Origin of the sequence: Glutamicibacter sp. BW77, from assembly GCF_002332285.1 — a bacterium.
Taxonomy (GTDB): Bacteria; Actinomycetota; Actinomycetes; order Actinomycetales; family Micrococcaceae; genus Glutamicibacter; species Glutamicibacter bergerei.
In genome coordinates this window covers 1-56,451 of record NZ_NRGT01000062.1, presented here as the reverse complement: position 1 = coordinate 56,451, position 56,451 = coordinate 1, and the positions used below count along the sequence as shown (strand labels likewise).

Sequence of the window (56,451 nt, the reverse complement as noted above, 5' to 3'; positions counted from 1 at the left end):
TGACGAAGCCACCATCACCGGCGAATCCATCCCGGTTGAAAAGTCGGCCGCAGACCAGGTGTTCGCGGGAACTATTTCTCACGGTGGCTTCCTTCAAGTCAAGGCCACCGGCACCGGCGCTGACACCACGTTGGCACGCATCATTCACCGCGTGGAAGAAGCCCAAGATGCCAAGGCTAAAACCCAAACCTTCATTGATCGTTTTTCCAAGTGGTACACCCCGGCCGTAATGCTGCTCGCCCTGCTGGCATGGCTCATCTCTGCAGACGTGGTACTTGGACTGACGTTGCTGGTCATTGGCTGCCCAGGTGCATTAGTGATCTCTATCCCGGTGGCCATTGTGGCAGGTATAGGACGCTCGGCACGGAACGGAATCCTGATCAAGGGTGGCGAATATCTGGAGAATGCCGCAAGGATCACCGCGGTAGCCGTAGATAAGACTGGCACCCTCACCGAGGGGCGCCCTGTGCTCACCGACATCGTGGTGCTCGATCCGAAGATGGATCGTTCAGCAGTGCTTCGCTGGGCCGCCGGCGCCGAGGCAGGATCCGAGCACCCGCTAGCTGCACCGATTTTGGACACCGCCCGTGACGAAGGGGTTTCTCCCACCACTCTAGCCGAAGATGTCACCCCGGTGATTGGCAAAGGAATCGTTGCCCACGTTGAAGGACAACAGGTTCTGGTGGGCAATACCGCGCTCATGGCTCAATATGGAATTACTGAATTGGGTGCTTCGGCAGAAGTTGCTGACGAGCTCTCCGCAGCAGGAAAAACCGCCATGATTATCGCGCTGGAAGACCGTGTCATCGCAGTGATTGCAGTAGCCGACACGATTCGTGCCGAGGCTCCGGCAATGATCCGCGAATTGCACGCCATCGGGGTGAAGAAGGTCGTGATGCTCACCGGAGACTCCCGCAAGGTGGCAGAAGCTATCGCTGCGGCGACGGGAATTGATGAAATCCAAGCCTCCTTATTCCCGGAAGACAAACTCGCCGCCGTCGCACAAATGCAGAGCGAAGGTCACGTTGTGGCCATGGTCGGTGACGGGGTCAATGATGCGCCGGCCTTGGCCACCGCGGACATCGGTGTGGCCATGGGTGCTGCCGGTTCGGCGGTCGCAGTGCAAACTGCGGATATCGCGCTCATGGGAGACCGGCTGCTGAAACTTCCGGAAGCAATCTGGCTGGCCCAACGCACAGTACGGATCATGCGACAGAACATCACCATTGCCTTGGGCACGGTGCTGATATTGCTCGCCGGAGTCTTTGCCGGCGGGGTGAGCATGTCGCTGGGAATGCTCGTCCACGAAGGTTCGGTGCTCATTGTCATCCTCAACGCCATGCGGCTGATGCGGGTTCGTCCCACGCAAGTTGCCGTACCTGACCAGGTCGCCACGGGAGAGGATCAAAAGAATAAGGCAGCACTTCGCTAAGCAGCAGAACAACTGCCACAGCCAGATAACTTTGGCGGTGGCAGTTGTGCGTCTTTTCATGGAGGATAAGGGCATAGCTGAGGGTAAGGAAGATCTGATGCACACCAGTATTGCTACGGAGAAATCTGCGGGAGCAAACGAGCTTTGTGTAAGCCGAGTACCGCTATTTCAATCATTGAGCTACGAGCAACAGCTAGAGGTTGCCGGGGTGGCACATGCGATTCATTTGGACCGCGCCGAGGTATTCTACTCTGCTGCCAGCAACAATTCTCAGTTGCTGGTGGTGCATACCGGGCGGGTAAAGATTTCCCTCACGAATTCCAACGGTCACGAACAAATTATCCGGGTTCTGGGTCCGGGAGATTTTTTTGGTGAGTCTGCGTTCCTGACAGGAATCAGTCCAGAGAATGATGCGACTGCGCTGGAGGACGCTCAGTTGTGCGTTTTTCGCCATGCAGACTTAGCCCAGTTGATACAACGTCATGCAAGCATCGGATTGTGCATGCTTCAAGATGTCAGCCGCCGCTTAGGCGAAACAGAATCTCGTTTGGCTGCGGTGATTTCCGCAGATGTCAGCTCTCGCCTGGCAGATTATTTGCTGTCACTTCCGGCGGTGGCATCCGCTGAGCGAGCATTGGAAGTGGTACTCCCCCTGGCGAAGAAAGACATTGCCTCGCTGTTGGACACCACTCCTGAGTCGATTAGCCGTCAGTTGCGTTCGCTCAGTGAGGCTCGGGTCATCGTTCAAGGACGAGGAAACCGAATCACATTGCTCGATATCGATGCGTTAAGCGAACTGACCAACGCGCTATAGAGCTTCTGCGTACCAACCATAAACGGTCGGTACGCAGAAGACTGACTTAGATCTCACCAATCACAGTCTGGAGAGATCTTAAACTAGCAATTCATGTGGATAGTTCGCCTCACGGTGCTGAAATTCCAAGATGGCCGGATTCTTGATGATGCCGTCCTGAATTTCAATGGCGCTGGCAATGGTCCTATTCTCATTCCAGGCGCCAGGCCCGGCGAGCACCACGTCGAGGAATGGCAGCAATCCATCGCTGATTTCCCAACTGGCCGAGTTCCACAGGTAGGAGGGCGAATGGTCCACCGCGTAATAGTTGATGTTCTTTCCCACGCTGAACATTGGATCGGCAAAAGTGGTCGGCTTAGCCCATTCGAAGCCCATCCCTTCATCGCAGGAAACATCAACGATCAGGCTTCCTGGGGCAAAGGCATCTAGTTCTTCAGTACTCAGATACATCAGCGGTGCATTGGGATCCTGCAGCGTGCAGTTGATGACCATGTCGTGTTCGGCCAAGAACGGTGCCAAGGGCACCTTGCCGGTATCGGTGGTCACTTCGCCAAGGTGAGGGCCGTCATCGTGTTCGAACTGCACCATGTCCACCGCGTGAATGGGTGAGGCCACCGCTGCCACAGCGCGTGAGGTGAGCACCTTGATTTCATTGACACCGTGCGCGCGCAAGGCGGTCACGGCACCGCGAGCGGTCGCGCCGAATCCAATGACCACCGCGGATAACCGGCGTCCGTAGTCTCCGGTCACACCACATAGTTGCATGGAATGAAGTACCGAAGCATAACCGGCTAGCTCGTTGTTCTTGTGGAATACATGAAGCCCAAAGCTTCCGTCGACACCCCAGTGATTCATCGCTTCGAAGGCGATCAGCGTCAGCTTCTTGTCTATCGCCAGCTGGGTGAGTTTTTGATCCTGGACACAGTGTGGCCAGCCCCAAAGGATTTGTCCTTCACGCATTTCTTCAAGGTCTGCATGTTGCGGCTTAGGTAGCAGCACGATATCCGCGGTTTTCATGATTTCGCTTCGTGAGGCAATTTTGCCTACCAACGGTGCGAGTTGTTCGTCATCGATGCCGCATGGGAGCCCGTAGCCGGTTTCAACCATCATTCGTTTGCGAAAGCGCTCTTCGATGCGCTCAAAGTGCATCGGGTGGATCGGTAAACGCCGTTCATCGGTCTTCTGTGAAGTTGCAATGACACCCAGTGAAAGGTCATTTGTCGAATTCATGCGTTGTTTTCTCTTTCTTTGTGGAGCAGGCCACAATAGACCACCCCATACAGCTCACGGTACAGTGCCGTACCAAACGCCAGACTTATCACGACGCATTCGAGCCGATGGGGAGGCGAGAAAAACGCGGACTCAGTGGGCGGGCTGCGGGGAGAACTGGGCGAGTTGTTCTACCACCCATGGGCTGAACGCCCAGGGGGTTTGCGACACCGAGGTTTCGAGGTTCTGCACCTTCACCCACTGGTAATCCATGACTTCGTCAGGATTAGGTGCCAGTTCGTTGTCCAGCGTCGCGACGAAGACCGGGCATCGTTCGTTTTCCACGATGCCCGAAGCATCTACGGCACGGTAGGCAAAGTCCGGCAGTACCACGCTCGGTTCGCTGATGCGCGCGCCTAGTTCATGTGCTGCGTGGCGGCGTACCGCTTCCTCGATTGGCTCCTCTGGCATGGGGTGTCCACAGAAGGAATTGGTCCAGACCCCTGGCCAGGTAAGCTTCGACAGTGCCCGGCGGGTGATGAGCAATTGGCCTTGGGAGTTGAACAGATAACAGGAAAACGCCTGATGCAAGGCGGTGTTTTCGGTGTGCACCAATTCCTTGGGACATGCGCCAATTGGTTCGCCGTCCTCGGAAAGCAAGATGACGTCCATGAAGTGATTACTTCCTTAGCTTCGTGGTTCGCCTAGGCGAACATGGTGGTGTAAATAATCAGCATAGTAAGCAAGAAGCCACAGAGGTAATTTACCCACAGGAACCTCTTCCATGCCCGGTTGACTTCTTGGGAATTTGCATCCGTGACCCGCAGGTAAGGCAACGCATTGAGCAGGTATGGGATGACCAGTAATGCGGCGGCGGCCGAGGGCCAGCGGAGTCCCAGAACCAGCAATGCCCCGCCCACTAGGTAGGCAATTAAAACCAAGTGCAGGGTCAATCGCGCGCCAAGCACGGTGGCAATTGATCCGAGCTGTCCTTCACGGTCAGGAATGATGTCCTGGATGGCACCCAGTGCATGGCTGGCCATTCCCCAGAGCAAGAATGCGGCGAATACGCACCATTGGGTGCTTCCCACGGCGCTTCCTGCCAGCACCCAGCCGTAAACCGCGGGCGAGAGAAAATGTATCGAGCTGGTTAAGGAGTCGAGGCCAGGGCGTTCCTTAAAACGCAGCTTCGGTGCACTATAGGCCAGGACCGCAAACAGGCTGATCAGCAAGATGATATTTGAAAGCGCCGTACCACCGAGCAGCAGTGCCACGACAAACGGCAGCGCACTGATCAGGCTTGCGGCGAGGATCATGCGGTGCTTGCTCTTGGATAACAGCGCTCCCTCAATGCCTCCCTTGCGTGGATTGCGCAGATCAGATTCATAGTCAAAGACATCGTTGACCCCATACATGAGCAGGTTGTATGGGAAAAGGAAGAACACGGTACCAACCACCAGCAGCCAGTCAATGTGCTGTCCGGCAATCAGGTAAGCGGCTGCGAATGGGTAGGCGGTGTTCACCCAGGACACCGGGCGGGAGGTCGCTAAAATAGCCCGGATCATTCCGCCGCCTCCTTTTCAACAGTTGGCTTGCCGCCAAAGAGCCACCAGAGCGCAGGCATCAAAATCACCGCTGCTAGCGGGTAGAGGAAATCCTCTACAGGTGCTCGTCCCAGATACAGGCCAAGCAAGGTTTGCTCCCCATAATCAAAGAGCCCGGCGGCAATCATCACATTGTCAAAGACGGCGGTGAGCACCAGCATGATGCCCAGTGCCATCCCGAGTACGGCGAGCGCTTGGCGGTACTGGATCCGTTTGACCACAAGAACTACCAGCAATAGCAGTGCCGCGGCAGCGACAAACCATAATCCCATTTCAAGAAACATTGTGACCTCCGGTGGTCCTGGCGTTGTTCCTGCGCAGTGTGCGGCGTACTACCGGCAGCCCGGTGACCACGACCATGGTGGAATAGCACAGGAAGATCAGGAAGAAGACTTCTTCCAGCGGTAGTTGTTCGGCCACCATGATTCCTGTCATCAGCTGTGAATCCCGGTGCAGGAAGATCCCTTGGCTAATGGCCAGAACATCCCACAACAGGAAGAACGCCGTGCCCAGAATCAGGCTCAGTAGTGCGGCCAGCGGCTTGGCAAAAATGAAGAGCTTGAAGCGCGCATCAATGAGGGCCATGCAGGCAAGCAGTCCCAGCAGGATCAGCAGATAAATCACAGTTTCACTCCATACTTCTGGGTCCACCAGGTCTCATCGATGGCTCCTGGAGTGCTGATGCCGTTGACTGCCTTTGCGGCCAGTTCCCCGCTGATCAAGCACATGGGTACGCCGATACCCGGGCGTACCGAGCTCCCGGCGAAGTAGAGACCGGAGACTTTGCTGCTGCGGTTCTGCGGGCGTAAAAATGCACTTTGCCCCAGGGTGTGTGCCAGTCCTAAAGCGGAGCCTTGGAAGGCACCGTATTGGCTGGCGAAGTCTGCTGGTCCGATGCTCTGGCGCACTACAATGCGTTCTCGCAGATCTGGGATCTTGGCCCACTGCGCCAGTTGGTCGATGGCCGCGTCAGCTACCCGTTCCACCCTCGCATCTCCTTGACCGTCGGCTCCCCCGCTACCCCAGTGCGGCAAGGCGGGCGCCGGTACCAAGATGAATAGATTCTCGTGCCCTTCCGGAGCAGCGGAAGGATCGGTGGCGCTGGGTTTGCATACGTAGATGCTGGTACTTGCGGCGAGATCGCGGCCCTCGTGGATTCGGGCGAAGTTATCGTCCCAGTCCTTGGTGAAGAACAGGTTGTGGTGTTCGAGTTCTGGAAGGTGGCCTGTGACGCCTAAGCAGAGCAGTACCGCGCTTGGGCCAGGATCCTTGGATTTCCAGCTCTTCGCTGGATAGGTATGCAGTGAAGGATCCAGCAGTTCACCTTCAAGGTGGTGCAGGTCTGCGGCCCCAATCACCGCGTCGGCTTCAATGCGTTGCTGCCTGCCGTCAGAGTCAACCCAGCGCACTGCTTCCACCGTGGTTTCCGGGCGCCGCCCGGTTTCAATTTTTGTGGCTGTGGCTCCCAGCTTGATTTCTACTCCACGGCTCTGCGCGAGGTCGCCCATCGCGTCGGCGAGCGCCGCAAATCCTCCCATGGGGTATTGCACCCCTTGGGTGAGATCCAAGTGGCTCATCAGTTGGTAGAGGGCCGGGGTGCGCCGCGGACTGGAGCCAAGGAACACTGCCGGGTAGCCCAGGATTTGGCGTAGTTGCGGGTTACGGAAGCGCTTGGCGACATAACCTTGCAGGTTATTAGCCAGCAATGTAGCCAAGGTCAGCGCGTGGCGCGCTATCGCCGGGCGTACCAAGCCCTTGAGCGTGTTGAAATCGTCGTAGAGGAAATGATCCCGGGCCAGCCTGTAGCCGGTCGCAGCCCGATCCAAGTATTTCGCTAAGGCAGGGGCAGAGCCCGGTTCCAGCTGCTCGAAGAGGTCCTTTACTTGCGTGCCGGTTCCTACCTCTACCGGGCTGTCACTACCTTCAAAGAAGGTTCGGTAGCCAACCGGTAGCTGACGAAGATCCAGGTGCTGGTCCACACTGGAGCCCATGAGCTTGAACCAGTGTTCAAAGACCTCGGGCATAAGGTACCAGGAGGGTCCGGTATCAAAGTTGAAGCCTTCGCGGTGCAGCCGTCCGGAGCGACCGCCTAAGCTGGCGTGCTGTTCAAGCAAGGTCACCTGGTGTCCGCTGGCCGCCAGCAAACCGGCACTGGCCAGTCCGGAGAACCCTCCGCCAATCACCACGATGCGCGAAGAAGCTGTGCTCATTTAGTACTCCAAGAAATAGTCGCGAGCACGGCCTTAAAGGTAATCAAAGCCTTGCGTGGTGTTGAGACCGAGATCCGCCCGGTCAGCAGCTTCCGCGCCGGGGTGTTATCTATTTGTCGATTGAGTTCGGCAAATAAGTCGTGGGCTATACGTACCGCTCGCGCGGCGCTGGGAGCGAGCAGGTTAATGCCTTCTCGCGCTGTTGCCAGGTCTGCATAGATCTGTGCGACTAGCTCATCCTTCTGGGCCTCGCTAAATGTGTGGGCCGCAGCACCAGGGAAATAATTACGTCCCAGTTGTTGGCTATCGGCGGCAAGGTCACGCAGGAAGTTCACCTTCTGGAAGGCTGAGCCTAAGCTTCTGGCGGCCTGTGCCGCCTTGGGTGAATCACTGTGATGTTTGCCTGGCATCGCGCGGAAGACTTGCAAACACATCAGTCCCACGACTTCGGCTGAACCGTAAATATAGTCTTCTAAGGAGGAGGCGTCGTGATCGTTGCGAACCAGGTCTGCACGCATCGAGGCGAAGAATGGTTCGGTTAGTTCCACACCAATACCGGTGGCCCTGCAGGTGGCTGCGAAGGCATGGACCACCAGGTTAGTGCTGTACCCGCGTTCCATTCCCTGTACGGTTTCCGCTTCCAAGGCATCTAAGACGGCTGCCACCTGAGGACCGCTCAAACCGGCCTCACTGGCTACCCCATCTACTACCTCGTCAGCAAGGCGAACCAACGCGTAAATATTGGAGATGTGCTGGGCAGAAACGCGGTCCAGCATTTTGCAGGCCAATGAAAAGGAAGTTGAATACGCGCCGATGACCACCTGGGCACTGCGGGTGGCCGTGGCTGAATAGCGTTGAAGATCTGTCAGTTCCATGGCTTAGTTACTCCGTGAGAGGATCAGCGCGGTACATTCGTGCAGCATGGCCTGCGCCGCGGCGGGTAAACGCAAGAAGGTGGCCGAGCGAGTGGCCGAGGTACACAGCTGGTGTGCTAGTTTGCGTGCGAACTGTTCGGCCCCTGATTCTTCGAGGGCACGGCGTAGGTCGCTGAGCTCGCTCTTTCCTGCCCGGTAGTGCGCTAACTGCGAGCTGAAGCCCTGCTGGCCATTGGCCAACGAGATCAAGATGGTGCTTTTGGCTTCGCGAAGATCCGAATCTACGGATTTTCCGGTAGCTTTTGGATCCCCAAAGGTTCCCAATACGTCATCAATGACCTGATAGGCGATACCTAGTTGGCAACCGACGTTTCCCAGAACCTCTGCTTGCTCTTTTCCTGCGCCGGCTAATAGTGCGCCTGCCTGCAAAGGAAGTTGGAAGGAATAGGCTGCGGTTTTCAGTTCTTCCATGCGTAGCACTTCGCCGGTGGTGGCCGGCTGCTGCGAGAGCGAGTAAAGCAGGTCTTCGAGTTCACCGGCACCGGCTTGGGCGATAGCACGGTGAAATGCTGCCTCCACCTCGGCCTCACAGTCCAGGCCCTGTGCGGAGCGGCCTGCGATTTTGATTGCTTCGGCCAATAGGAGGTCGCCAGCAATGATGGCGGCGCTGTTACCTGCGTGATCAGCGTCGACGCTGTCACGTCCCGCAGCCAGGGCAAGGTCACGGTAATGCGCTGAGAGAGTCGGCGCTCCACGGCGTACGTAGTCACGGTCCACGACATCGTCATGCATCAGCAGTGCGGTGTGCAGTAACTCGAAGGCGCATGCCAAATCAAACAAAGCCTTAGAAGCTACCCCGCCAAAGGCTTGATAGCCAAGTACTACTAAGGCCGGGCGGGTGAGTTTTCCGCCGTCGATACTTACCGAAATTTGTTCCCACAAATTAGCGGTGTATGCCGAATAGCTTGCGGCGCGGGTTTGAGCTTCGGTGACCAGCTGGTCTAGGTGCGTGCGAATCTCGGCCAAGGTCTGCGTATCTGCAAAGCTAGGCAAGGTGGCGTGGGCGGTGTGCGCGCTCATGATTTGTTACTCCGTGGCTGATTTTCTGCGGCAGATTCTAATACTTTGCAAAGTTGGGTCAGGAAGCCGAGCACGGTTTGCTGCTCGGCCTCGCCTAGTTCTCGAAACGCACGGTAGATACTGCGCAGGCGCAGTGCCGTCTGTTGCGGGATTCCCGGGAAATTTTCGCCATGCCGAATCAATGTTTTGCGTCGGTCGTGGCTGTGGGCTTCGCGGCGAATGTATCCGTGGGTGGCGAGCCGGTCCAGCACCGCGGTAATGGAGGCGGAGGTGAGCGACAAGCGTTCAGCTAGTTGTCCCGGGCTGAGTTGTTCGTTGATCCCTAGTGCGCGCAGTGCACGCAGGTCTGTTTCATTCAGACCGAGCTCTTTACGGTAGCCCTCTTCTGCGTCTATGTATGCTTCTTGGAACTGCTCCATCAGGCGCAGTACCTTCGAAGACCGGGCATCCGGTGGGGTTTCCATAAAGAACTTCTCTCGCTAGGTTGATTATTAGCTTCCCTAGATACATCATGGGTTAAGTATCTTGATTTGTCGACCCGACAATCGAGAAAACCGAACAAACAAACTTTCGGAGCAACTGATGAAGCAAGCTCGACAAGAAACTACCTCGGCGTCCTGGCCGGTGGTGATATTGGAAATCCTCGCCTTAGGAGCCGCAATTACTGCCGCTTTTATCGGCAGCGGAGCCATGGGCGGCACCCCGATTCAGGAGGCCGCCGGTGGATACCTCAGCGCAGATTCAACCTTGCTAGCCCCTTCAGGACCAGCCTTTTCCATCTGGAGTGTCATTTATCTAGGACTGGCAGTCTTTGCGATCTATCAGGCTTTACCCCAGGGCCGGCGTTCACAGACCTTGCGTGCTGTGCGGGTTCCCGTGGCAGCCTCGGCATTGCTCAATGCCGCGTGGATCGCCGTGGTCCAGCTAGACCAACTTCTGGTAAGCACCATTGTGATTTTCATCTTGCTTGGGGTTTTGATCTGGATTTTACTGCGACTGGTGAACTTCGGCACCGCTTCACGAGCCGAACACTGGATCATGTGGTTAACCTTTGGCCTGTATCTGGGGTGGGTGAGCGTGGCGAGTATTGCCAACACCTCAGCACTTCTGTCCTCTTGGAATGTAGGAATTGATACAGCTTGGGCACCCTACGCTGCGGTAGTGCTCTTGCTCGTGGCAGCGATCATTGGTTTGGGCGTTACTGGATACACCCACGGAAAGATTTACACCGCATTGGCCATGACCTGGGGTATCGCTTGGATTGGGCATAGCCGACTGACCGGCACCAATCAATCAACACTCGTCGGATACGCCGCGCTAGTCATCGCAGCAGCGTTACTCATTGGCGCCCTAGCCATCGCCTTTTCACAACGCCACCGCACAGAATCGAGCCGACCATGAGCGTCATTGCCGTCACCGGGGCCACCGGCTACATTGGCGGGCGACTAGTCCCGTTACTGCTGGAACGTGGGCACCAAGTGAGGGTTTTCTCGCGCAATGAAGAACGCCTTCGCGATGTGCCGTGGCGCGCGCAGGTCGAGGTGGTCATTGGAACATTGGAGGACCCCGAAGCAGTGGCTGAGCTCTGCGCCGGAGCCGACGTGGTCTACTACCTGGTGCATTCCATGTCCAACACCAAGAACTTTAAGCAAGCCGAGGAAGACGGCGCACGCAACATGCTGCGTGCTGTGACCAAGGCCCAGGTAGGACAGCTGGTGTATCTGTCCGGGCTCCATCCAGAGGGAGAACTCAGCGATCACTTATCTTCGCGGGTGAGCGTGGGTCAGATCCTAGGTTCCGGCTCGGTTCCGTTGCTTACTTTGCAAGCCGGACTAGTCATTGGTTCGGGTTCTGCAAGCTTTGAAATGATCCGTCACCTCAGCGATGTGTTGCCAGTAATGCCGGCCCCGCGCTGGGTGCTCAATAAGGTCCAGCCCATAGCCGTGCGCGATGCTCTGCATTACTTAGCTCGCTGCGCCGAACTTCCGCACGGGGTGCAAGGGACCTACGATATCGGCGGCCCCAGCGCCTATAGCTACGCGCAGCTGATGCGCAGTTACGCCTCCGAGGCCGGATTGCGTCAACCTTGGGTTATTGCCTTGCCGTTGCTCACCCCACGTTTGGCTTCGCATTGGGTCAATCTGGTCACTCCCCTGCCCCACACGCTCGCCGGAGCCTTAGTTGATTCATTGCAGCATGACTGCGTGATGCGCAACTGGGATATTGATGAGCTGATTGAACGCCCTGCTGGAGGCCTAACAGACTACCCGCGTGCGGTGGCGCTAGCCCTTGAGAAGATCCGTTCCGACTCGGTGGAGACTAACTGGGCCACCTCCCATCCGGTCACTGCTCCGGCTGACCCGTTGCCTTCAGACCCAGACTGGGCAGGACACCGGGTTTACCTAGATCAGCGGACCGCGCGTACCACCGCCAGCGCCGAAAGATTGTTTGCTGTGGTGGGGCGCATTGGTGGAGAAGCGGGCTACTTCACGTTCCCACTGCTCTGGAAAGCGCGGGGACTCATGGACAAACTCGCTGGCGGTGTGGGAATACGCCGTGGCCGTAGGCAACGCGAAAGCCTAGCCTTGGGAGATGTGGTGGATTGGTGGCGGGTTGAAGCTCTAGAACCTGGCCAGTTATTGCGTTTACGTGCAGAAATGCGAGTGCCCGGAAACGCGTGGCTTGAATTCCAACTAAGCCCGGAAGAAAACGGGCAGACGCGGCTCACCCAGCGAGCCATCTTCTTCCCCCGGGGACTATCCGGGCGCCTGTATTGGTGGTCGGTGTACCCATTTCATGGGCTCATCTTCTCCTCGATGCTGCGTAGCATCGTGTCGCAGGCCGAAGCCAGCAAGAACTAAACGATTATTTACCCGGCTCGGTAGCCTGCGGTTCATTCCCGTCAAGGCTATCTTGCAGGGCGTCGGAGGTGCCGGCGAGGAAACGAATCACTACATCACGTTCGGCGGAGCTCAAATTGCGCGCTACGTCGAAGCGCTTGGCGTGGTGACGTCCAACTTGTTCGCGGGCGGCGAGGTGGGTTTCTGCACTGACTTCCACCTGTTGGGAGCGCCGGTCGGTGGGATGTGGTTTGCGTATCACGTGTCCACCGGCTTCGAGCCGGTCAATCATCTTAGTCACCGAGGCGGTGGTGACGCCCAAGTGGCGTGCAAGCAGACTCGGGGTGACGGCTTCACCTGCGTGCTTAGCGGAAATCAATTGGCGGATGGCGCGCATATCGGTTTCGTTGAGCTTCATGTAGCTTTGGCTGCGAAGCATGATGCGCCGTTCCACCGCGCGCAACCGTCCAAATTCAGCCATGATGCGGTCGATTTGCTCTAGATCCTGCGCGGGAATATCGGCGCGGGGTATGAGGGCTTGCTCTGGATCCGATTGCGCCAGACTAAACATCGTGGGCAGCTTTTCGCGCTCCACATTCCACCCCTTGAATTTCACTTACATCGTTTCCCGCGTGGGAACACTCTTCCAAAGCTTACTCCCGCGTTGCGTGGGAGCTATGACACATAGGCTGCCCAAGTTTTTCGCCGGATACACAAAACCTCCCGAACTTTAGAAGTCCGGGAGGTTTTATATCTTTGGTGCGAGTAGAGAGACTTGAACTCTCACGTCCGAAGACACTGGAACCTAAATCCAGCGCGTCTACCAATTCCGCCATACTCGCTCGCGCTACACCGACTTGAAGCCCGGTAACTCGACCTCAATAAGCATAGCGGACTTTTTCACAGATATAAAATCGGCGAATCTTGGAGCTACTTTGGGTCAATCCCCAAGTCACGGCGAAGCTTTGCAACGTGACCTGTAGCACGCACATTGTACTGAGCTAGCGTGACCTTACCCTGCTCGTCGAGCACTACGGTGGAACGAATCAGGCCCTCGTAAGTGCGGCCATAGTTCTTCTTTTCGCCCCATGCGCCATAGGCTTCGGCGACCTTATGGTCTTCATCTGCCAGCAGTGGGAAGTTCAATTCTTCCTTGGCAACAAATTTGGCCAGCTTGGTCACGCCGTCCGGAGAAATTCCGAGAACTTCGTAGCCCAGGCCCTGCAGCGAGGATAGAGAATCACGGAAGTCGCAGGCCTGCTTGGTGCAGCCCGGTGTCGAGGCAGCTGGGTAGAAGTACACGATAGTCTTCTTGCCCTGGTAACTGGACAGCGAGACTTCGTTACCTTCGGCATCGCTCAAAGTGAAGTCTGGGGCCTGATCCCCTACTGCTAAGCGAGTAGGCGTGGTTGCTTCGTTGCTCATCGGTAGAACTCCTTTTGCTGGGTATACAAAAAATCCGATCTGAAGAATTCAGACCGGATCTAATGGTGCGCCCCTCGGGACTTGAACCCGAAACCTACTGATTAAGAGTCAGTTGCTCTGCCAATTGAGCTAGAGGCGCTTACTTCGCTCTGACTAGTCCGTTTCCGGAACATGTCTTTGCGACGTAGATAATCATAGGCAGAACTACCCCTAAAAGGAAAATCGCCCCCCCTCCCCCACCGATGGCATATAAATACTAGTCAACGGTGAAATGAGGACATTTTTGATGCGATTTCACGAAAAATCAATCAAAAATACCTGCGTGGCTTGAGCCACATTTAGCGCCGAAGGCAATCCCGAAAGGGGTTAGACCCTGCTTTCAACCTCAAATTCAACCAGAGGTGCACCGCGTTCAGCACGGCGGAAGTCGCTTCGCAGTTGCCCATAGCCTGCCGCACCATTCAGCGCCTCACCGGTGGTGCGATACACGCGATATCGACGCACAGCAGAACATTCATTGGCCAAATGTTCAGCTACCGCTTCCGGCTTAGATTTATCGCCAGGTCCATTGAATACCTCTCGAGCAAATTCGTACGGTACCCACCGGGCACCTAAATCATCTTCACCGGCCAATGAGGCCTCGTGCATTTCTTCCCAGCGCTCGGTGATGCGCTGTTCAGAGACTTCATAAGGAACATGCGCCTCAATAATCTGCACGCTATAGCGTGCAGCGTCTAGGTCGCTGATCAACTCTAGAGCCGGCTTGAGCGAAGCGAGTACCTTGTCGACAACCAGGTTGTATCCCAAGTCAATGCAGTCGCTGCGTAGCTGCTCGGCAAGTATCGAAGATTCCTCATGAACCAGGGTGGCTAGGTCCAGGGGGAAGAATTCTTCACCTTGAGCTTCCAGATCTTTCACAATCTGGGGTTTGATCCATGATTCGTAGCTGCCGTCGGATTGCGCCTCGCGAAGCAGCGCCTCTTTGAATTCATCAGAATCAATGACCACATAGTGCTCTAGGTTCCCTTCAAGCACCTGGCCAAGGAGCGTGCTTTTGCCAGCTCCAGGAGGGCCCGCTAGAACCAAGGCACGCCGGTCTGCGCGAACTTCTGGCACGGCAGCTAAGAATTCGTTTTTTAATTGTTCGTGCAGTTGCTTTCGCACATCGGTGGCCACCCACACACCCGGCTCCACCTCGGTGAACCAGTCGGGGTTTCGCACGGTCACGTGCGCAGAATCTCTGGCCAAGGCTTCACCCGGCGCCGATAGGTCACTGACCGACTGGCGGTGTTGTTCAATTACTTCGTTATCTGCCAAGGCAGAAGCCCCCTCGAATCCTTAAAAATTCTGGCTCATGTCCGATCATACGGTCTTGGATCAGCAAGAAATGTTCCACAAACTAATCTATGGGGTTCGGCTGGAAATTTAGGGTAAGCCTGTACCGAGCAACCCACGTTTCGAGCTAAGTCCCAAAAAGTGTGTACAGAAACTTGCCAAAACAGATAACCATTAGGACTTACATCACCAGCAAATACTTTGAAAGCGGGTACCGTGGCAAAAGCTCTCGGAAATGCAAAAAGGCCGAACCGAAGTCCGACCTTTTCTACTGTGCGCCCCTCGGGACTTGAACCCGAAACCTACTGATTAAGAGTCAGTTGCTCTGCCAATTGAGCTAGAGGCGCCCGCTGCGATGTTCTAGAAGCTTTTTGTGCTTCGCGCTTTCGCAACGAGATAAAACTTTACCAGCTTTCAGCCGGAGTGCAAATCGAGAGGCATCTGCCTTCCGGTGACCTTCGTTACAGGAGATGACTTGGGGTTATTCCGTAGAGCTTCACAACTTTGTACAGTGAACCCATGAGCAACCAACGCACGGTTTCCTTCCCAACCCAAGAACTCCTCGACGCTGTCGGCCCGCTACCGGAGAACCTCACGCCGGTCATTTGGGACTTGGTTAATGAACCAGTTACAGACTTAGCACAGATTGATATTACGATCTTTCCGTACATGGCCTCCCCGCACAGCCTGCGCAACATCGGTCAGGCACCGAACGTCACCCATGTACAAACCCAGACCACGGGCTTTGACGGACTAGTTGATCTGGTCGGCGACCGTGCCAACATCACCACCGCTGCAGGAGTCCATGCGGCAGCTACCGCCGAGATGGCCGTGGGGTTGGCCATCGCCTCGTTGCGCGGGTTCCCACAAGCAGTACGCGATCAGGCCGAGGGCAAATGGAATCCCATGCAGTGGCGCGGACTGGCGGACCGCACCGTAGGTCTAGTGGGCGTGGGCGGCATAGGCGAGGAAATCCACAAACGTCTAGCACCCTTTGAGATCAACCTAATGCGCTTTGGCTCCCGTGCCCGTACCGATGAACACGGCGAAGTGTTGGACATTGATCAGCTAGCCCAGCGTGCCTCGGAGATTGAGGTACTAATACTGATCGTGCCGCTCAACGATTCCACCCACCATCTGGTGGATGCATCACTGCTCGCCAAACTTCCTGATGGTGCGCTAATCGTCAATGTGGCTCGCGGGCCGGTAGTTGATACCGACGCATTAGTAGCCGAGGTAGCCTCTGGCCGGCTCTCGGTTGCCTCAGATGTTTTTGATCCTGAGCCATTGCCGGCTGATCACCCGTTGTGGAAGTGCCCCAACGCATTGATCTTGCCGCACAACGGCGGAAATACCGCGGCATTCTTCCCTCGTATGGTCAAGCTGCTCAAAGGACAGCTCAAAGCATGGTCCGCGGGCGAACTCGGCGAAAACGCTGTGCACCAGATCACCCGCTAAGGCTTTTTAGCTAACGATTTGATGCTACTTTGCGGCATCCCGTCAGATACTCGGGGTGCCGCAAGTCGTGTGCGCTATCTTTGATAAATACCCAACCGTTCACCACCGAGAAATCTGCTGATTTCTTTTGGTTCGGTACCGCGACCATTTACCAGGAAGTCGAGTCTTCACTGTGCCTTCGAAGCAACACCATCTCGTGACGCGACGCATGATGCTCACCGGATCACTCGCTGCGACAACGTTGGCACTAGCTTCCTGCACCTCCAAGGACGGCCAAGCGCAGGCTTCGGTGAGCGCCTCACCCAGTAAGCCGGCTACCCCACGCACGCTACGTCTAGCCTCTTCCGCTCCCCCGGTATACCTGGATCCAGCCTTAGCCAATGACAGCGAGTCTTTCCGGATCACCCGTCAGGTGTATGAAACCCTGATTTCCATTGATCCAAATACTGGTAGCCCCATTGCTGGGCTCGCCGAAGCCTGGACCGAGAGCGAAGACGGACTGCGTTACACCTTCACCCTGCGCCGCGGTGTCACCTTCCATGACGGCAGCGCCTTCAACGCCAAAGCGGTCGTGGCCAACTTCAACCGCTGGGTCAAGCTGCCCAAACCCTTGGCGGAACATGCATCCGAAGGTTTCGGCCACGTATTCCATCACGAAGAAAATCTCCCGAAGCTGCCCACCGAGGCCGAGCTGAAACTGAAGTTGGAAAAGGGCGAAGAGCTGAGCGAGGAACAGCGCACCGCGGAGACTCTGCGCTTGGCAGAACTTGAAAAACTTAAGACTGTTTTTGCCGGTGACTTATTCATTGGCAAATCTTCCGGAGGCAGCGCCAGCTACTTTGCTGGCGTCGAAGCCACCGACAATTACACCGTTACGCTGAAGCTGCGCCGACGCCGCGTAGGGCTCATCGAAGCGTTTACCCTCCCTGGCATGGCCATCGCCGCTCCGAACTCCCTGACCGGTGGACCAAAGACCAATCCAGGCGAATCCCTGCTCACCGCGCCGATCGGTACCGGCCCGTACAAGTTTGTCTCCAATGCTGATGGCATTGTGAAGTTGGAACTCTTCGCCGGCTACTGGGACAAGGCAAAGCTGGGAAATAATCCCAACCACCCGCAGCTGGTGGAGGTCTCCTCCATCTCCTCACCGTACAACCGTGAAAGCGCGCTGATGGCCGAGGAAATTGACGGCTTTGACACGGTCTCGGTAGACATCATGCGCACCTTGGTACGTAATGCCAAGGTGGTAGTGCAACGTGACCCGTTCTCCGTGCTGTATCTCGGAATGGACCGACGAAACACCTGGTTGGCCAAGGCAGACTTCCGTAAGGCTATCGCACATGCAATTGACCGCGGCTCGCTGGCAGACAAGCTTTTTCTGCAAGGCTCCAAGGCCGCGCAGAGCATCTTGCCACCAACCTTTGGCGTTCCAGATCCTGAAGACACCATTACGCACAGCGTCGACAAGGCCAAGGCACTCTTGGCCGGCCTTGGCTACAAGGGTGAGCTCATTGAGTTTGCCTACCCGCTGCGGGTCTCACGCAGCTATCTACCGCTGCCCGAGCGCACCTTCGCCCAACTTGCCGAAGACTTAGCCACCGTGGGTATTCGAATCAAGCCGCGCCCGATTCCGTGGACCGATGGTTATGTGCAAAAGATTCGTTCAAAGGACTTCACCGGGCTGCATCTCTTAGGTTTCTCCGGCGGTTACCGGCTAGAAGATGACTTTATTTCCGGAATTCTGGACACTAAAGAACATGAGTTCGGATACACCTCTAAGTTGCTTGACTCACAGGCTTTGGTGGCTCGTTCCTTGCCCGCTGGGGACGAACGTACCGCGGCTTTGACCGGAATTTTGAGGACACTGAACACGGATCTACCGCTGGTCCCACTGGTATTTCCCATCTCTGCGTTGGCCTTCAATTCCAACGTCACTTACTACCCGTCCTCACCTATGCTCAATGAGAGCTACCTGGATGTGCAGATGACTAATTCACCCGCACTATCCAGTTAACGATTTTTAACCGGTGCGCTACTGGGTCTAGGCTGTAGTAGAGCAAAGTACCACTGTCGATGGAGATCCTCGTGCCTTCTGAAACGTCAACCGAATCATTTGACGTAGTACTAATCGGTGCCGGCATCATGAGTGCCACCCTTGGCACCATGATCAACCAGCTGGAACCGACCTGGTCCATTGGTCTTTTCGAGAACTTGGACAAGGCCGGCGAGGAATCCTCCTCACCATGGAACAACGCAGGTACCGGTCACTCGGCACTGTGCGAACTAAACTACGCCCCGGCCAAGGCCGACGGCACCGTTGACCCCGCTAAGGCGGTTGGAATCAACGAGCAGTTCCAGGTATCACGCCAGTTCTACTCGTGGGCAGTTGAGAACAAGCGCGTCTCCGACGCGAAGTTCATCAACGCATTGCCACATATGTCATTCGTTATTGGTGAAGACCACTCCAAGTACCTTCAGGCACGTTACGATGCGCTGAAGCCTAACGCCCTCTTTGGCGATATGGAGATCACCACCGATCTAGACACCATCAACGATTGGGCACCGCTGGTTGCCAAGGGACGCGACGGCGCGCAGAAGGTCGCTGCCTCCCGCGTTACCTCCGGTACCGACGTTGACTTCGGTCGCCTCACCAAGGATCTGACCAACTCGTTGGCTTCCAATGGTGCTTCGGTGAACTACGGCCACAAGGTCAAGGGTTTGAAGCGCGACGGTGCTGGCTGGGCTATCACGGTGAAGAACAACGCCACCGGCGCGGTCAAGACCGTCAAGGCTAAGTTCGTCTTTGTCGGTGCAGGCGGCGGCGCACTGTCACTGTTGCAGCACTCTGGCATCGATGAGATCAAGGGCTTCGGCGGCTTCCCAGTCTCCGGACAGTTCCTGCGCTGCACCGATGAGACCATCATCAACCAGCACCACGCCAAGGTGTACGGACAGGCTTCGGTCGGTGCCCCACCAATGTCGGTGCCACACTTGGACACCCGCTTCGTCAACGGCGAGCGTTCGCTGATGTTCGGCCCATACGCTGGCTTCTCGATGAACTTCCTGAAGTCCACCACCCAGCTTGACCTGCCACTGTCGTTGCGTCCGCACAACATCATCCCGATGCTTGCAGTTGGCAAGGACAACATGTCACTGACCACCTACCTGATCAAGGAGGTGCTCAAGTCACGTGCTAAGAAGGATGAGGCTCTGGCCGAGTACTTCCCAGAGGCAGATGGCTCGAAGTGGGAACTGATCACCGCCGGTCAGCGCGTACAGGTCATCAAGAAGGATGCCAAGAAGGGCGGTGTCCTTCAGTTCGGTACCGAGGTCATCACCTCTTCGGATGGTTCGATCTCCGGTCTGCTCGGCGCCTCCCCTGGCGCCTCGACCGCGACCCCAATCATGGTTGGTCTGCTCTCGCGCTGCTTCCCGAAGCAGTTCGCCGGCTGGGAGTCGAAGCTTGCGGAAATGATTCCTTCTTACGGTCAGAAGCTGAACGAAAACCCTGCACTGTACGCAGAGGTCAAGGCAGCAACCGATAAGACTCTGGAACTGATCTAGTCTCTTAGCTACGGACAAGACCCGTTCACCGTTTTTGGTGAACGGGTCTTGTCCGTTAATAGCTGTGTGGATCAGACACCCTTTTATAGGCCCGTAGTACTCACCCCATAGGCAGCTTGCTTCTTGGTGTAGCCCTCGTAGATGAGCTGGTCTACGAGACCAGATTTGGAAAATGAGGTGTAATCCAAATAGTCGGCTGCCTTCAACGCTGCCTGCTCATTCCAGTCGACGCTCACTCGCGCAACAGCCCATGTGGCATCGCTGTTTGAGTATCCTTCATATTCCAACTGTTTGATGAGCCCAGTCTTAGAAAATGCGGTGTAGTCCAAATAGTCACTGGCCTTGCTTAGGGCATTTTGTTGGCTCAGTGTTCCAGCCTCTTTTTCAGCCTTCGCTTCGGCTTCTGCTTGAGCGCTAGCCTCGGCCTTATCCTTTTCCTCTGCTTCCGCCTTGGCACTAGCTTCGGCGGCATCCTTCTGTTCTTGCTCTGCGGCAGCCTTTTTTGCGCTGGCTTCCGCTTCGGCGCTTGCCGATGAAATAGTAGTCGGTTCTACTGTCGATTCCAGGGTGGCGTTGGCCTCCACCGCACTTGGACTTGGACTTGCAGCAACCGGCGCGGGTTGCTCATCACCTGCTCCGCCCAGTGCCCCGATGACACCAATAACGAGGACACCAGCAACCACGCCAAGACCAATTTTCTTTCCACGACTCAGTGGTCGCTTCTTTGGCTTGTGCCTGGACGCCATATCCGGTGCAATTCGCTGAGAGGTTTCTGGTGCATCCCAGGCGGGCATCACCGACATATACAGGTAGGGATTAGCTTGATATTCAATTGGAGGTTCGGATGCCGCACCAGTCGTGGATTCGACCCACATAGGCCAACCAACTGGTGGCGCGCCCCACGCACGTTCCGGAATCCAATCAGCGGCCGGTACAAAATCCTCCGGCAGGTAAGCACGCCATGCAGGCGGTGGGTTGAAAAGAATTGACATGATGCCCCCTAGAACATTCAACGAGTGTCCTTGGCCGGTGGAATATTATTCGTGACCAAGTAGCCCTGAGCATAGGATCAAGCACCGACAAAATGACCCCAGTCCTCTCTTTGGTGTCACTTCATGTGCTCAGGAACAACCGCGACTACGAGAACTTTTTGAACAGTCATCGTCAACCCTTTGGATGATATTGGGTGGTTTACATCTCTTAGAGACCGTTGCGCGCTTACAACCAACTAAAGTTGTTTTAAACCCCTCACTTCACGACACCGCTAGGACTACACCCGCATGCAGCGCTTGGCCACCTTGTCATTAAAGAACCGGGCGCTTATTGCGCTCATCACGGTTTTTGCCGCCATTTTTGGCGTGATCTCTATGGGATCTTTGAAGCAAGAACTGATCCCTTCCATGGAGTTCCCGCAGATCTCGGTGATGGCCACCCAGATGGGTGCGAGCCCCGACGTGGTGGACGAGCAGGTCGCAGCTCCGCTGGAGACCGCGCTGCAGGCGGTCGAGGGACTTGAATCCTCTACCGCTACCTCGCAGGCGGGTTTCACCCGTATCGCATTAACCTTCGAGTACGGTACCGACATGGACCGCGCACGCTCCCAGGTTGAGCGCGCTATCTCCAACGTCAAGTCCCAGCTTCCCGAGGATGTTGAACCTACCGCGTTGGCCGGCTCCATTGCCGACCTGCCAGTATTGATGCTTGCGGTCTCCTCGGATCAGTCGCTGGAAGCGCTGAACGATGATGTTGAACGCATTGCGCTGCCTAAGCTGCAGAAAATTGAAGGGGTACGCGAGGCTTCGGTTTCCGGCGGCGCTTCCCAGCACATTGCGGTGATTCCCAATGATGGAAAGATGAATCAGTCCGGACTCACCGTGGCTGATTTGAAAGACGGCATCGAAAATGCCGGTTCGCCCATGCCTATCGGCAATATGAACGTTGATGGTCTGGAACTGCCGGTCATTGCCGGTTCTACCCCTGATAGCTTAGACACCATCAAGAACATCCCACTGGTCACCGACAACGGTCCGGTACTACTCAAGGATGTTGCCAAGGTTTCTGTCGAAGCCGATAAAGCCACCAGCGTCACCCGCACCAATGGTGAAGAGACCCTGTCTATCCAGGTCACAAAAACCCCAGCCGGTGACACCGTAGGGATCTCCCATGCGGTCAACGCGATGATTGCTGATCTGGAATCTGAGCTTGGAAACAAGGCAAAGATGACCACCATCTTTGATCAGGCACCATTTATCGAAGACTCCATCAGCCACCTTGCGCTGGAAGGCGCACTAGGTCTTGGCTTCGCAGTGATCATCATCCTAGTTTTCCTCTTCTCGGTTCGCTCCACCCTGGTCACTGCGATCTCCATCCCGCTGTCCCTGCTGGCCACCTTCATTGGGATGAACGTATTCGGCTACACCTTGAACATGCTCACCCTAGGTGCACTGACCATCTCCATTGGCCGCGTGGTGGATGACTCGATTGTGGTAATCGAGAACATCAAACGACACCTTTCCCACGGAGAATCTAAGGCCCAATCCATCTTGCTTGCGGTGAAGGAAGTGGCAGGCGCAATTACCGCCGCGACACTGACCACCGTGGCGGTGTTCTTACCCATCGCGATGGTCGGCGGCATGGCCGGTGAGCTATTCAGTCCCTTCGCCATGACCATGACTATTGCGCTGCTTGCCTCGCTGTTGGTCTCGTTGACCATTGTTCCGGTGCTCGCTTACTGGTTCTTACCGCACCGCCCGGGCACAGGGGTAACCCGCACCGTACATGTGGCCGAGGATAAGTCTTGGCTGCAGCGACTTTATGTGCCGGTACTCAACGGCACCCAGAAGCACCCGGTGATCACCTTGCTGGCATCGGTAGTGATCCTTGCCGGCACCGTGGCGATGACTCCACTGCTGAACACCAACTTGCTGGGCTCCACTGGCGAGAACTCGATCTCGGTCACCGCAAAAATGCCTTCGGGTACCGCGCTGGGCACCACATTGAAGGAAGCGGACAAGGTTGAAGCGAAGCTTCAGGACATCGATGGAATCGAAGACGTTCAGATGACCGTTGGCAGCGCCAGCGGCATGGCTGCCATGTTTGCCTCCGGCGCCGATACCGCAAGCTTCACCGTGATCACAAACCCTGATGTTGATCAGGAAGAATTGACCAACACGGTACGCACTCAGGTTGAGTCGCTGGATCTTTCCAAGGACTTGACGCTCAGCTTCGGTTCCAACTCCTCGGCCATGATGTCCAGCGATGTCACCGTCGAGGTGAAGGCACCGGATGAAGAGATCCTGCGCGAGGCCACCGACAAGATGCGTGAGGCGCTAACCGGCACCGAGCACGTCACCGGGATTAGCGACAATCTCTCGGCTAAACGTGAACAAGTCTCCATTGATATCAATGCAGAAAAGGCCGCAGAAGCAGGGTTGACTGAAACTCAGCTCGCCGGAATGGTCGCTTCCCAGGTCTCGACCGTCCCGGCCGGCACCCTGCGCCTGGATTACACGGATATGACCGTGCAGATTGGTGAAGGCATGGATCTGAACGGTCTGACCAAGCTGCGCGAGCTACAGATCCCTACCGCTACCGGAATTCTTCAGCTGCAAGATCTTGCCAAGGTGGATCGCACCGAAGTCGTCCAGCAGGTCACCACCTCCAATGGTGAACGCATTGCTACCGTCACGTTGACCCCAGCAGAGAATATGCTCGGTGCGGTTTCCAAGGATGTCACAGAACGTCTGGATTCGGTGCAGCTTCCTGAGGGCGCCAGTGTCGAGCTTGGTGGCGCGGCCACCGAGCAGGCTGACTCCTTCAACCAGCTCTACCTCGCACTGCTAGCTGCCATCGCGATTGTTTACGTGATCATGGTGGCAACCTTTAAGTCATTGATTCAGCCACTAGTTCTGCTGGTATCCATTCCATTCGCCGCCACTGGCGCCATTGGCCTGCTGCTGATTTCGGGCATCCCTCTGGGTCTGCCATCACTGATTGGTATGTTGATGTTGGTGGGCATTGTGGTGACTAACGCAATTGTGCTCATTGACCTGATCAACCAATACCGCAGAGATACGCCCGAGCGCGCTGCAATGGCCCTGGACCAGGCGATTATGCAAGGTGCCCGGCAACGTCTGCGCCCAATCTTGATGACCGCCTTGGCGACCATCTTCGCGCTGGTTCCTATGGGACTGGGCCTCACCGGCCAATCCGGGTTCATCTCCCAGCCATTGGCTGTGGTGGTCATTGGTGGCCTGGTGTCCTCGACCCTGCTGACCCTGATTCTGGTTCCAGTGCTCTACCGGTTGGTGGAGTCGCGCAAGGAAAAGCGCATGTTGAACCGTGCGGCACGTAAGCACTCAACCGAGCAGCACACCGCCGCTCAGGACCTTTCGCTTGCCATGGATGGAGCTAGTGCCAAGATCTCCTCCGCTCCGGAGGTAAAACCCGCTCCGGCGCCGGTAAAGAAGTCTTCCAAGCGCACTGCTGAAAAAGTCACTGAAAAACCTGCTAAGGATGCAAAGTCGGCTTCAAAGCAACCGGCCAAACCTGTGAATCCTTCCGAGCAGGTAGTTAATCCCCTCACCGGGCAGATTCCGGTCACCCGTAAGGAACGCCGCGAGTTCGAGGAAATGATGAACAAGGCTAACGAAAAGCCCAAGGAGTAGTCACTTCGGCTGGTGAACCGAACGGGTCTGCAACCACTTTTTAGTGGTTGCAGACCCGTTTGCTTTTGGCGCACGCGTCAACCCAGAGCGCTCCTCGATCCGTTGTTTTTAATCCTGCACCTCGACTTGCGATATTGGGGAAATTCTTTAATTCTCAATTTAGGTTGCGCACAATTAAATTGCGTGCAATGATTATTCCATGGCAATAGTCGATGAGATGGTCTGTTTCGCTCTCTACTCCGCGAGCCGGGCAACCACCCGGGCGTACACGGAGCTGCTGGCACCGTGGAAACTGACATATACCCAGTACCTCGTACTGGTCATTTTGTGGACGGAAGGCGAAAAGCCGGTCCGCGAACTAGGCGAAGTACTACAACTTGATTCGGGAACTTTGTCACCGCTGCTGCGACGCTTGGAAGACAAAGAATTTATTGTCCGGCAACGCGACGGTCAAGATAGTCGCGTCGTCAACGTGAGCTTGACTTCAGGCGGTCGCGCACTACAAAACGACCTGGCACATATTCCCGCACAGATTGCTTGCGGTACCGGACTCCCGGATCTCAAGGCCGCGCAGGCCCTGCTCGATTCGCTGCACCGGGTCACAGAATCAATGCAAAAGATTTCTTCCCCCGACACATAGGCCGAGGAAAGACCGCACAACCCTCAACCACACCGAAAGGCAACATCATGGAATCTTTGTACACTGCAGAGTCGCTCTCCACCGGCCACGGACGTGAAGGACGCGTGAAGACCGCTGATGGCAAGCTCGATTTGAACCTCACTCCCCCAACTGAATTGGGTGGCTCGGGAACCGGGACAAACCCGGAACAGCTCTTCGCCGCTGGCTATGCCGCATGTTTCCACTCGGCGCTACATTCGGTGGCCCGCAGTCGCAAGATCAAGATCGAGAACTCCAGTGTCGGCGGACGCGTTCACTTGCACCGTGACGGGGACAGCGGATTTAAACTCTCCGTCGAGCTTGAAGTTGTCATTCCCGAAATGGATCATGCACAGGCTCAAGATCTGGCAGATGCGGCCCATCAGGTTTGCCCGTATTCCAATGCAACTCGCGGAAATATCGATGTCACCGTCAGCGTCAGCGATGACTAAGAGACCCGCGCTAGATTCCACTTCTGAGGCCAAGCCCCTTGGATTCGCTCGTCATAGCGCGCGCGTTGTCCTGGGCTCGTTCTTGACCTTTGCAGGAATCAGCCATCTCACCATTGCGCGTGAAGAGTTCCAAGCTCAAGTTCCCCACTTCGTCCCGCTGGACCCGGATCTGACCGTCATACTCTCCGGAGTTGCGGAAATCGGGTTAGGACTCTCGCTACTGACACTGCTCAAAAAGCGGGTCCATGTCGGCTGGGTTGTTGCACTCTTTTTCCTCGCAGTCTTCCCTGGAAACCTTGTCCAATGGCAAGAAGGCCGCGATGGGTTTGGGCTAGACACCGATGGCAAACGCTTTGCCAGGCTCTTCTTCCAACCAGTATTAATTGCGTTGGCGCTTTGGTCAACGGCTGCGTGGCGGGATCGCGCACAACTGCGACGCCAAAAGTAATCACCAATCAGAGTCTAGGCAGCACAAGCAGAGAGACAAGTTCGCACCGCAACCAGGGTGGCATCATGCCACCAGGTTGCGGTGCGAACCTAGTTAAGTGCGTTTCAGCGTGCAATATTCGGTAGCTCCGAGACTAGGCGTTCGGCGCCCCGAGGATCACAGCTTTACCTTGACGGCGCCAACGCAGATAAGCCCAGACCGTCAGTACCGCCACAATGATCCAAGCAACCACAATCACCGCGCCGTGGAAGAACGAAGGCACGGCAATGAAGGATCCGATAGCCACCAAGGACAGCTGACCCGGAATCACCGAGAGCGCGCTGGCAACGAGATATTCGCGTTGTGTTATTCCGAAGGCTCCACTGCCGTAGTTCACCGGCCAATAGGGAATTCCTGGCATCAGACGCAACATAAACACAGCCAGCAGCCCCCGGGACTCCAATTTCTGCTCCACCGTGGCAGCATGCCTGCCTAGAAACCGGCGTACCGTCTGCCGGCCCAGTGCCCGAGCAATCCAGTAGGCTCCCCAGCTACCGAGCATTACCCCGATGAGGGAGTAGATGGTGCCTTCGAAGATTCCAAAGAGCAACCCGCCAGCGGTGGCCATAATGGTCACCGGAATCGGGGTCAAGGCCACCAATGCATAGGCTCCGATGAACAACAGCCGAGTAGTCCAGGTGGTGGCATCCGCCATATTTCTAATCTCTTCAATGGATGGCAGGTGGACGTTGAACGCCAACCAGATCATCAACAGAAAAACTGCAATCAGCGCGCCGTTGCGTGCATAATTGACCCACAAAGAGGTAGCAACCTGTGGCTCGTCTTCATTGGGCAGCTGTGCCTGCTGGTTATCCATCTTCGTAGCCTATCGGCAACCTCTGGCCGTAGTGCATTCCTGTGATCAAGCACCATTTGGCCCGCGCGACGTAAAATGCTCGCCGCACAGAGCGGTCCGGTATTTGGGGCTGTCTCCATTGCCGGAGACAGCCCCAAATACTTAATCAACTACGAAACGCTATGGCTACACCAGACGAAGCTGCGTCAAGCAGGTGGCATTTGTGTCCCCTGCGGTAGACACGGTGCTCTTCGCGGTTTTACCTTCATAGGTAAATTCCAGATCCACGGTGATTCCGCGTGGAACCCAGAGCCCAATGAAGCCGTTGCCGAAGGTTTCCACAGACTTGTTCACCAGCACCTCACCGGTTTCCGCGTTGCTGGCCTTCACTTTCACTTCCTCGCCGTACAGCTCCCCCAGACAGGTAGTAAGGCTGTGGAAATGGCAGCTATGTGTCTGATTCACATAAGGTGCTGCCGAGAGGTAGTACTGATCCTTGGGCATCGGCAGCCATGCGGTTCGGCCCGACTGATGGGTCAGCACCAGCTGGGAGGGCTGCACCTGGGCGGTGAACTCGCTAGGTCGCTGCTCCGTGGGTAAGCGATCAAGTTTGTCTATCGCCTGCTTTGCATCGAGTCCTTCAAGACCCAGCTCGGCGAGGAAATCACCGGTTTGCGCGGCATCAACCACCGTCTGCCCACCGTTGACAGCCGGATCGGGTGCGCTGCTGCAGGCTGTTAGTGCGGCAAGCGCCACGACCGCTACAGCCGCTGGTCCAACCATTCGTCGGCCAATGCAGCGATTCATTACAAGAGTTCTGAACATGTTTTGCCTCAATCCTTCCTGATTCATGGTTCGATTACAGCGCTGCCAGCAGCTGTTTCATCTCTTGGATTTCTTCATTCTGGGATTTGACGATGTCCTTCGATAAATCGATGGCCGCTGGATAGCTTCCTTCGTTGATCTCGGTCTCGGCCATATCCACGGCACCTTCGTGGTGGGTGATCATCTGTTCAAGGAATAATTTTGCGGCTTCCTTTCCGGAAGCTTCCTTTAGCGCTTTGATTTCATCTTTCGGGACCATGCCGTCACCATGCTCCATGCTTGGGTGGTCCATTAAATCGGACATACCCCAATCGGCAAGCCAGCGGTCCATGCGTTCAATCTCCGGCGATTGCGCAACCTTGATCCGTGTGGCCAATGCCGCGATATCTTCGGGGATGCTCTCCTTTTCCAGGAGAATATCGGACATTTCGATCGCCTGTTCGTGGTGCATTTTCATGCCCGAGGCGAAGGCCATGTCTGCGTCGTTTGCGGAGACTGACTGCGACATAGAGTGGCCCGAGTGCGATGCGGAGGCCGCGGGACTCTGTGCCGGCGCCTCTTGCGGATCGCCGGCACAGCCGGACAGTATGAGCATGGCACTCAGTGTGAGGGCGCTGAAAAATAAGGTCTGTGTCTTCATTACTGGATCTCCTGATTGGATCGGAACGTGCGTGGCAAATCAGCGGCGGGCTTCCAAAGTCCGCCGGCCGCTCACGTTCTGCAGATCCCCAAAGCAATCAGGTCAGGTTTATTCGGCGAAGTACCCCGAATCAGCGCCAACGTTGGTATGAGAAGGAATTGCCTTAGCGTCCGCGTTTGCACAGTACGTGGAGGTCGCAAGAAAAGCAGCATGGCCAGTAACGCTAGAATGCATCCCGCGGCTGACATTTCGTGGCCCATCGGGCAGGAAGCGCACCCATGCTCGGAGCTATGTTCTGGGTCTGCGACCGGAGCATGATGCATTGGATCATGCTCAAGCATTTGCATCTGGGCAGTTGGCATCGAGGAGGAAACCGAAACTGGGTTGTTCAGGACATGCATTGCGAACAGACCAAGAAGCATTGCGCCAATAAGGAACACCGTACGAACTATCGCCATGTGTGGTCGAGTTGGGCCACTGGGTTCAGTTAGGAAATTACCGGTGCTCACGACTTCTACCCTACCCACTGATCACCAAAGGGTTTAACCCATGAATGCAACTAAGACGAAGGACTCCACTCACCACTAGAGCTGGCCCGCAAAACGGGAATCGAAAATGTCCGTATCTGACATGGGCAGTAAATGCGGAGGACAGAACCGTTCCAAAGCAGAAAACTACCCTTTCCTCGTTAACCAGATCGAGACCAAGTTGCGACGTCCAGGTTGAAGTGGCGCTGCGAGCAATTTTGCTTGACTTTAATTCAGTAAAAGACAACCATTACAGAACGTACCTTGGGGGTGCTATTAGCAGTTTTTCTTGGGGGAAAAAAATGAAAGACAACGATCTTGGGGAAAACACAAACGCACAATCTACTAAGAAGACGAATTGGGCACGACTTTGGACATTCGTCATAGGTGCTGGGGCTGTCGCATCGCTGCTTGCAACGCTTCTCGCTTTGGGCGGCACATCTAACGCCTTTCGGGCATCGCAATGCAATTCCAACGCCAACTGGGTGCGGGAAGCACTCCTCAGATGCAGCTATGCAACGATTGAGGACGCGACAGATATCATCCGTAACTATTATGATGCGGCGTCCAGCGCCGATCCTGAAAATGGGAAAGTCCATCTCTCGCGTGAGTTACGAGATACATGGAACGCGGATGACTATGCAAAGCACTGGGCACATATCGGCTGGGCCGAGATTGTAGGCACTCCAGAATCACTTGCAAGCCCATCCGCGAATACGTTCAAAGTGCAAAGAAAGATGTACGGTAGCCCTCACGATTCCAGCACCGACCGCGAGGGATACGTTTGGGACATTTACGAAGAGATCACGCTGGTCATTGAAGGCGAAACATGGAAAATTGCGCACACCACTCGCGTTGGTCGCCAAGACATCCAACCATGGACGCAATACGGAGTTGCTGTTCTCACTGAGGACCAACCCTCGTTCACCAAGGCAGATACCACGAGCCAAATAACAAACGACAACTGGAAAAGCGGTGGCAGTCTTCCCGTCTATTGCGATTTGGAGATTGTCAGTGGCGATGGCTCAATGGTAAGTAAATGGGTTCGAACACCTGTCGGATGGTTACCTTCGTCAAAGGTTTTCCTCACAGCTAATGATGTACGGGCTTGTCAGCCACTAAAACGCTCATAGCATCTCCCACTCCGGGCACCTGCCGCAAAAAGATCGATGTTCAGATTCATCTATGCCTTGGTGCCTACTCGACCAGAGCCACCAGCAGTTCTTGATCCTTGGCGAGTCACAGAACGGTGTGCGAGCCATCAAGTTGGCCGCACAGTTGAACCTATCTGTGATCCCCATGGATGTCCGCCTGCGACAGCTGGCGGGGATCGGCACGACGGCGCCCATACTGCCGGTGAACTTGGAAGCCAAGGTGCTGATCCTGATCATCTTCGGCGTGGAGCAGTACATCTATCGGGCCGCGTCCGAAGGAGCGTCCGGATTCAGGCTCAAGAGCTCGGAGCCCGAGGAGCTGCTCGGCGCGGTTCTTGCGGTGGCCGAGGGGGCCGCACCCCTCTCCCCGCGCGTTGCCCGGCTGGTGCTCACCGAGGCGGTGGCCAAAGGCCATATGACTGCGATTATGCTCAAGCTCGGTGCACGCAACCGAGTGGACGCCGCGCTGACCGCCTACCGCGCGGAAATTGTGAGCCCCTAATCATCACGAGTGTTCGACACCACAGCTATTCTCCGGGAATATTTGACACGTCAACTTGTTATTACATGCATACGCATATAAATTAGAGGTAAGCGCAGAACGTACCTCGACGCCAAGGAGTGGACATGCAATTCGGAGTCTTTTCAGTCAGCGACATCACCCGCGATCCAACCACCGGTAAGATCCCTACCGAAAAAGAGCGTATCGACGCCTCGGTAGCTATCGCTAAAAAGGTCGAAGAAATCGGCATGGATGTCTTCGCTATCGGCGAGCACCACAACCGCCCATTCTTCTCATCCTCCCCCACCACTACACTGGCCTACATTGCCGCGCAGACCGAACGCATTATCCTTTCCACCGCGACCACGTTGATCACCACCAACGACCCAGTGAAGATCGCTGAAGACTTCGCGATGCTGCAGAACCTTTCCGGAGGCCGTGTTGATCTGGTTCTGGGACGCGGCAACACCGGACCGGTCTACCCATGGTTCGGTAAGAACATGCAGGACTCGGTGAACCTGACGGTAGAGAACTACAACCTACTGCGCCGCCTCTGGGATGAAGACGTAGTCAACTGGGAAGGAAAGTTCCGCACCCCGCTGCAGAACTTCACCTCTACCCCACGTCCACTAGATGATGTGGCACCATTCGTCTGGCACGGCTCCATCCGCACCCCACAGGTTGCAGAGATCGCCGCGTACTACGGTGACGGATTCTTTGCCAACAACATCTTCTGGCCAAAGGAACACTACAAGCAGCTCATCGACCTCTACCGTGAACGTTACGAGCACTACGGCCACGGAAAAGCACACCAGGCCGTGGTTGGCTTAGGTGGCCAGTTCTACATGGCCAAGGATTCCCAGCAGGCAGTCAAGGAATTCCGCCCCTACTTCGACAATGCCCCGGTCTACGGCAATGGCCCCTCAATGGAAGACTTCACCGCACAGACTCCGCTGACTGTGGGCTCCCCACAGCAGGTACTGGAAAAGACCTTGAGCTTCCAGGAGTACTTCGGCGACTACCAGCGCCAGCTCTTCCTCATAGATCACGCAGGTCTTCCACTGAAGACCGTGCTGAACCAACTGGATATGTTCGGCGAGTACGTATTGCCGGAGCTGAAGAAGGAAATGGCCTCCCGTGCAGCTCCTGATATCGCGCAGGCGCCAACTCACGCCGGACGCGTGGCTGCCCGCAACGCTAAACTGGTAGTTGAGCAAGCCAACGCCGCTAAGGAGCCAGAAGTCAGTGACCGGGACCAGTAACACCCAAGCAACGCTGAAGGTCACCACAGATGCGTGGGAGGCGCTCTTTCGAGCACAGGTCGCGGTGATGAGGAAGATTACCACCATGCCTGAATTCGCGAAGCTCTCCCTGCGCGAGTACGACGTGCTATTCAACCTGCGCCATGCTCCGGAAAATGAGACCCGGCTAGTTGACCTGAATAAGCACCTGCTGATCTCCCAGCCGAGTTTGAGCAGGATGATCACCCGGCTCGAAGAGCGCGGGCTGGTCAGCCGCTGCACCGATCCCAGCGATCAGCGTGCCAGCCGGCTGAAGCTGACCGAAGCGGGCTTGTCCATGCAGCAGGAAATCGGCCGTGCCCACGTCAAGCAGTTGCACCTGTTGTTAGGTGAGGCGATGAGCGAGGAAGAATTCATTGAACTGCAACGTTTGAGCACCAAGCTACACAACGCGGTGGAATAGACGCCACGCTTCAAGGGGCTATCAGTTCATTCAGAATTGGTAGCCCTTTGGTGTTGGATGGCAATCAGGATCCGGAAACGTCGGTGGCAATCAGGATCCGGTAACGTCGGTGGCAATCAGACCACGACGCGAAGGAGTCCTCGTGAACAATGCAACCCACCTACTGATCCACCGCTACCTCCCGGGCACAGGACCGCAACCACCAAGCGAAGAATCCGACGCAGAAATGCTCCAGTGGGAATCACTGGATACGGCGCTGAAAGCCGATGATATCCTCATCTCGTCTTTCGCCGTCCAAGACCGCGGGATAGTTTGCTCGCTCGATTCAACCAATAAGCTAGACACCGATGCCGAAATCATCTTTGCGGTGCATGCTATCAAGGCGGCCGGGGAGCAACAGGCACAGGAAATCGCCCGGCGCATGCCCCACCTGTCCTACGGCAGTGTGGAAATTCGTCCGTTGATGGAGTAGCAAGAGTTATTTGTAGAAACCTTCACGCAGGTTGATTCCGTGCTCCAGCCAGATCTTCATGGCAGCTAGCATTCCGGTCCACCCCTCGCAGTTACCGAGGGCGCCAGCTAGCCCCTGCGGCGTGGAAAGCCATCCCGCCTCGGTGATCTTCACCTTGGTGCGTGTTGCCTCAGCTATGGGCTGGAATTCGAAGGTGACGGTATTCATTCCGTCATCCGCTGCCGCCCACTCCCCTGCCCATTTTATGACGATCTTCTTATCCTGGATGTTTTGGATTACCTGCACCGGGAAACGACCGGGAAAATCGTGAAAGTCCCAGGTCACTTCGGTCCCTACCTCTAAACGCCCTTTGGCTCCTCCGGTGGTGAAGTAGCAGGAGAGTTGGTCTGAGTCTGCGACGGCTTCGTACACTTCATGACAGGTTTTGGAAATGTGTCCACTAACTGTGAAGGACAGCGGTTCGGATGGCTGGGGAGTTTCCATAATGCAATATCTACCGCGTGCCTCCAGTAGCCGTCAACGACGTTGAGCCGGGTCTTTCCCTTCAGTTCCCAGATTCCGTGCCGCGTACCGTTCACCGGATTCATCCGGAGCACAGCGGCTATCCGCAGGAGCCCTACTCATGGCACTGCAACAAGGCCTTGGATTCTTTCTTGCCGCCATCAATCAGATTATTCACCTAATAAACTTTTGCTTCTTGGATGGCGATGAACAAGATCCGCCGCCTAGCTTGCTAGATTCCAAATAGCGAAGTTGTCAGCCTTACCGCAGCGGCGTCACCCATCGATGCCAGCATGAAGGTAACACCAGTGAATATTGTGGACACGATCTCCGTCATCGGTGAAATTCTTGCGTGGATCGGGCTCGGACTTGGCCTGCTCTGCCTGCTCCTAGCGCAACGACAAAAGAAATTGAAGGCCGGTACCGAATACCTTGATGCCTTCGTTTTCACCGAGGGGAATCAGACATCCATCCGTTGGATGGCACCGGACGGGATGCATGAACGGCAGCTGACTTACACCGAACGCCGCTCCATGGAATGCGGCTGGCAAACGGTCCTCGTGGACAGCAAAACCCACAGCCGGCTGGTGCGCCACGATCCACAGGAATCTTTGGAGATCTTTTCCGTGCTCGCTAAGTTCCTGCTGGGTGCCGGCGTGCTAGGTTTTGCGCTGTCTTGGTTATCGATCTTCGACTGATCACCGCGCGCACTTCAGCAGCCGAATGGCGCCGCGTAGCGATAGTGGCCGGTAGGAAGCGACCGTTCGTCAAAGACCCGAACCATGAAGTGATCGCCCCAGACAGGATCCGAGGGAATGATGCCGCGGCTAACGGCCGGCTCGTAGCCAAAACGCTGATAATAACCCGTCGACCCGAGCAGTACGATGCCCGACACATGCTCACTCTCGGCGCGGTCGGAAATAGCCTGCATCAGCGCAGTACCGGCTCCCTTGCCCTGATACTCGGGTGCCACCGTCAACGGACCTAGGCCCAGCAGCTTGTGCTTGCCATCTACTGTTCCCCAGGTGGCAATCACGTGGGCGATGACGGTGTTACCGTTCGTGGCTACTAGTGAAAACGCCGGCGAATAGCCGTCGCATTCGAAGAGTTGCTGAACCAATCCGACTTCGCTTGGCTCAACCAGGTGATCGTCTTTGCTGAAGGCCGCATGCGTCACAGCATAAATTCCTGCTCTGTCGTCGAAGACTTCTTGCCTGATCTGCATGTTGGTAACTTACCAAAATTGAAGCTCAGATGAAGACTCGTTTCTTTGTTGGACTTTGCGCCCCGACTCAAGTACGAGCATCAGAAAACCGAGTCCTACCAGTGAATTTATAAACTTTTCCGCGAACATCTCCCACTAATCGTCTGAAGAACGTTTCAAAACGAGTCAAGATTTCCCTTGTCCCACGAGCCCAAAGAGTGGTCGAATGGAGCATCATCACTTGGACAACGGAGTAACTTCAGATGCCCAAATACTTTGGCCCAAAGATTTTCACTGCCATGGCGCTCGGAGCCGCACTTTCCTTAGGGACCCTTCCGGGCGCGGCCATAGCTGCCGGACAATCAGCGACCGTGCATTCAGCAACCTCGATGGCCACCGCTTCGTCGATAGCACCGACGAGCGCAAACCCGATATCCGTCGTGGCCGCACGGAAACTGGACCGCAACCCGAGCCACCTAGATGTATTCGTCAACAAAAGCTACCCGCTGAAGCCGGCGAGATACACACCCAAGACCAGCACGGTTAGCGGCACCGGTATTCGCCTTCGCCCGGAAGCCGCTGGGGCCTACAACAAAATGGTGAAGGCAGCCAAGAAGTCCGGTGTCCGGGTCAAACTAATCAGTGGCTACCGGTCATACAACCGTCAGGCACAACTGTTTAACCAATACTCCAGGATGTACGGCAAGAAGTATGCCGAACGCATCTCGGCCAAGCCTGGAACCAGCGAGCATCAGACCGGACTCGCCGCCGACGTAGGAAACTACAACGGTGCCTGTGCGCTGCAGTCCTGTTTTGAAGGCACTCCCGTGGGAAAGTGGATGAAGAAAAACGCCCATAAGTATGGGTTCATCCTGCGCTACCCAAAGGGCCAGGAATCGGTCACCGGTTATGCCTACGAACCATGGCATTTCCGCTACGTCGGTACTTCCCTAGCCAAGTCCTACAAGAATTCGGGCGCTAAAACCTTCGAGCACTTCCATGGGGTGGCCTCGACCAAGAAGAACAGCCCTAAAACCGTGAAGGGCACCGCTAAGACCACGGCGAATCTGAATATGCGCTCCGGGGCCGGCGCCGGCAACCGGGTCATTCTCACCATCCCGCGGGGCAAGAGCGTCAAGTTGACCGGATCCAAGAAGTCCGGCTGGTATCAGGTCACCTATAAGTCGAAGACCGGATGGGTCTCCGGAACGTATTTGAGCAATGTTTCGATGCCTAAGTCCGAAACGAAAAAGAAAGAAACCAAGAAGCCTTCCCCTAAGCCGAACAGCTCGTCAAAGAAAACGACTGCCAACCTAAATATGCGCGCTGGGGCCGGCACCAGCAACCGCGTCATTCTGACCATTCCAAAGGGCAAGACGGTCAAGGCCACCGGGAAAACCAAGTCCGGTTGGCTGCAGGTGACGTACAAGTCCAAGACCGGATGGGTCTCCGGCACCTACCTGAGCAATACCTCGACGCCAAAGAAGTCGAAGCCTAAGACCGAAAGCTCCCCGAAGAAAAAGGTCAAGACTAAAACGACCACCGCGAACTTGAATATGCGTACCGGAAACAGCACCAAAAAACAGGTCGTTTTGACCATTCCAAAGGGGAAGAAGGTCGAAATCACCGGCTCGAAGAAGTCCGGCTGGTATCCGGTGAAGTACAAGTCGAAGAAGGGTTGGGTTTCGGGTACTTACCTGAAGTAGGAAGAGCAGTTGCTCTCCACCTCATTTTTATGACGCAGTGGCCTCGGCATACGCCGAGGCCACTGACCATCAAGACGTTATTTTAGGTATGGCGCGCTAAATGGCGACGACACGGATATTCGTTGACACGCAAACGCCACGTAGATACAACAGCCATTTTGCCGTAATCAAAAGTCGAGAATAAAAGCCACCTACTGCGGCTTCGACAAAACTAGCGCTTGGTGCACCGTGCGCTTTAAATCATCAATGGCGCAATCGTTTACCACATACCCAGTCAACTCCCAGTAATTGTCAGAGTGGCGGGTCACAGGCCGCACAGCTCTCTCATAGAATTGCGAATAATGGCGGTCTCAGTAGGAGATTCTGCCTGCATAAACTCTGGGGGTTGTTCAATGAGCGTTCAAAAAGTAAGTCACAAGACTAAGTGGGCTGGCTTAACACTCGCCACGGCCATGCTGCTCGCAGGCTGCAGTGCGAATTCAGCCACGGAACCAACAGAACCGTCCGCAAATTCAACCTCACCAAGCGCGGAGGCCGCAGCCGAGACAAATTCAGGTTCCCCTGCTGCGACAGCTACTTCTGCCACACCAACGGCTTCTCCAACCCCAGCCGAGGTGACATGGGCGAAACACAAGTTCGCCAACGAGAACTTCCAGATCGAGCTTCCGTCCAATTGGAAGATCGAGACGATCAAGCCGGACCAGTATCAGTTAGTGAAAGACATGACGGCAAGCTTCAACATCGTCTCTGAAAATGGACGCGACCTCGCAGAGGTACGCACCGGATACCCAGAAGTCTTTGACCTCACCGTACGTCCGACCACTGAAGAAAACACACTGATTGATTCGACGCCGGACCCTGCCCACAAGATGATGAACTACGCATTTATCTCATATAACGGTTCACCGAATGAAGCATGGATGATGCTCACAGCAATTGAACCTGAAATTACACCAATATGGGAAGCTCCTCTTGATGGTCCTGTCTACACCGGTGGAACAGGCATTTTTCAGGGAAAGCTCGATAATAAAGCAGTGCTTCCAGGTGTAGACCCAGCGCTAAAAGGCACCAAGCGATTCAAGGCTTACACCAAGACCGCCGAGTACAAGGATCTTAAAAAGACCATGCTGTCTTTCAAGCAGCTGAAAGCCGCACCAGCTGAACAAGAAGCTACTGGCGGTAACTGCGTAGGCGCTCAGTACACTTATGATCTCGGCGATTCAGGCTTGTCCTGCGATGAAGCCAAGGCATTCTTCTCCCAGATCCTCAAGCAGCCGATAAGTACGGGTGCTGCGGAAATTATGGGTGTCGGTGCTTGCATGATGCCGTTCGATACAGACCCTGGCTACTGCAACATTGATGCCTCCGGCGGCAAATTCACCGTCACCAAAAAATAGCTCAGTTCATCCCTTGCTGCGTGTCAGGCATGCCGGGCTTAGGTAAGCCGCCTGGTACGCAATAACATCCAACGAAACCACGTGATTTCGCTGTTGCTAACGGATGGTGTCTATGTTTAGCACTTCTGGAAACTACTACTGTCGACGCGATCTAACTAAAACTAGTCCACAGTAGCCCAGTCATCTCACTACTACATTTATCAGTGATTCGACACCCACGGGCATACTTTGGTAAGCACGACGCCATTATTGTGACCAGCATCGGCTTGCCCTAAGACGGGTCGAACCTGGGTCTTCTTCTTATTGACTACCTTGCTGTGCCGATAAAAACTGCCGCGGAGCGACGCCCTGACGGAGGCGCTCCGCGGCAGCCGTTTTACAACTATCGAGATAGCTGAAGTTGCTCGTCCAAGATAGACTTCACAACCGTCTTGTATCGTTCAATGTTCGATACGGATCTTGCGGAGTCAGGTCCAAAGATCTCGTTATAGTATCTAGAAATATTACCGTTATTGGCTCCCGAATAGTGCGGGAGAAGGATTACCTTGCCAGGATACTTTCGTTCTGCCGCAAGCTGTTGAATCAATTGGTGAGCTTGCTTTCCCAAAACTAGAAATGTCGGGTTGGTAGCACCTAGGCCACGGACTTCTTCCAACAACGCGTCAAAGTCAGAAGACTTTGGAATTGCCTTTGTTGCATCAGGGTCAAAGATATCCTTAGCCAGATCCGTCATGTAAGCGCCCCACACCGGGGTGCCACGTAGCGCTTCGCCCAGCAGATGGTCGTTTGACTTTACGCTTGTATGGAAGTTTGGTGGGCCGTCAATTTCTCGTTTACTCCCACGGTTCAAGGCAACTACTACAACGTCAGTATGAAGGACGTCCAGTAGCGACTCGTCGTCGGCAGGAAAATGCAGGTTATCTCCTGAGATGGGCAATGATCCAGAAGGATCACCCCACACCGCCCAAGTCCCGTGTTCGCTGTCTCGGCTTTTCTTGTACAGATGAGAGGAAATCGTCATCCTTCAGTCTCTCTTTCAGTTCTCAGAACATTGTCTAAGCGCCTAGTCAACGTTGAAGCATCACCATATCGAGAAAGAAGAAAGGAATGTCGACAAATCACATAAATTACCCTTTTCCGAACAACTCCGGACAAGGATTTACTTACCGCTATTTTTCTTTGGACACCAAGCTGGTCACCGTGGCCACCAGCGCGCTGGCCACCTGGCTGAGCTCGTTTTCCTTGATTCCCCGGCCGAACGATAAGCGCACCGCGGTGTGGGCAAGTTCTGCTTCATATCCCATTGCGACCAGCACGGCCGACGGGTCAGTACTTCCAGCTGAACAAGCAGAACCAGAAGAGCACAGCACACCACGTCGTTCAAGCTCAATGAGCACCGTCTCCCCTGCTGTACGCGGGAAAACGAAGGAAACGATTCCGCCCACACGCTGTTGTTCGTGGCCGGTCAACTTCACTAGCCCCTCACCCTTGGCGTTCAGCTGCTTGGTAATTCGTTCAATCAGGTAGCGGCCGTAGCCATCACCGGTGCCGGCATTGCGTTGCTCGGCGCAAACTTGCAAGGCTCGTGCGATTCCCACCGCAGCTGCGGGGTTCTCGGTACCGGAACGCACCCCGCCCTGCTGGCCGCCACCGTGCAGCAATGGCACCAGCGGGTATTGGTTGGAAAAGTAAAGAACTCCGCTGCCCTTGAGCGCACCGATCTTATGCCCGGAGAGGCTCAGCGCATCTACCTGTGTTGCGAGTTCGGCCAGGTCCAGCCAGCCGGCAGCCTGCACGGCGTCGGTGTGCATCAGCGCACCGGCCGCACGAGCCAGCCCGGAGATCTGCGCGAGCGGCTGGATGGTCCCCACCTCGTTGTTCACGGCCATGACCGAAACCACCGCAACGTGCTCATCGATGAGTTTCGCCGCTTGCTCAAGATCTACCAAGCCGGCGTAGTCCACCGGAATAACCCGGTGTTCAAATCCGTGGAATTGCACCAAATAGGCGCAGGCCTCCAGTACCGCAGGATGCTCAATGGAGCTTGTCACCACAACTTTGCCGCGGGGGCTGCCCAGCGCTGCGCCGATAATTGCGGTGTTATCCGCTTCGGTACCACCGGAGGTGAAATAGATTTCATTTGTCTGCACATCTAAGCACCCGGCAACTTGTGCACGAGCCCAATCGTTGGCGCGTTTGGCCTGATGTCCCTGCTCATGAAGCGAGGCGGGGTTGCCGAAGTTGCTGGTCAGCAGCGGGGTCACCAGGTCCAGCACCTCTTGGCGAGGCGGCGCGGTGGAGGCCGCATCCATATAGATCATGCAACAACCATATCGAGGCCAAGGTCAATGGCTTGCACCGAGTGGGTGATGGCGCCCGAAGAAATAATGTCCACACCGCTCTGGGCAATCGCGGCCACGGTATCGGCTCGCACATTGCCGCTGGCTTCGATAGTTGCTTGCCCGTTGATCAGCTTGATTGCTGCCGGCAAGTCAGCCACCGCGAAGTTGTCCAACATGATGATGTCTACCCCGGCGGCGAGCACCGCGGGGATCTGCTCGATGGAATCAACTTCTACCTCCATCGCGGTGGTGTGGCCCAACCGGGCACGCACTGCCTGCAACGCACTGGTCAACTCTTCACCGTCATCCAACAAGGCCAGGTGATTGTCCTTAGCCATAAACGCTTCGGAAAGATTATCGCGGTGGTTTACTCCCCCGCCGCAACGCACCGCGTAGCGTTCCAAGACTCTGAGCCCCGGAGTAGTTTTTCGGGTATCGGCAATCCTTGCCTTGGTATGGGAAACCAAGGTGACCAGCTCGCGCGTGGCGGTGGCAATGGCGCTCATCCGCTGCAACAGGTTCAATGCCACACGTTCGGCGGTAAGCACCGAGGCCGCGGGACCCGTGACGGTCAGCAACCTGTCGCCAACTTCAAATTCTTGGCCTTCCTTCACCAGCTGGACCACATGGATTTCCGGGTTGATCATCGTCATGGCCCGGGCGAACACGGTTCCGCCTGCAAGCACGCCGGCTTCCCGCGCACGTACCGCGACGGTGGCTTTGGCACCGGCGGGCACGATGGTGTCCGCGGTGATATCTCCGCGCGGATTATCCTCTGCGAAGGCGAACTCCAGGATGCGGTCGATTGCGGCGGTGGGCACCGGGTGGGTTACTTGGTTCACGCGTTGATTTCCTTGCTCTGTGTCCGGTTAACGCTTTGCTGGGTATGCGCCAGCCGGAAGCCGTATCGAATGGCGGCCTGTTGGCCGTCTTGTGCATCAAGTCGGTGATGCGCCCCAAGGCTACTCGTTCGCCGAATCGCACCTTGAGTGATGATCCTTGCGGTGATCCAGAGGTTTGTCAGCTCGGCCAGTTCGCGCCGGCCTTGGGCTACCGGGGCACTGCTTTCAAGCACACTACGCAAGGATTGTAGTCCTTGCCCTGTACGGTGCACGCCGAGGTGTTCGCTGGCCAGTGTCTGGAGTTGGTGTAGCTCCAACGGGGCGTCGTTTTTTGCCGGCGGAAGCTCGCTCAGTTGCAGCTGTGAGGTGTCGCAAACGCGGCCGGCTTGATCAGTAATCATGGCTCGCACCGCTTGACGTGCGAAGACCATAGCTTCGAGCAGCGAGTTGCTGGCCAGACGGTTGGCACCATGCACCATGGTGTTTGCGCATTCGCCGGCCGCATAGAGTCCTGGCACACTACTGCGCCCCTTAGTGTCGGTATGGATTCCGCCCATCCAATAGTGCTGAGCTGCCACCACCTCAATGGGTTGCGCCGCCAGATCCAGTCCGGCCGCCTTCAGCCGTGCGCTAATGGAAGGGAAACGGCGTGTCAAAAATCCTGCACCTTGTTTTTGTTCCACCGCCCTGGCATCGAGGAACACCCGGTGTCCTGCAAGGTTTTGTCCGTGAATCGCACGGGCCACCACATCCCTGGGCGCAAGTTCTGCCAACTCATGGATGGCCGGCATGAACCGGTCACCGGATTCGGTGACCAGAATTGCTCCCTCACCACGCACCGCCTCGCTGATCATCCCGGCCTGCGGGTACTTGAGTGGATCCACCAGCGTGGGATGGAACTGGATGAACTCAGCGTCGGCAATGACCGCTCCGGCCCGAGCAGCCAGCCCGATGCCATCCGCTGTGGCGCCGGCCGGGTTGGTGCTTGCAGTAAAAAGCGATCCCAGTCCCCCGGTAGCCAGCAGCACCGCGTCGGTCTCGAGCACCAGTTCCTGATCATCGTGCAGGTAGCTCACGCCGCGCAGTTGGTCATCAGCAAATTCGAGCCCGTTCGCCAGCGCGTACTCAATAATCTCCAGCTGCCCGGCCTTGTGAGCCAAGCGCACCGCCTGACGTAGCGCATCAATCAGTCCTGCACCTGTGGCGTCCCCGTCCACGTGCAGAATTCGGTGGGCACTATGCGCGGCTTCAAGACCCAGCTGGTAGCTTCCATCCGCGTTGGCATCAAAATTCACCGCGTAGTCTTCGAGCGTCGCGACCAGCTCACCGGCCGCAGCGCACATCAGCTGCACCGCATTCACACCGCAGTGCCCGGCCCCAGCTTTCAGCGTGTCCGCCACATGCGCTTGGACGCTATCTCCGGCGGCTACGCCCTGAACAGTGACCGCCGAGAGTCCGCCCTGGGCGAGCTTGCTGTTTCCATCGCCCAGTGCGTCTTTGGTCAGCACCGTCACCTGCGAACCGAGACGCACGGCTTCCAACGCGGCGCTCAGTCCCGCCACCCCGGATCCGATAATGACTAAATGACGCCCGGTGGTTTTGGTCATGGCTTGGCCGCGAGCATACGCTCCAGCGCGATTTTTGCATCACCCTGCTGATTTTCTGGGACCTGGATCCGGTTGACCACGCGCCCGGCCACGAGCTCTTCCAAAACCCAGGCAAGGTAGCCCGGGTGAATGCGGTACATCGTGGAGCAGGGGCAGATCACCGGATCCAGGCAAAAGATCGTGTGCTGCGGGTATTCGGACGCCAGACGGTTGACCATGTTGATCTCGGTACCAATGGCAAAAACTGTTGGTTCCGTGGCATCTGCGATAGCCCGGCGGATGTAGTCAGTGGATCCAGCTTCGTCAGCGGCGTCCACCACTTCCATAGGGCACTCGGGGTGCACAATGACACGCACACCAGGGTAATCCTCGCGGGCCTTGGTTATCTGGGCCGGGTTGAAGCGTTTGTGCACGGAGCAGAATCCGTGCCACAAAATCACCTGTGCTTCGCGCATAGTTTCTTCGCTGTTTCCACCCAGTGCTTTGCGTGGGGTCCACATTGGCATCTTTTCCAATGGCACGCCCATGGCCTTCGCGGTATTGCGTCCTAGGTGCTGGTCAGGGAAGAACAGCACGCGGCGGCCACGTTCAAAAGCCCATGCAAGCACCGTCGCGGCATTGGAACTGGTGCAGACGAGTCCGCCATTTTTTCCTACGAATGCCTTGAGTTCTGCAGAGCAATTCATATACGTCACGGGAATGACAGGCATCCGCCCATCATCTGGCTCATCCTTATACAGCTCGGTCAGCTCATCCCAGCACTGCTGGACACTGGGCCCATCCGCCATATCGGCCATGGAGCAGCCCGCGGCCAGGTTGGGCAGGATGACTGCTTGCTCAGGCTTGGAAAGAATGTCTGCGGTTTCTGCCATGAAGTGCACACCACAGAATATGATCGCTTCGGCCTTATCGCGGGTCTGTGCCGCATTGGCCAGCTGGAAGGAGTCCCCTACAAAATCCGCATACTGCACAACCTCGTCACGCTGGTAGAAGTGGCCGAGGATCACCGCGCGCTCGCCTAAGGTTTCGCGGGCGGCGCGAATTCGGGTGTCTAATTCTTCATCGCTGGCGCGCTTGTATTCTTCGGGTAGCCCACCCTGCACCGGGTATCCGGTGGGAATATTGTCTTCCTGTGAGGCACCAGGACCGTAGCCGGCTGGGGTATCCCATGGGTTGGTTGCCAGATCCGTGGAGCACGTGGAATCTGGCGCCAAAAGAGTGAGCCGGGTAATGGTCGAGGAGAGAGTCTGTTCGCTCATTTGCTGGTGTCTACTTCCATGGGATCGGGGCCGTGTCCGAGATACCGGTACAGCCGTGGCGGCCTGTGCTTGCCGCCTGCTAAATATTCGTCGGTGGCCTCGATCGAGGCGGTGTTTTTTAATTGCCGGCGAAAGTTCGCCGGGTCAAGTTCTTTGCCGAGAATGGCTTCGTAGACCAGCCGCAACTGGGCGAGGGTGAATCTTTCGCCCAGTAGTCGGTGAGCGATCTGCCCATACTCGGTTTTATTCGCTAAACGCCACAACGCGTAGTCCACGATTTTTCGGTGGTCAAAGGCCATCTCTGCAATCTGTGGATCATCGACACCAAACCATGCGACGTTTTCATCCGGTACACGGGTACCTACCTCGTCGATGTTCACCAAAGCGAAGTACGCAATGGTCACCAGCCGGTGGGTTGGCGAACGGCTGATGTCACCAAAGGTGTAGAGCTGTTCTAGGTACTTCGGGTGCAGTCCGGTGGTCTCTGCCAAGGTGCGTCCTGCGGCCTGGCCCAAGGATTCGCGTGAGCCGACCGGCCCACCGGGTAATGCCCAGAGCCCGGCATGCGGTTGGCGTATCCGCCGTACCAGTGGCAGGCAGAGTTTGCCCGGTCCGCCTTCTGGATCGCGCCGGATTCCGAGGATTACCGTGGAAACCGCCAAGGCGGGCGGCAGATTGCGCCGCTCGTCGACGTTGGCCCATCCGGGTACCGATGACATGTTCTACGTTCTTTCGCCAGTGTTCTGGGGGTGCGAGGTTGCCGCATTTCAGTTCGTTAGAGTCATTCTGACATTAACTGGAATCATACGCGAGCCACATCACGTTTCAGGCCGCGCAGTGCCACGTAATATGTGTCAAAGGGTAGGTGCTCGAAACACAACTCGGCTCATAAAACACCGGCTGATCTGAGTGGCGCCACCCATCGGCGAAGCCTTTCCGCTATCCAAATCCACCGAAGAAATATTTCTTCAACCGGTGCCGCCAGTCCTCATCACACGTCTACGAAGAGTTCGATATCCAGAGCAAATATGTGTATTCGTCTACAGACCCGTGTACTTTTACCTCGCTTTCTCCGCAATCCTCGGCCAAGGACAGTTAGGCGAGGCAGATCACCACGAAGTCACCTAGGATCATGAGCATGAGTTTGGATCTAAATCTTCGTGTGATTACCGCAAGCAATGAATCCGAAGCACGCGCAGTGCTTCTCATACACGGCTTCGCCTCATCAGCCCAGATGAACTGGAACCGTTCACGCTGGGTTCAGCATTTCCATGACCAAGGTCGTGATGTCATCCTGCTTGACCTGCCTGGACATGGAGAAGATCCCTACCGCAACGATGGAAGCTGGACTCCAACCCGAATCCGCGAAGCTATCGCTGCGGGACTCGAAGACCTAAATCTCGGTCCAGTGGATGTGTTGGGTTATTCGCTCGGCGCACGCCTCGGCTGGGAATTCGCTGCTCACTTCCCACAGCTGGTCAACCGACTAGTGATGGGAGGACCGGCGAGTATCGATCCGCTGGCTGCTTTTGAGGTGGATCAGGCACGCGCTTATATGGAGCGAGGCGAAGAAATACACGACGAGTACACCGCTAAGGTCATCAATATCGCTAAGTCAGAAAGCGCCAACGACTTTAATGCGCTTTTCCGGCTTATTGAGGCGATCAAGACTGATCCATACATTCCGGCTTCGAAGGTTCCGGCCTGCCCGACGTTGTTGATGGCTGGGGATCATGATGATCTGGCCACCACCATGCCTCAGCTTCGTCGACTTCTCAAAAATGCTGGCACCGAATCAGCCATTCATTGGCTCCCCGGACGTAATCACGCAAATGCTGTCACCAGCCGCGAGTTCAAGGAAAAGGCGCTGGAATTTTTCGCCAGCGCCTAATAAAACAAAACCGGTGCCGTGCTCGCATCCCCACGATACGCGTGCCAGGCAGATCCTATCCCCATAGGATCCTTTGCCCGGCCCGTGCACGACACCAATTTCGCCTGTTCCTACTCAAACACGAGTAACAGACAATTTGATTGCGTTAGAGCCTAGTTAACGCATAACGCGTTACTTATCACACTGGTACTCGCGCTTATTTCAAAAAACATTAGCTTCCGCGCCTACTGGCACCAGTCTATTTGCTGAAATCAACTGACGTCCTCCCGTGGATTAGAAGATCATCAGTCGGCCTTAGGCCTGCGATGTTTACCCAATATTCTCCCACTATTCAGTCTGATTCAGTGGACTTTAGGAATCCTCATCATTCGTTGAAAAGAATCACCTAGAATCGTTGCCTATCTCTATTTGAGTAGTTATCGTCGAGTTGTCGGGTGAACTGAATCTGCGTTCTACCTCTAGTTTATTACTTCGGCAAATAGCCAGAACATGAAACGTTTCATTCTCTCCTCGTCACATTCACCGCCGCTCCAGAAGCCAGAACGGCCAGATAACCTACAGAAGGTGCATGATGAAATATAAATTCCCGCTTCTTATTTCGCTAGGTTCCCTCGCACTGGTTCTCACCTCGTGCACTGCGGTCAGCGACCCTTCCAGCAGCCCGAGCAGCAACCCCACATCCGAATCCACGCTCAGCTCTGCGACGAGCTCCTCCGCAGCGGGCACTTCTGCCCCGACAGCACAATCAACCGCCGCATCTGAAACGGATCAGGTCACCGCCGACCAGATCATCCCGACCCTCTCCCGTCCCGACACGTCCGAAGATCAGCCTCCGGCTGAAGTTACTGATCCTTCGATCAAACAAGTCAGCCTCCGCGCCCTGGCTCGACTGTCCTACGCAGAAGAATTTGCCGCCGTGAATGACAAGGGCGACCTGTGCTTAATTGCCTGGGCCAACAGCGGAGACAGGGATGGAACCGCCACACTCAGCGAGGCTGGCCTGCAATGTGATGAGCCTGCCGAGGTGAAAACCGATGGGCTCTCCCTGCGAATCGAACAAACCAAAGACAACCCCGGTGTCGTACTGAACATGCTGCCACCGGATCTCACCGAAGACGCGGTCCGCACCGCACTGCTCAAAATTCCGGGCAACCATGAAGATCTGCGCCCGCCGGTGGAGTTCGGGTCCACCGATTTTGGGCTGGTGTCCGTCGCCATGCTCCCTGAAACCGCCGATGGGCTCGGCAGTATCAGCATTCCGCGCCCCGACGGGAAAGATTTCACTCTCGATTTGGACTAAGCACGCTCTTGTTCAGCGCACCGGCGAACCGTTGCGCCGGTGCGCTGGGGTAATCTAGCGCGGAGCGTAAACCAGCAAGGTGAGGTCCGGAGCTTCGGCCGGAGTGAGGTTGTGCTGCTCGTAGCGGGTAAGCCCCTTCTCCGGGTGCTGGAACATCCGCTCACGCGTGCCAAATCCGGCCACGTCGTGTTCCTTCCAAATCGCCGCAAATTCCGGCGAGGCTTCGGAGACCCGCGCCACGATGCCGCTCTCGCCAGCCGGTGAGAGCCAGCCACGTGTTTCCGCGCGAAAACTGCCCACAAAGCTGCGGCTCTGCGCTTCCCAGTCGGGGAGCATCTCGCGTAACTGGTCATCGGTGAAGATCAGCCAGAGCAGGTTCCGGTCAGTATCGTCCAGGGTGGCAATGCGTGGATAGAGCTCGGCGTAGGCCGCGTTCCATCCGATGATCTTCCAATCAGCGCCGAGCAAGAATGCCGGAAAGCCAAGGGCATCGAGCAGCCTTCGCAGCGCTGGCGTGAATTCGCTGGTGACTTCCGAGGATTTCTCACCATGTCCGCCCAGCGACAAGAGGTACGTACTTTCTACCGGGGACAGGCGGTAGAGCCGGGCCAGCGAGTCCAGCACCTGGCGCGAGGGATTGATATCGCGTGCCTGCTCCAGCCACGTGTACCAGGTGACCGAAACTCCTGCCAGGGTCGCAACTTCCTCGCGGCGCAGCCCGCGTACGCGGCTTCGGCCAACCTCAGGTAGTCCATGCGAGGCCCGCTCGGCACGTGCCCGGCGGTCTTTGAGGAAACCGGCAAGCTCTTCCCTGCGTCGCTGACCTGCATTCATTCTTGATCCTTTTTATCATGGTAGTAGTACTACTAGTATCAAGGCCGTCTGGGTTTGGGGACAAATCTATGATGAGATTTTAAAATGACCACATATCGTTCACACACCATCACTCACGGCCGCAACATGGCCGGCGCCCGTGCCCTGCTTCGAGCAGCAGGCGTCAACGGCGCGGATCTAGGCCGCAAACCAATCATCGCCGTGGCCAACAGCTTCACCGAATTCGTTCCAGGCCACACCCACCTGCAGCCGGTAGGCCGCATCGTCTCCGAGGCCATCATCGAGGCCGGCGGCATTCCCCGCGAATTTAACACCATTGCCGTGGACGACGGCATCGCCATGGGTCATGGCGGAATGCTCTACTCGCTGCCTTCGCGGGATCTGATTGCCGACTCGGTTGAGTACATGGTCAACGCACACTGCGCCGACGCACTGATCTGCATTTCCAACTGCGACAAGATCACCCCGGGCATGCTCATGGCGGCCCTGCGTTTAAATATCCCTACCGTGTTTGTTTCCGGCGGCCCGATGGAATCCGGCCGCGCCACGCTGGTCGACGGCACCGTTCGTACCTTGGACCTGGTCGATGCCATCTCCGAGGCAGTGAACGAGAACGTCTCTGATGCAGACCTGCTGCGCATTGAAGAATCAGCCTGCCCTACCTGTGGTTCATGCTCGGGGATGTTCACCGCTAACTCAATGAACTGCCTCACCGAAGCCATGGGTTTGGCCCTGCCGGGCAACGGCTCTACGCTGGCCACTCACACCGCACGCACGGCGCTGTATCAAAACGCCGGTAAGACCATCGTGGATATCGCCAACCGCTTCTACGCGGACAGCGACCAGACGGTACTGCCCCGTAATATCGCCACTATCGAAGCCTTCGGCAACGCGATGACCTTGGATATCGCCATGGGCGGCTCCACCAACACGATTCTTCACCTGCTGGCCGCCGCTCACGAGGCCGGCGTCGAGTTCGGTTTAGAAGAAATCAATGAAATTTCTGGCCGGGTTCCATGCCTTGCGAAGGTCGCCCCGAACTCCGCCGGAGCAGGGAAGATCTACTACATGGAAGATGTCCACCGTGCCGGCGGCATCCCGGCCATCCTGGGCGAACTGCGCCGTGGTGGATTATTGGATGACACCGTCCACACGGTCCACGCCGCAACTATGGGTGAATGGCTAGACGAATGGGACATCCGTGGCGGTAAGGCCAGCGAGGAAGCTCGCGAATTATGGCATGCAGCCCCGGGTGGCGTACGTTCTTCCACCGCCGGCTCTCAGTCAGCGCGTTGGGAAGAGCTGGACACCGACGCCGCCGAGGGTTGCATCCACTCAGTTGAGCACGCTTTCTCCAAAGATGGCGGACTAGCAGTACTGCGCGGCAACATCGCCGTAGATGGTGCGGTCGTTAAGACCGCTGGCGTAGACCCTTCCATCTGGACCTTTAGCGGTCCGGCAGTGGTCTGCGAGTCCCAGGACGAGGCGGTGGAGAAGATCCTGAACAAGCAGGTTAAGGCAGGCGACGTAGTCGTCATCCGTTACGAGGGGCCGAAGGGCGGTCCGGGTATGCAGGAAATGCTCTACCCGACCTCCTTCCTCAAGGGGCGCGGTCTGGGCAAGTCTTGCGCACTGATCACCGATGGTCGTTTCTCCGGCGGCACCTCGGGATTGTCCATTGGACACGTCTCCCCTGAGGCAGCATCCGGCGGAATGATCGCCTTGGTAGAAGACGGCGATATTATCTCCATCGACATCCCAACCCGCGACCTGACACTGAACGTAGCTGATGATGTGCTCGCCGAGCGCCGCGAGCGTTTGCTGGCCACCACCGGTTACCGTCCAGCAAACCGCGAACGCGTGGTCTCCCCCGCGCTGCGTGCCTACGCTGCCATGGCATTGTCCGCAGATAAGGGCGCCGTGCGTGATGTCGACCGTGTGGAGCGTGCACTGCGCGAAGCCGATGAACGTGCCGCCGCAACCCTACGAACTGCCGAAACCACCAAGGCCTAATCAGCCCGGTTTCTCAGCACACGAAGACGCCCGTTATCCCTTAAATACTTAGGCGATAACGGGCGTTCGCGCGTTGTCGCACAGAATACGCAGAGCCTTACTTCCCCGAAGCAACCGGTTTCAGGCTTGCTACAATTTGTTGGGCACCAAGTTCACCGGCTTTGGTTGGCAGTAGTGCAAATACGTGTAATTGGTCTGGGGCTTCGTGCCAGGTTACCGATACTCCAGCTGCTTCGGCTTTACGCCGCAGCTGATGCGCATCCGGGTTAAGCACATCCCTGGTGCCTACCAGTATCGTCAAGGGGCCCAGCCCAGCCATGTCTCCAAATAACGGACTCACTACCGGATCGGTCACATCATCTGAACCGCGCCAGGCTTCGGAAAGTACCCTGCCGCCCGGAACCCCAAGCCACGGATCGCTTGGTTGCACAATATCGATTCCTGGATTAGTCCACGTCAGATCCAGCGCTGGCGCGAGTAACGTGATCCCCTGCAACCGAATACCGGCATCCCGCAATTTCAAAGCCACGGACAAAGCAATTTGACCGCCAGAAGAATCCCCGGCAATTCGGACCTGGCTCGCTGCTTCTACTTCAGCACGGACCAGATTTACGGTTGTCTCGCAAACCTCACGAGCATTTCCAAGAGGCAGTAGTGGGTAAATCGGTACCACCACTCGCTGACCGGTTTCCCGAGCAATACGTGCAATGATCTGCCAATGCTGACTGGCGATCTCGTTGACCCAACCGCCACCATGAAGATACACCACCACGCAGCCCGTGGCACGCCGTGACAAAGTCTTGTTTCCCGAATACACATCATAAACTGGCCACCCCGACGGGTCTGATAGTCGGCGTTCTACGCGCACCCCTCGAAGCCTTGCCGGAGGGCCAAATGGAATGGGGCGTAGATAGCGTTTCTTGAGGTGTTTCCGGGCCCCGGCTTCGGTCACAAACGGCTTATTGGCGCCCCTTGCCTTAAGTATCAGCGGGATTACGGACTCAGCAACGGTGAGGCCCATAGGCATCCTTTCAGGCATTCGTTGGCTAGCTACTTTTACCCTACCGAACTGTTCAGAAGATGTTGAGTGTCGAAGATCCATATCCGGTTGCTAGTCGTAACCGCTCCCCTGACAACACATGGAGCTTCTCGGGTGCTGCTCTCAGACAGAACCCAATCACCAAGTTTCTGATTTCCACATACTAAATCGCCTGCCAAGTTTGATTTCATGGAAGCGTCACGAGACTGACCTGCGGTGTGAAAGTCCATAACGATTAGGTAAAGCTGACTATTTAGCGTGTTTATACCTAGAATTTACCAAATGATTTGGTTCGATAGGGTGGTGAAAAGAGCCACCTTATGAGTCAACGCCGCGTATTCCGCCGCTTCATCCTTCCCTCCGCCTGGCTACTGATCGGTGCTTTGATTGCCGTCAGCCTAGTCAAACTCGCCTTTACCGGCAGTGCCTCGGCGCAAGACGACCAGCTATACCCCACCGGTGAGGTACCCGCCGAAACCGTCATGGTGGAAACTTCCACCGTTGAGAACACGCTGAAAATTGCCGGTAACATCAAGCTCCTAGAATCACAGACGCTCAATGCCCCGGTAGACGGCGTGGTCAATTGGGCCTTCGTGAAACCCGGAGACAATGTGAGCAAGGGAGATCGCATCTTCCAGATGCGCATCGAAACCATGCCCGAGACCACCGAGCAGGTCGAATCCGAGACGAACCCAGATCCTGCTACCGAAGAAGATTCTTCGGGCCCAGCGAAGCCTGTAGTGAGTTATCGCGATATCTACGCACCAGCCACTGGCAAGGTCTCCAAGTTTGATATCGAACTGAACGATGAAGTCACCAAAGGCGCAGACCTAGCCAAGGTGCAGCCGCAGAACTTCACCGCGGTTGGCACCATCAATCCACTGGACCGCTACCGACTCACGGATTCAACCTTGGAAGCGACAGTCACCATCGATGGCGGGCCCGAACCATTTACTTGCAAAAACTTGCGCGTAGGTGATACTTCCGGTCCTTCGACTGATTCTTCCAAGGACCAAAGTCCTAATGCCGACATGGAGTCCATGAGCGGAGAGCCCCAGAACGAAAACAGCTCGGGAAGCGAAACCTCCTGCGATGTTCCGGCGGATATCGTCGTTTTTGACGGGCTGACGATGAACATGGATATCGAGGCTGGATCCGCCGAGAACGTGTTGACCGTACCGGTCAGCGCGGTGCGCGGATTGGTAGGTCAGGGCGCGGTCTGGCGGCTCGATGAGAATGGCGAGGAAATTCGCACCGAAGTTGAGCTCGGAGTCACCGATGGCAAAGTCATCGAAGTCCGTTCCGGGCTGAAAGCCGATAGCGAAGTGCTGCGCTATGTTCCTGGTTCGGATCCGGTCCCGGAACAGGAATTTGATGAGGAAATGGGAATGGAGATCTACCCCTGATGAGTGCAGCTCAGCTGCTACAGCTCACAGATGTCACCCGCAGCGTGTTACTGCCCGATGATAGCCAGCTGCACATCCTCAATGGAATCAACCTGACTGTCACCGAAGGGGACCACATTGCCATTGTGGGACGCTCTGGCACCGGCAAATCAACCCTGCTCAACATCCTCGGATTATTGGACCGCCCCACCTCTGGAACCGTTGCTTGGCGCGGTAAAGATGCCTCGGGCTTAAGCGCCCGGCGTGCGGCCGCCGCCCGCGGACGTGATCTGGGATTCGTCTTCCAACAATTTAACCTGTTGCCTGGGCGAACCGCACTGGAAAACGTGATGGCACCGCTGATGTACGCCAGCGGACGCGACTTCTGGCAACGACGCAAGCTGGCCAGCGAGGCACTTGATCGCGTGGGGCTTGGCACCCGGCTCGATTCGATGCCGCAAACTCTCTCGGGCGGCGAACAGCAACGGGTGGCTATCGCTCGCGCATTGGTACGCAGGCCACGTGTGGTGCTGGCCGATGAACCGACCGGTGCACTGGATGTGTCCACCGGCCGTGCGGTCATGGAATTGCTGGACGCTGCCACCGTTGATTCCGGAGCGGCTCTGATCACCATTACACATGATGCCAATGTGGCCGCGCTGGCCCGCCAACAGTTCCGTCTGGAATCCGGACTACTTCATCCGCTAAGCCTGGAGGTTGTCTAGTGAATAACCTTGCACGCATGGCTACCGGATTTGTTGCTGCGTTGCTCGAAGCCTGGCAAGAGTTGCGCATTCACAAGCTCCGGGTGTTGCTCTCGCTCATCGGGGTCACCATCGCGGTAGCCTCGCTGACCACCGCGGTGGCCGGCGCCTCTATGGCCAAGCAGATGATGACCGAACAGCTTGAACGTCAGGGACGTCCAGCGCTGATCTCCACCTACGCTGCAGATCCTAACGGCCTAGGAATTCCGCGCAGCTCGGCAGAAGTCTCGCAGGCTTTCGCCAAGACGAGCGAACGCTTCAATATTGAATACACCTCAATGATTGGTCGAACCCACGGTCCGCAGGCCTCCTATCAAGGTCTGAACGCGGAGGCCATGATCCAGGTGGTTGACCCGAGCTACGGGCCAATGCACCGCATCTCCGCCCAGCACGGACGCTGGCTGGAATCCGAAGACGCGAAGAATCTTTCCCCGGCGGTAGTGGTAGACAAGGCGTTGTTCACCGAGCTGGGGCTGGACAAGGGCTCGTTACCGGCAACCATCGAATTAAAGAGCGGCGGCGGTGCCGTCTCGGTGACGGTGATCGGGGCAACCTCCACCAGAGATATGGGCATGGGCGGACAGTTATGGATGCTGCCGCAAACATATGAGCATTGGTTTGCGTCAAGCACCCCTCTGGATGACGTCAGTTATGTCATGTGGGTGCCCATCGAGGGCTCCGAGGAATTAGCCTTCGAATTTGCGCGGCAGATGCGCGCGGAGCTGCCAGGCTACATGGTGGATTCCAACCGACAGGATTACCTGGCGTGGGGCGCCGACGAAACTCTATCTCAGCTGAGTCTGGTGGTCGGTGGGATCTCAGGCATCATCTTGCTCCTGGGATCATTGAGCCTGCTCAACGTGGCCATGGTGACCATGAAGCAGAGAATCCGCGAGGTCGGCATTCGCCGAAGCTTCGGCGCTACCACCGGGCGCATCTTCTTCTCTGTAATGATGGAAAGTGTTGTCGCCACGGCTGTGGCCGGCGGACTCGGGGTGATGATCTCGGTGGCATTGGTGACAAATCCGAAGCTGATCAACTCCGTGCTGGCCATGGGGATAGATGACATGCCAGGCTTCCCGGTGGATGCAGCCCTGTTAGGCATGGGAGTTTCCATCGCTGTGGGCGCGCTTACCGGCGTGCTGCCCGCGTTGGTAGCAGCCCGGGTGCGTATTGTGGACGCGATCCGCGTCTGATCCATTGGTTTCCTAATTCAAATCAGGAACCGCACACATACAAAGGAAGGCACCTGCCAGGAGAAATCCTCGACCGGTGCCTTCCTTTGATCCGTTTAAAGTCCGAAGACTCTCGTTACGGTACGGATATTCGTTTAGTAGGTTCAGTTAGTTACGCTTCAACATGAATATCAATAAGACACTCGAACAGCTCGGAAAATAGTTCGTGTGGATGACACGTGCCTTGGATCAGCTATCGGTTCTTTTCTCAAGAACTAATCCAACTCTTGGTGCAAGCTTCTTCCTCGGTAAAATTTTTGATCTAACCGGCAATTTGATCACGATTGAATGTCGCCTGGATAAGAGATCAGCGTTGTAATTCCGTTGGGCATGATGAATCTGCACTTCAATGGGGGTGGTAGAAATGGGGATGGATTTTAATCGGCGGGTAAATACCTTTGTTCAGTGGCAGGAGATGCGGTTAGCCTGTTCAAACATCCGGTCTAAGCTTTTAGTTCGTTCGTTCAGCGCCGCCGGTCCGAACGAACTACTGATATTTCTGCCGATACATTAAGGCATCAGCTTCTGCAATGCACTGTTCAACGTTGGTCCGCCCTGGCTGAGCTGAACAGTGCCCCATGGCGACAGAAATTCCAGCATCTTCCAAGGCATCTGTGAAAGCTGAGAAATAAGATTCTGTTTGGGATGGAGACACTCCGTTGGCCAAAATCATGAACTCATCGCCTCCATATCGGGCGACACGGCAGGATTCGGTGCTCTTATTCCTCAAGATCTCGCCAGTACGTTGCAACAAATCATCTCCAGCGACATGGCCTTGGATGTCGTTGACCACCTTGAGCCCATTGAGGTCTATCACCGCGACAGACACGGCATCTCCGAACGCCTCAAGACGTTCTTGCGCATCACTAGTGATCTTGTCCCAGCCGCGACGGTTGAGCAGTCCAGTCAAAGCATCTGTTTGCGCCAAAGCATCGGATAGTTCACTATTTCTCCGCTCCCTATCAGCTACTCTCGCGAGCTTCAATTGAGCAGATAGAAGTGAACTGATCAGAGCCACGAGTTCTTCATCTATTTTCTCTTCCTCAGTGAGCGGATCGGTGCGCACCCCGCACAAGACACCAAACATCTCGTCTCGGTCATCTTTGAGGGTATAACCGGCATAAGCACCCACTTTGGCTGAAAATCGCATACTCGAATAGTCGGGATCTAGACGTGTATTTCCCACAACATGAGCAGCCCCATTGGCCATTCGACTGCACAACGATTCTTCCCACTCAACACGTTGGCCCGTTGTGAGTAACTGATCCGGCTCAACGTGCAGGTGGACCTGTTCTCCATCAATCACGCGAGAAACTGACCAGTCTGTCAGCGGGGTATGTGCTTTAAGGTAAGCAATAGCTTGCTCTGAAGAATCAGTGAATATCTGGGCACCGTTGAATTTCTGCGTATCTTCCGCGACGCGTGTCATCTTAGGCTTTAACCTCCATACGGCTCTGACGAGAACTTGCAATCAGGGTCATTTAGATTGAATTCAACATACCCTCTGATTGGGAAAGGGATTCAGGTGCCGTACCCAATCCAACTACCCGAATAGCAATTATTAGGATTTTACTCGATGGTGCCCGTTGGATTGGCGATAAGTCTCTTACGCTGATAATTTCCTTTGTGCAGTTGACGAGGCAGCTCCATTCTCCCAAAAATGCTCAATTGGTAGGTTGGCCCATTGAGATAATTCTTTGAAGAGAGGAGACGAGCCAGAGATTGGTATGAGCATCAACTGCAGCGCATTCACTGGAAGTCTTGCATTTGACCCTCCGAGATGCTCACCAACCACCAGGATCTATACACGGCTAATAATAGGGTTGCGAACTGCGCCAAAACCCTCAACACCACAGTAATGAGCGCTAGACGTCAAAAACGGCCGTAGTCGACGCGGGGTCAGAAAGTGGCCTAGAAAGCACTGAACGGTCCGGTGGCGGAGGCACCGGCTAGGGCCAACTGTAGCCTTGGCATCACCCTCTGCCCAAAGGTATTGAGTAACTTTCCGGTGATTAGTAGTTACTGGTCGCATGTTCCTTTACATTGAAGTCTATTCATAACCGGGTTCCCAACGACCCCAACCGGAAGAATTCCAACCGCCCAATCGTCTGAATCACCGACGGTAACTCATGGAAAACTCCTCGGTAAATCTCTGCCATGATTTTCCAGTTCTTAAAATGGGAGATACCCTGCTCAACCGCCCACCGGATCTTCGCCAGCTGATCATTGAACGCTTTATCGTGCTTAATCAGCTCACCAGTTCCAGGCCTTTGACCTTTCTTGTACGGGATCATCGCGTCAGTTCCTTGGTACCCCAAATCTCCAAGGTATAGCGTTGCGGCAAGAAGTTCTTCTAGCCCGCTTTCGGTCATAGCTTTGCGGTCATGATGGCTTCCTGGAAC

General features: G+C 56.0%; 54 protein-coding genes and 3 tRNA genes (1 of these 57 only partly in view). 26 read left to right on the top strand and 31 right to left on the bottom strand.

Going from position 1 to position 56,451, the window contains the following annotated elements:
- Both CIK74_RS10425 and CIK74_RS10420 read left to right on the top strand, forming a co-directional pair.
- Positions 1-1,432, top strand: the 3' portion of a protein-coding gene (locus tag CIK74_RS10425) for a cation-translocating P-type ATPase (RefSeq protein WP_096256146.1). Its footprint begins 572 nt before the window's first position; 1,432 of the gene's 2,004 nt are visible here — the last part of the coding sequence; the start codon falls outside the window, past its left edge; it ends in the stop codon at positions 1,430-1,432.
- A 97-nt stretch (positions 1,433-1,529) separates the two neighbouring features.
- Complete coding sequence (locus CIK74_RS10420) at positions 1,530-2,246, top strand: Crp/Fnr family transcriptional regulator (protein WP_096256145.1); 717 nt, start codon at positions 1,530-1,532, stop codon at positions 2,244-2,246.
- A 78-nt stretch (positions 2,247-2,324) separates the two neighbouring features.
- Here CIK74_RS10420 and CIK74_RS10415 read toward each other — a convergent pair whose 3' ends face one another.
- From CIK74_RS10415 to CIK74_RS10380, 9 genes are all read right to left on the bottom strand, one after another.
- Complete coding sequence (locus tag CIK74_RS10415) at positions 2,325-3,476, bottom strand: N(5)-(carboxyethyl)ornithine synthase (protein ID WP_096256144.1); 1,152 nt, start codon at positions 3,474-3,476, stop codon at positions 2,325-2,327.
- A 132-nt stretch (positions 3,477-3,608) separates the two neighbouring features.
- Complete coding sequence (idi, locus tag CIK74_RS10410; RefSeq protein WP_096256143.1) at positions 3,609-4,127, bottom strand: isopentenyl-diphosphate Delta-isomerase; 519 nt, start codon at positions 4,125-4,127, stop codon at positions 3,609-3,611.
- Between the two features lie 32 nt (positions 4,128-4,159).
- Complete coding sequence (locus CIK74_RS10405) at positions 4,160-5,020, bottom strand: prenyltransferase (protein ID WP_096256142.1); 861 nt, start codon at positions 5,018-5,020, stop codon at positions 4,160-4,162.
- Positions 5,017-5,343 carry a lycopene cyclase domain-containing protein gene (locus CIK74_RS10400; RefSeq protein ID WP_096256141.1) on the bottom strand — a complete coding sequence of 109 codons (327 nt, stop codon included), beginning with the start codon at positions 5,341-5,343 and terminating at the stop codon, positions 5,017-5,019. Before CIK74_RS10400 ends, CIK74_RS10405 begins: the two co-directional genes overlap by 4 nt.
- Positions 5,333-5,683, bottom strand: coding sequence for a lycopene cyclase domain-containing protein (locus CIK74_RS10395; RefSeq protein ID WP_096256140.1), 351 nt, complete (start codon positions 5,681-5,683; stop codon positions 5,333-5,335). The genes CIK74_RS10400 and CIK74_RS10395 overlap by 11 nt, the downstream gene beginning before the upstream one ends.
- Positions 5,680-7,269, bottom strand: a complete 1,590-nt coding sequence (gene crtI / locus CIK74_RS18775; protein ID WP_170947838.1) for a phytoene desaturase family protein — start codon at positions 7,267-7,269, stop codon at positions 5,680-5,682. The genes CIK74_RS10395 and crtI overlap by 4 nt, the downstream gene beginning before the upstream one ends.
- Positions 7,266-8,144, bottom strand: a complete 879-nt coding sequence (locus CIK74_RS18770; protein ID WP_170947837.1) for a squalene/phytoene synthase family protein — start codon at positions 8,142-8,144, stop codon at positions 7,266-7,268. The genes crtI and CIK74_RS18770 overlap by 4 nt, the downstream gene beginning before the upstream one ends.
- Positions 8,145-8,147: 3 nt before the next feature.
- On the bottom strand, positions 8,148-9,224 hold the full coding sequence (locus tag CIK74_RS10385; protein WP_096256139.1) for a polyprenyl synthetase family protein: 1,077 nt from the start codon (positions 9,222-9,224) through the stop codon (positions 8,148-8,150).
- Positions 9,221-9,688, bottom strand: a complete 468-nt coding sequence (locus CIK74_RS10380; RefSeq protein ID WP_096256138.1) for a MarR family transcriptional regulator — start codon at positions 9,686-9,688, stop codon at positions 9,221-9,223. The genes CIK74_RS10385 and CIK74_RS10380 overlap by 4 nt, the downstream gene beginning before the upstream one ends.
- A gap of 118 nt (positions 9,689-9,806) precedes the next feature.
- Between CIK74_RS10380 and CIK74_RS10375 the strand changes: the two genes are divergently transcribed.
- Both CIK74_RS10375 and CIK74_RS10370 read left to right on the top strand, forming a co-directional pair.
- Positions 9,807-10,625 (top strand): TspO/MBR family protein, encoded by an 819-nt coding sequence (locus CIK74_RS10375; protein ID WP_205738273.1) that lies wholly within the window; start codon positions 9,807-9,809, stop codon positions 10,623-10,625.
- A complete protein-coding gene (locus CIK74_RS10370; RefSeq protein ID WP_096256137.1) occupies positions 10,622-12,085 on the top strand; it encodes an SDR family oxidoreductase in 1,464 nt (487 codons plus the stop codon). The genes CIK74_RS10375 and CIK74_RS10370 overlap by 4 nt, the downstream gene beginning before the upstream one ends.
- Positions 12,086-12,089: 4 nt before the next feature.
- On the opposite strand, the gene CIK74_RS10365 is transcribed toward CIK74_RS10370, so the two are convergent.
- The 6 genes from CIK74_RS10365 to CIK74_RS10340 form a co-directional block, all read right to left on the bottom strand.
- Entirely contained in the window at positions 12,090-12,659 is a 570-nt protein-coding gene (locus CIK74_RS10365) for a MarR family transcriptional regulator (RefSeq protein WP_096256185.1), read from the bottom strand.
- 162 nt (positions 12,660-12,821) lie between these two features.
- Positions 12,822-12,906: transfer RNA gene (locus CIK74_RS10360), tRNA-Leu, on the bottom strand.
- A gap of 88 nt (positions 12,907-12,994) precedes the next feature.
- Positions 12,995-13,489: a thioredoxin-dependent thiol peroxidase gene (gene bcp, locus CIK74_RS10355; RefSeq protein ID WP_096256136.1), complete on the bottom strand. Its 495-nt coding sequence runs from the start codon at positions 13,487-13,489 to the stop codon at positions 12,995-12,997.
- A gap of 63 nt (positions 13,490-13,552) precedes the next feature.
- A tRNA-Lys gene (locus tag CIK74_RS10350) sits at positions 13,553-13,628 on the bottom strand.
- Positions 13,629-13,855: 227 nt separating this feature from the next.
- On the bottom strand, positions 13,856-14,806 hold the full coding sequence (locus CIK74_RS10345; protein ID WP_096256135.1) for a zeta toxin family protein: 951 nt from the start codon (positions 14,804-14,806) through the stop codon (positions 13,856-13,858).
- 292 nt (positions 14,807-15,098) lie between these two features.
- Positions 15,099-15,171: transfer RNA gene (locus CIK74_RS10340), tRNA-Lys, on the bottom strand.
- Between the two features lie 172 nt (positions 15,172-15,343).
- Here CIK74_RS10340 and CIK74_RS10335 point away from each other — a divergent pair.
- The 3 genes from CIK74_RS10335 (at position 15,344) to CIK74_RS10325 (ending at position 19,846) form a co-directional block, all read left to right on the top strand.
- Positions 15,344-16,282 (top strand): 2-hydroxyacid dehydrogenase, encoded by a 939-nt coding sequence (locus CIK74_RS10335; protein ID WP_096256134.1) that lies wholly within the window; start codon positions 15,344-15,346, stop codon positions 16,280-16,282.
- Positions 16,283-16,478: 196 nt separating this feature from the next.
- Positions 16,479-18,296, top strand: a complete 1,818-nt coding sequence (locus tag CIK74_RS10330; RefSeq protein ID WP_205738272.1) for an ABC transporter substrate-binding protein — start codon at positions 16,479-16,481, stop codon at positions 18,294-18,296.
- A 59-nt stretch (positions 18,297-18,355) separates the two neighbouring features.
- The gene (locus CIK74_RS10325) at positions 18,356-19,846 is read left to right on the top strand and encodes a malate:quinone oxidoreductase (protein ID WP_170947836.1); all 1,491 of its coding nucleotides are present in this window, start codon (positions 18,356-18,358) and stop codon (positions 19,844-19,846) included.
- 83 nt (positions 19,847-19,929) lie between these two features.
- On the opposite strand, the gene CIK74_RS10320 is transcribed toward CIK74_RS10325, so the two are convergent.
- Complete coding sequence (locus tag CIK74_RS10320; RefSeq protein WP_240520521.1) at positions 19,930-20,838, bottom strand: Ltp family lipoprotein; 909 nt, start codon at positions 20,836-20,838, stop codon at positions 19,930-19,932.
- Between the two features lie 288 nt (positions 20,839-21,126).
- Between CIK74_RS10320 and CIK74_RS10315 the strand changes: the two genes are divergently transcribed.
- The 4 genes from CIK74_RS10315 to CIK74_RS10300 all read left to right on the top strand — a co-directional run bounded on the left by CIK74_RS10315 (position 21,127) and on the right by CIK74_RS10300 (position 26,071).
- Positions 21,127-24,513 carry an efflux RND transporter permease subunit gene (locus CIK74_RS10315; protein WP_096256133.1) on the top strand — a complete coding sequence of 1,129 codons (3,387 nt, stop codon included), beginning with the start codon at positions 21,127-21,129 and terminating at the stop codon, positions 24,511-24,513.
- Between the two features lie 199 nt (positions 24,514-24,712).
- The gene (locus tag CIK74_RS10310; protein ID WP_240520520.1) at positions 24,713-25,153 is read left to right on the top strand and encodes a MarR family transcriptional regulator; all 441 of its coding nucleotides are present in this window, start codon (positions 24,713-24,715) and stop codon (positions 25,151-25,153) included.
- Positions 25,154-25,200: 47 nt separating this feature from the next.
- Positions 25,201-25,623, top strand: a complete 423-nt coding sequence (locus CIK74_RS10305) for an organic hydroperoxide resistance protein (protein WP_096256132.1) — start codon at positions 25,201-25,203, stop codon at positions 25,621-25,623.
- Entirely contained in the window at positions 25,616-26,071 is a 456-nt protein-coding gene (locus CIK74_RS10300) for a DoxX family membrane protein (protein ID WP_096256131.1), read from the top strand. Before CIK74_RS10305 ends, CIK74_RS10300 begins: the two co-directional genes overlap by 8 nt.
- 133 nt (positions 26,072-26,204) lie before the next feature.
- Here CIK74_RS10300 and CIK74_RS10295 read toward each other — a convergent pair whose 3' ends face one another.
- The 3 genes from CIK74_RS10295 to CIK74_RS10285 all read right to left on the bottom strand — a co-directional run bounded on the left by CIK74_RS10295 (position 26,205) and on the right by CIK74_RS10285 (position 28,371).
- Complete coding sequence (locus tag CIK74_RS10295; RefSeq protein WP_240520519.1) at positions 26,205-26,927, bottom strand: TVP38/TMEM64 family protein; 723 nt, start codon at positions 26,925-26,927, stop codon at positions 26,205-26,207.
- Positions 26,928-27,092: 165 nt separating this feature from the next.
- Positions 27,093-27,731 carry a CueP family metal-binding protein gene (locus CIK74_RS10290; protein ID WP_170947835.1) on the bottom strand — a complete coding sequence of 213 codons (639 nt, stop codon included), beginning with the start codon at positions 27,729-27,731 and terminating at the stop codon, positions 27,093-27,095.
- A gap of 34 nt (positions 27,732-27,765) precedes the next feature.
- Positions 27,766-28,371 (bottom strand): DUF305 domain-containing protein, encoded by a 606-nt coding sequence (locus CIK74_RS10285; RefSeq protein WP_096256129.1) that lies wholly within the window; start codon positions 28,369-28,371, stop codon positions 27,766-27,768.
- Positions 28,372-29,098: 727 nt separating this feature from the next.
- Between CIK74_RS10285 and CIK74_RS10275 the strand changes: the two genes are divergently transcribed.
- The 5 genes from CIK74_RS10275 (at position 29,099) to CIK74_RS10255 (ending at position 32,730) form a co-directional block, all read left to right on the top strand.
- A complete protein-coding gene (locus CIK74_RS10275; RefSeq protein WP_141392925.1) occupies positions 29,099-30,031 on the top strand; it encodes a hypothetical protein in 933 nt (310 codons plus the stop codon).
- A gap of 52 nt (positions 30,032-30,083) precedes the next feature.
- On the top strand, positions 30,084-30,554 hold the full coding sequence (locus CIK74_RS10270) for a response regulator (protein ID WP_096256126.1): 471 nt from the start codon (positions 30,084-30,086) through the stop codon (positions 30,552-30,554).
- 125 nt (positions 30,555-30,679) lie between these two features.
- Positions 30,680-31,816, top strand: a complete 1,137-nt coding sequence (locus CIK74_RS10265; protein ID WP_096256125.1) for an LLM class flavin-dependent oxidoreductase — start codon at positions 30,680-30,682, stop codon at positions 31,814-31,816.
- The gene (locus tag CIK74_RS10260; RefSeq protein WP_096256124.1) at positions 31,800-32,258 is read left to right on the top strand and encodes a MarR family transcriptional regulator; all 459 of its coding nucleotides are present in this window, start codon (positions 31,800-31,802) and stop codon (positions 32,256-32,258) included. The genes CIK74_RS10265 and CIK74_RS10260 overlap by 17 nt, the downstream gene beginning before the upstream one ends.
- Positions 32,259-32,400: 142 nt before the next feature.
- Positions 32,401-32,730 (top strand): YciI family protein, encoded by a 330-nt coding sequence (locus CIK74_RS10255; RefSeq protein ID WP_096256123.1) that lies wholly within the window; start codon positions 32,401-32,403, stop codon positions 32,728-32,730.
- 6 nt (positions 32,731-32,736) lie between these two features.
- On the opposite strand, the gene CIK74_RS10250 is transcribed toward CIK74_RS10255, so the two are convergent.
- Positions 32,737-33,213 (bottom strand): SRPBCC domain-containing protein, encoded by a 477-nt coding sequence (locus CIK74_RS10250; RefSeq protein ID WP_096256122.1) that lies wholly within the window; start codon positions 33,211-33,213, stop codon positions 32,737-32,739.
- 139 nt (positions 33,214-33,352) lie between these two features.
- Here CIK74_RS10250 and CIK74_RS19155 point away from each other — a divergent pair, with 139 nt between their 5' ends.
- Both CIK74_RS19155 and CIK74_RS10245 read left to right on the top strand, forming a co-directional pair.
- Entirely contained in the window at positions 33,353-33,478 is a 126-nt protein-coding gene (locus CIK74_RS19155; protein WP_256382725.1) for a hypothetical protein, read from the top strand.
- A 46-nt stretch (positions 33,479-33,524) separates the two neighbouring features.
- Positions 33,525-33,929, top strand: coding sequence for a hypothetical protein (locus CIK74_RS10245; RefSeq protein ID WP_141392924.1), 405 nt, complete (start codon positions 33,525-33,527; stop codon positions 33,927-33,929).
- Between the two features lie 14 nt (positions 33,930-33,943).
- Here CIK74_RS10245 and CIK74_RS10240 read toward each other — a convergent pair whose 3' ends face one another.
- Entirely contained in the window at positions 33,944-34,456 is a 513-nt protein-coding gene (locus tag CIK74_RS10240) for an N-acetyltransferase (protein WP_096256120.1), read from the bottom strand.
- 242 nt (positions 34,457-34,698) lie between these two features.
- Here CIK74_RS10240 and CIK74_RS10235 point away from each other — a divergent pair, with 242 nt between their 5' ends.
- The gene (locus tag CIK74_RS10235; RefSeq protein ID WP_096256119.1) at positions 34,699-36,141 is read left to right on the top strand and encodes a D-alanyl-D-alanine carboxypeptidase family protein; all 1,443 of its coding nucleotides are present in this window, start codon (positions 34,699-34,701) and stop codon (positions 36,139-36,141) included.
- 392 nt (positions 36,142-36,533) lie between these two features.
- A complete protein-coding gene (locus tag CIK74_RS10225) occupies positions 36,534-37,538 on the top strand; it encodes a hypothetical protein (RefSeq protein WP_141392923.1) in 1,005 nt (334 codons plus the stop codon).
- 382 nt (positions 37,539-37,920) lie between these two features.
- Here CIK74_RS10225 and CIK74_RS10220 read toward each other — a convergent pair whose 3' ends face one another.
- The 6 genes from CIK74_RS10220 to CIK74_RS10195 form a co-directional block, all read right to left on the bottom strand.
- A complete protein-coding gene (locus CIK74_RS10220) occupies positions 37,921-38,559 on the bottom strand; it encodes a hypothetical protein (RefSeq protein WP_096256116.1) in 639 nt (212 codons plus the stop codon).
- 148 nt (positions 38,560-38,707) lie between these two features.
- Positions 38,708-39,859 (bottom strand): cysteine desulfurase family protein, encoded by a 1,152-nt coding sequence (locus CIK74_RS10215; RefSeq protein WP_096256115.1) that lies wholly within the window; start codon positions 39,857-39,859, stop codon positions 38,708-38,710.
- Positions 39,856-40,722: a carboxylating nicotinate-nucleotide diphosphorylase gene (nadC, locus tag CIK74_RS10210; protein ID WP_096256114.1), complete on the bottom strand. Its 867-nt coding sequence runs from the start codon at positions 40,720-40,722 to the stop codon at positions 39,856-39,858. Before nadC ends, CIK74_RS10215 begins: the two co-directional genes overlap by 4 nt.
- Complete coding sequence (locus CIK74_RS10205; RefSeq protein ID WP_096256113.1) at positions 40,719-42,329, bottom strand: FAD-dependent oxidoreductase; 1,611 nt, start codon at positions 42,327-42,329, stop codon at positions 40,719-40,721. The genes nadC and CIK74_RS10205 overlap by 4 nt, the downstream gene beginning before the upstream one ends.
- Positions 42,326-43,588, bottom strand: coding sequence for a quinolinate synthase NadA (nadA, locus tag CIK74_RS10200; protein WP_096256112.1), 1,263 nt, complete (start codon positions 43,586-43,588; stop codon positions 42,326-42,328). The genes CIK74_RS10205 and nadA overlap by 4 nt, the downstream gene beginning before the upstream one ends.
- Entirely contained in the window at positions 43,585-44,307 is a 723-nt protein-coding gene (locus CIK74_RS10195; RefSeq protein WP_096256111.1) for an NUDIX domain-containing protein, read from the bottom strand. Before CIK74_RS10195 ends, nadA begins: the two co-directional genes overlap by 4 nt.
- A gap of 419 nt (positions 44,308-44,726) precedes the next feature.
- Here CIK74_RS10195 and CIK74_RS10190 point away from each other — a divergent pair, with 419 nt between their 5' ends.
- A complete protein-coding gene (locus CIK74_RS10190) occupies positions 44,727-45,479 on the top strand; it encodes an alpha/beta fold hydrolase (RefSeq protein WP_170947834.1) in 753 nt (250 codons plus the stop codon).
- Positions 45,480-46,047: 568 nt separating this feature from the next.
- The gene (locus CIK74_RS10185) at positions 46,048-46,779 is read left to right on the top strand and encodes a hypothetical protein (protein ID WP_141392922.1); all 732 of its coding nucleotides are present in this window, start codon (positions 46,048-46,050) and stop codon (positions 46,777-46,779) included.
- Between the two features lie 54 nt (positions 46,780-46,833).
- Here CIK74_RS10185 and CIK74_RS10180 read toward each other — a convergent pair whose 3' ends face one another.
- The gene (locus CIK74_RS10180; RefSeq protein WP_096256108.1) at positions 46,834-47,613 is read right to left on the bottom strand and encodes a helix-turn-helix transcriptional regulator; all 780 of its coding nucleotides are present in this window, start codon (positions 47,611-47,613) and stop codon (positions 46,834-46,836) included.
- Positions 47,614-47,697: 84 nt separating this feature from the next.
- Between CIK74_RS10180 and ilvD the strand changes: the two genes are divergently transcribed.
- On the top strand, positions 47,698-49,626 hold the full coding sequence (gene ilvD, locus CIK74_RS10175; RefSeq protein ID WP_096256107.1) for a dihydroxy-acid dehydratase: 1,929 nt from the start codon (positions 47,698-47,700) through the stop codon (positions 49,624-49,626).
- A gap of 97 nt (positions 49,627-49,723) precedes the next feature.
- Here ilvD and CIK74_RS10170 read toward each other — a convergent pair whose 3' ends face one another.
- Complete coding sequence (locus tag CIK74_RS10170) at positions 49,724-50,647, bottom strand: alpha/beta hydrolase fold domain-containing protein (protein ID WP_096256106.1); 924 nt, start codon at positions 50,645-50,647, stop codon at positions 49,724-49,726.
- Between the two features lie 338 nt (positions 50,648-50,985).
- Here CIK74_RS10170 and CIK74_RS10165 point away from each other — a divergent pair, with 338 nt between their 5' ends.
- Genes CIK74_RS10165 through CIK74_RS10155 form a run of 3 tightly spaced genes read left to right on the top strand, consistent with a single transcriptional unit; the run spans position 50,986 to position 54,010 of the window.
- Complete coding sequence (locus tag CIK74_RS10165) at positions 50,986-52,071, top strand: efflux RND transporter periplasmic adaptor subunit (RefSeq protein WP_096256105.1); 1,086 nt, start codon at positions 50,986-50,988, stop codon at positions 52,069-52,071.
- A complete protein-coding gene (locus CIK74_RS10160) occupies positions 52,071-52,775 on the top strand; it encodes an ABC transporter ATP-binding protein (RefSeq protein ID WP_096256104.1) in 705 nt (234 codons plus the stop codon). Before CIK74_RS10165 ends, CIK74_RS10160 begins: the two co-directional genes overlap by 1 nt.
- Positions 52,775-54,010 carry an ABC transporter permease gene (locus tag CIK74_RS10155; RefSeq protein WP_096256103.1) on the top strand — a complete coding sequence of 412 codons (1,236 nt, stop codon included), beginning with the start codon at positions 52,775-52,777 and terminating at the stop codon, positions 54,008-54,010. The genes CIK74_RS10160 and CIK74_RS10155 overlap by 1 nt, the downstream gene beginning before the upstream one ends.
- A 526-nt stretch (positions 54,011-54,536) precedes the next feature.
- Here the strand turns inward: CIK74_RS10155 and CIK74_RS10150 are convergent.
- Positions 54,537-55,478, bottom strand: coding sequence for a GGDEF domain-containing protein (locus CIK74_RS10150; RefSeq protein ID WP_096256102.1), 942 nt, complete (start codon positions 55,476-55,478; stop codon positions 54,537-54,539).
- A gap of 625 nt (positions 55,479-56,103) precedes the next feature.
- Positions 56,104-56,451, bottom strand: a 348-nt coding sequence (locus tag CIK74_RS10145) for a transposase family protein (RefSeq protein ID WP_141392921.1), incomplete at its 5' end; no start/stop codon positions are given.

Excerpts from the sequence above, each read along its gene's own strand:
- CIK74_RS10215 (WP_096256115.1), bottom strand. The coding sequence starts at position 39,859 with ATGATCTATATGGATGCGGCCTCCACCGCGCCGCCTCGCCAAGAGGTG.
- CIK74_RS10310 (WP_240520520.1), top strand. The coding sequence starts at position 24,713 with ATGGCAATAGTCGATGAGATGGTCTGTTTCGCTCTCTACTCCGCGAGC.
- CIK74_RS10220 (WP_096256116.1), bottom strand. The coding sequence starts at position 38,559 with ATGACGATTTCCTCTCATCTGTACAAGAAAAGCCGAGACAGCGAACAC.
- CIK74_RS10315 (WP_096256133.1), top strand. The coding sequence starts at position 21,127 with ATGCAGCGCTTGGCCACCTTGTCATTAAAGAACCGGGCGCTTATTGCG.
- CIK74_RS10265 (WP_096256125.1), top strand. The coding sequence starts at position 30,680 with ATGCAATTCGGAGTCTTTTCAGTCAGCGACATCACCCGCGATCCAACC.
- CIK74_RS10370 (WP_096256137.1), top strand. The coding sequence starts at position 10,622 with ATGAGCGTCATTGCCGTCACCGGGGCCACCGGCTACATTGGCGGGCGA.
- CIK74_RS10165 (WP_096256105.1), top strand. The coding sequence starts at position 50,986 with ATGAGTCAACGCCGCGTATTCCGCCGCTTCATCCTTCCCTCCGCCTGG.
- CIK74_RS10235 (WP_096256119.1), top strand. The coding sequence starts at position 34,699 with ATGCCCAAATACTTTGGCCCAAAGATTTTCACTGCCATGGCGCTCGGA.
- CIK74_RS10225 (WP_141392923.1), top strand. The coding sequence starts at position 36,534 with ATGAGCGTTCAAAAAGTAAGTCACAAGACTAAGTGGGCTGGCTTAACA.
- CIK74_RS10290 (WP_170947835.1), bottom strand. The coding sequence starts at position 27,731 with ATGTTCAGAACTCTTGTAATGAATCGCTGCATTGGCCGACGAATGGTT.
- CIK74_RS10405 (WP_096256142.1), bottom strand. The coding sequence starts at position 5,020 with ATGATCCGGGCTATTTTAGCGACCTCCCGCCCGGTGTCCTGGGTGAAC.
- CIK74_RS10205 (WP_096256113.1), bottom strand. The coding sequence starts at position 42,329 with ATGACCAAAACCACCGGGCGTCATTTAGTCATTATCGGATCCGGGGTG.
- CIK74_RS10270 (WP_096256126.1), top strand. The coding sequence starts at position 30,084 with ATGCCTTGGTGCCTACTCGACCAGAGCCACCAGCAGTTCTTGATCCTT.
- CIK74_RS10385 (WP_096256139.1), bottom strand. The coding sequence starts at position 9,224 with ATGAGCGCGCACACCGCCCACGCCACCTTGCCTAGCTTTGCAGATACG.
- CIK74_RS10320 (WP_240520521.1), bottom strand. The coding sequence starts at position 20,838 with ATGTCAATTCTTTTCAACCCACCGCCTGCATGGCGTGCTTACCTGCCG.
- CIK74_RS10195 (WP_096256111.1), bottom strand. The coding sequence starts at position 44,307 with ATGTCATCGGTACCCGGATGGGCCAACGTCGACGAGCGGCGCAATCTG.
- CIK74_RS10300 (WP_096256131.1), top strand. The coding sequence starts at position 25,616 with ATGACTAAGAGACCCGCGCTAGATTCCACTTCTGAGGCCAAGCCCCTT.
- CIK74_RS10380 (WP_096256138.1), bottom strand. The coding sequence starts at position 9,688 with ATGGAAACCCCACCGGATGCCCGGTCTTCGAAGGTACTGCGCCTGATG.
- CIK74_RS10160 (WP_096256104.1), top strand. The coding sequence starts at position 52,071 with ATGAGTGCAGCTCAGCTGCTACAGCTCACAGATGTCACCCGCAGCGTG.
- CIK74_RS10415 (WP_096256144.1), bottom strand. The coding sequence starts at position 3,476 with ATGAATTCGACAAATGACCTTTCACTGGGTGTCATTGCAACTTCACAG.
- CIK74_RS10420 (WP_096256145.1), top strand. The coding sequence starts at position 1,530 with ATGCACACCAGTATTGCTACGGAGAAATCTGCGGGAGCAAACGAGCTT.
- CIK74_RS10190 (WP_170947834.1), top strand. The coding sequence starts at position 44,727 with ATGAGTTTGGATCTAAATCTTCGTGTGATTACCGCAAGCAATGAATCC.
- bcp (WP_096256136.1), bottom strand. The coding sequence starts at position 13,489 with ATGAGCAACGAAGCAACCACGCCTACTCGCTTAGCAGTAGGGGATCAG.
- CIK74_RS19155 (WP_256382725.1), top strand. The coding sequence starts at position 33,353 with ATGGCACTGCAACAAGGCCTTGGATTCTTTCTTGCCGCCATCAATCAG.
- CIK74_RS10150 (WP_096256102.1), bottom strand. The coding sequence starts at position 55,478 with ATGACACGCGTCGCGGAAGATACGCAGAAATTCAACGGTGCCCAGATA.
- CIK74_RS10305 (WP_096256132.1), top strand. The coding sequence starts at position 25,201 with ATGGAATCTTTGTACACTGCAGAGTCGCTCTCCACCGGCCACGGACGT.
- CIK74_RS18770 (WP_170947837.1), bottom strand. The coding sequence starts at position 8,144 with ATGGAACTGACAGATCTTCAACGCTATTCAGCCACGGCCACCCGCAGT.
- CIK74_RS10285 (WP_096256129.1), bottom strand. The coding sequence starts at position 28,371 with ATGAAGACACAGACCTTATTTTTCAGCGCCCTCACACTGAGTGCCATG.
- CIK74_RS10170 (WP_096256106.1), bottom strand. The coding sequence starts at position 50,647 with ATGGGCCTCACCGTTGCTGAGTCCGTAATCCCGCTGATACTTAAGGCA.
- crtI (WP_170947838.1), bottom strand. The coding sequence starts at position 7,269 with ATGAGCACAGCTTCTTCGCGCATCGTGGTGATTGGCGGAGGGTTCTCC.
- idi (WP_096256143.1), bottom strand. The coding sequence starts at position 4,127 with ATGGACGTCATCTTGCTTTCCGAGGACGGCGAACCAATTGGCGCATGT.
- CIK74_RS10295 (WP_240520519.1), bottom strand. The coding sequence starts at position 26,927 with ATGGATAACCAGCAGGCACAGCTGCCCAATGAAGACGAGCCACAGGTT.
- CIK74_RS10335 (WP_096256134.1), top strand. The coding sequence starts at position 15,344 with ATGAGCAACCAACGCACGGTTTCCTTCCCAACCCAAGAACTCCTCGAC.
- CIK74_RS10325 (WP_170947836.1), top strand. The coding sequence starts at position 18,356 with ATGGAGATCCTCGTGCCTTCTGAAACGTCAACCGAATCATTTGACGTA.
- CIK74_RS10185 (WP_141392922.1), top strand. The coding sequence starts at position 46,048 with ATGATGAAATATAAATTCCCGCTTCTTATTTCGCTAGGTTCCCTCGCA.
- CIK74_RS10400 (WP_096256141.1), bottom strand. The coding sequence starts at position 5,343 with ATGTTTCTTGAAATGGGATTATGGTTTGTCGCTGCCGCGGCACTGCTA.
- CIK74_RS10250 (WP_096256122.1), bottom strand. The coding sequence starts at position 33,213 with ATGGAAACTCCCCAGCCATCCGAACCGCTGTCCTTCACAGTTAGTGGA.
- nadA (WP_096256112.1), bottom strand. The coding sequence starts at position 43,588 with ATGAGCGAACAGACTCTCTCCTCGACCATTACCCGGCTCACTCTTTTG.
- CIK74_RS10375 (WP_205738273.1), top strand. The coding sequence starts at position 9,807 with ATGAAGCAAGCTCGACAAGAAACTACCTCGGCGTCCTGGCCGGTGGTG.
- CIK74_RS10180 (WP_096256108.1), bottom strand. The coding sequence starts at position 47,613 with ATGAATGCAGGTCAGCGACGCAGGGAAGAGCTTGCCGGTTTCCTCAAA.
- ilvD (WP_096256107.1), top strand. The coding sequence starts at position 47,698 with ATGACCACATATCGTTCACACACCATCACTCACGGCCGCAACATGGCC.
- CIK74_RS10245 (WP_141392924.1), top strand. The coding sequence starts at position 33,525 with ATGAAGGTAACACCAGTGAATATTGTGGACACGATCTCCGTCATCGGT.
- CIK74_RS10240 (WP_096256120.1), bottom strand. The coding sequence starts at position 34,456 with ATGCAGATCAGGCAAGAAGTCTTCGACGACAGAGCAGGAATTTATGCT.